General features: G+C 51.1%; 48 protein-coding genes, 1 tRNA gene and 3 pseudogenes (1 of these 52 running past the window's edge). 15 read left to right on the top strand and 37 right to left on the bottom strand.

The genetic code is table 11. The annotated features are described in order from the left end of the window. The 4 genes in view from mukB to cmoM are tightly spaced (each overlapping or abutting the next) and all read right to left on the bottom strand, a layout consistent with a single transcriptional unit that may run on beyond the window. A protein-coding gene (mukB, locus tag K0778_RS07850) for a chromosome partition protein MukB (protein ID WP_063084798.1) crosses the window boundary here: on the bottom strand, positions 1-3,352 show its 5' portion. It extends 1,109 nt beyond the left edge of the window; only the first 3,352 of its 4,461 coding nucleotides appear in the window; it begins with the start codon at positions 3,350-3,352; its stop codon lies off the left edge, out of view. Beyond that, positions 3,352-4,056 (bottom strand): chromosome partition protein MukE, encoded by a 705-nt coding sequence (mukE, locus tag K0778_RS07845; RefSeq protein WP_001295931.1) that lies wholly within the window; start codon positions 4,054-4,056, stop codon positions 3,352-3,354. The genes mukB and mukE overlap by 1 nt, the downstream gene beginning before the upstream one ends. After that, positions 4,037-5,359: a chromosome partition protein MukF gene (gene mukF / locus K0778_RS07840; RefSeq protein ID WP_001619280.1), complete on the bottom strand. Its 1,323-nt coding sequence runs from the start codon at positions 5,357-5,359 to the stop codon at positions 4,037-4,039. The genes mukE and mukF overlap by 20 nt, the downstream gene beginning before the upstream one ends. Next, positions 5,356-6,141 (bottom strand): tRNA uridine 5-oxyacetic acid(34) methyltransferase CmoM, encoded by a 786-nt coding sequence (gene cmoM / locus K0778_RS07835; protein WP_001298300.1) that lies wholly within the window; start codon positions 6,139-6,141, stop codon positions 5,356-5,358. Before cmoM ends, mukF begins: the two co-directional genes overlap by 4 nt. A gap of 135 nt (positions 6,142-6,276) precedes the next feature. Here cmoM and elyC point away from each other — a divergent pair, with 135 nt between their 5' ends. Further along, the gene (gene elyC / locus K0778_RS07830; protein WP_000899600.1) at positions 6,277-7,056 is read left to right on the top strand and encodes an envelope biogenesis factor ElyC; all 780 of its coding nucleotides are present in this window, start codon (positions 6,277-6,279) and stop codon (positions 7,054-7,056) included. Here the strand turns inward: elyC and K0778_RS07825 are convergent. From K0778_RS07825 to K0778_RS07760, 14 genes are all read right to left on the bottom strand, one after another. Continuing rightward, positions 7,033-7,926, bottom strand: coding sequence for a YcbJ family phosphotransferase (locus tag K0778_RS07825; protein ID WP_000436922.1), 894 nt, complete (start codon positions 7,924-7,926; stop codon positions 7,033-7,035). The genes elyC and K0778_RS07825 overlap by 24 nt on opposite strands. A gap of 153 nt (positions 7,927-8,079) precedes the next feature. Next, a complete protein-coding gene (gene kdsB, locus K0778_RS07820; protein WP_021559130.1) occupies positions 8,080-8,826 on the bottom strand; it encodes a 3-deoxy-manno-octulosonate cytidylyltransferase in 747 nt (248 codons plus the stop codon). Then, on the bottom strand, positions 8,823-9,005 hold the full coding sequence (gene ycaR / locus K0778_RS07815) for a protein YcaR (RefSeq protein WP_000350058.1): 183 nt from the start codon (positions 9,003-9,005) through the stop codon (positions 8,823-8,825). Before ycaR ends, kdsB begins: the two co-directional genes overlap by 4 nt. A gap of 51 nt (positions 9,006-9,056) precedes the next feature. Further along, entirely contained in the window at positions 9,057-10,289 is a 1,233-nt protein-coding gene (gene ycaQ, locus K0778_RS07810; protein WP_000056538.1) for a crosslink repair DNA glycosylase YcaQ, read from the bottom strand. A gap of 36 nt (positions 10,290-10,325) precedes the next feature. After that, the gene (lpxK, locus tag K0778_RS07805) at positions 10,326-11,312 is read right to left on the bottom strand and encodes a tetraacyldisaccharide 4'-kinase (protein ID WP_001619275.1); all 987 of its coding nucleotides are present in this window, start codon (positions 11,310-11,312) and stop codon (positions 10,326-10,328) included. Next, positions 11,309-13,057 carry a lipid A ABC transporter ATP-binding protein/permease MsbA gene (msbA, locus tag K0778_RS07800; RefSeq protein WP_000551270.1) on the bottom strand — a complete coding sequence of 583 codons (1,749 nt, stop codon included), beginning with the start codon at positions 13,055-13,057 and terminating at the stop codon, positions 11,309-11,311. The genes lpxK and msbA overlap by 4 nt, the downstream gene beginning before the upstream one ends. A 36-nt stretch (positions 13,058-13,093) precedes the next feature. Next, positions 13,094-15,358 (bottom strand): ComEC family protein, encoded by a 2,265-nt coding sequence (locus K0778_RS07795; RefSeq protein ID WP_000705764.1) that lies wholly within the window; start codon positions 15,356-15,358, stop codon positions 13,094-13,096. Positions 15,359-15,565: 207 nt separating this feature from the next. Next, the gene (gene ihfB / locus K0778_RS07790; protein WP_000167336.1) at positions 15,566-15,850 is read right to left on the bottom strand and encodes an integration host factor subunit beta; all 285 of its coding nucleotides are present in this window, start codon (positions 15,848-15,850) and stop codon (positions 15,566-15,568) included. A 159-nt stretch (positions 15,851-16,009) separates the two neighbouring features. Further along, positions 16,010-17,683 (bottom strand): 30S ribosomal protein S1, encoded by a 1,674-nt coding sequence (gene rpsA, locus K0778_RS07785; protein ID WP_000140327.1) that lies wholly within the window; start codon positions 17,681-17,683, stop codon positions 16,010-16,012. 110 nt (positions 17,684-17,793) lie between these two features. Next, complete coding sequence (gene cmk / locus K0778_RS07780) at positions 17,794-18,477, bottom strand: (d)CMP kinase (protein WP_000125016.1); 684 nt, start codon at positions 18,475-18,477, stop codon at positions 17,794-17,796. A 172-nt stretch (positions 18,478-18,649) separates the two neighbouring features. Beyond that, positions 18,650-19,414: a metallopeptidase YcaL gene (gene ycaL / locus K0778_RS07775; protein ID WP_001295345.1), complete on the bottom strand. Its 765-nt coding sequence runs from the start codon at positions 19,412-19,414 to the stop codon at positions 18,650-18,652. Positions 19,415-19,582: 168 nt separating this feature from the next. Next, entirely contained in the window at positions 19,583-20,866 is a 1,284-nt protein-coding gene (gene aroA, locus K0778_RS07770; RefSeq protein WP_000445231.1) for a 3-phosphoshikimate 1-carboxyvinyltransferase, read from the bottom strand. Between the two features lie 70 nt (positions 20,867-20,936). Further along, complete coding sequence (gene serC, locus K0778_RS07765; RefSeq protein ID WP_000057138.1) at positions 20,937-22,025, bottom strand: 3-phosphoserine/phosphohydroxythreonine transaminase; 1,089 nt, start codon at positions 22,023-22,025, stop codon at positions 20,937-20,939. Between the two features lie 198 nt (positions 22,026-22,223). Further along, positions 22,224-22,916 (bottom strand): DUF421 domain-containing protein, encoded by a 693-nt coding sequence (locus K0778_RS07760; RefSeq protein ID WP_000642849.1) that lies wholly within the window; start codon positions 22,914-22,916, stop codon positions 22,224-22,226. Positions 22,917-23,045: 129 nt separating this feature from the next. Between K0778_RS07760 and ycaO the strand changes: the two genes are divergently transcribed. The 4 genes from ycaO to pflA all read left to right on the top strand — a co-directional run bounded on the left by ycaO (position 23,046) and on the right by pflA (position 29,338). Continuing rightward, entirely contained in the window at positions 23,046-24,806 is a 1,761-nt protein-coding gene (ycaO, locus tag K0778_RS07755) for a 30S ribosomal protein S12 methylthiotransferase accessory factor YcaO (RefSeq protein ID WP_001295344.1), read from the top strand. A gap of 405 nt (positions 24,807-25,211) precedes the next feature. Then, positions 25,212-26,069, top strand: a complete 858-nt coding sequence (gene focA, locus K0778_RS07750) for a formate transporter FocA (RefSeq protein ID WP_000642546.1) — start codon at positions 25,212-25,214, stop codon at positions 26,067-26,069. 54 nt (positions 26,070-26,123) lie between these two features. Then, complete coding sequence (pflB, locus tag K0778_RS07745; RefSeq protein WP_001292822.1) at positions 26,124-28,406, top strand: formate C-acetyltransferase; 2,283 nt, start codon at positions 26,124-26,126, stop codon at positions 28,404-28,406. A 191-nt stretch (positions 28,407-28,597) separates the two neighbouring features. Further along, complete coding sequence (gene pflA / locus K0778_RS07740) at positions 28,598-29,338, top strand: pyruvate formate lyase 1-activating protein (protein ID WP_000111043.1); 741 nt, start codon at positions 28,598-28,600, stop codon at positions 29,336-29,338. Between the two features lie 81 nt (positions 29,339-29,419). On the opposite strand, the gene K0778_RS07735 is transcribed toward pflA, so the two are convergent. Next, entirely contained in the window at positions 29,420-30,010 is a 591-nt protein-coding gene (locus tag K0778_RS07735) for an NAD(P)H oxidoreductase (protein ID WP_001190363.1), read from the bottom strand. A gap of 99 nt (positions 30,011-30,109) precedes the next feature. Between K0778_RS07735 and K0778_RS07730 the strand changes: the two genes are divergently transcribed. After that, a complete protein-coding gene (locus K0778_RS07730) occupies positions 30,110-31,018 on the top strand; it encodes a LysR family transcriptional regulator (protein WP_063084797.1) in 909 nt (302 codons plus the stop codon). On the opposite strand, the gene K0778_RS07725 is transcribed toward K0778_RS07730, so the two are convergent. Then, positions 31,019-32,449: an APC family permease gene (locus K0778_RS07725; RefSeq protein WP_000918506.1), complete on the bottom strand. Its 1,431-nt coding sequence runs from the start codon at positions 32,447-32,449 to the stop codon at positions 31,019-31,021. Positions 32,450-32,658: 209 nt separating this feature from the next. After that, positions 32,659-33,807 (bottom strand): MFS transporter, encoded by a 1,149-nt coding sequence (locus tag K0778_RS07720; RefSeq protein ID WP_000109295.1) that lies wholly within the window; start codon positions 33,805-33,807, stop codon positions 32,659-32,661. Between the two features lie 313 nt (positions 33,808-34,120). Here K0778_RS07720 and ycaC point away from each other — a divergent pair. Then, positions 34,121-34,747 (top strand): annotated as a pseudogene (gene ycaC, locus K0778_RS07715) (isochorismate family cysteine hydrolase YcaC). A 34-nt stretch (positions 34,748-34,781) separates the two neighbouring features. Here the strand turns inward: ycaC and dmsC are convergent. The 8 genes from dmsC to lrp form a co-directional block, all read right to left on the bottom strand. Continuing rightward, on the bottom strand, positions 34,782-35,645 hold the full coding sequence (gene dmsC, locus K0778_RS07710; protein WP_001619270.1) for a dimethyl sulfoxide reductase anchor subunit DmsC: 864 nt from the start codon (positions 35,643-35,645) through the stop codon (positions 34,782-34,784). 1 nt (position 35,646) lies between these two features. Next, positions 35,647-36,264, bottom strand: a complete 618-nt coding sequence (dmsB, locus tag K0778_RS07705; protein WP_000213098.1) for a dimethylsulfoxide reductase iron-sulfur subunit DmsB — start codon at positions 36,262-36,264, stop codon at positions 35,647-35,649. Positions 36,265-36,274: 10 nt separating this feature from the next. Further along, positions 36,275-38,719 carry a dimethylsulfoxide reductase subunit A gene (gene dmsA / locus K0778_RS07700; RefSeq protein WP_000850306.1) on the bottom strand — a complete coding sequence of 815 codons (2,445 nt, stop codon included), beginning with the start codon at positions 38,717-38,719 and terminating at the stop codon, positions 36,275-36,277. A 238-nt stretch (positions 38,720-38,957) separates the two neighbouring features. Further along, positions 38,958-40,250: a serine--tRNA ligase gene (gene serS / locus K0778_RS07695; protein ID WP_000886683.1), complete on the bottom strand. Its 1,293-nt coding sequence runs from the start codon at positions 40,248-40,250 to the stop codon at positions 38,958-38,960. Positions 40,251-40,340: 90 nt separating this feature from the next. Beyond that, entirely contained in the window at positions 40,341-41,684 is a 1,344-nt protein-coding gene (rarA, locus tag K0778_RS07690; RefSeq protein WP_000067755.1) for a replication-associated recombination protein RarA, read from the bottom strand. 10 nt (positions 41,685-41,694) lie between these two features. Then, positions 41,695-42,306 (bottom strand): outer membrane lipoprotein chaperone LolA, encoded by a 612-nt coding sequence (lolA, locus tag K0778_RS07685; RefSeq protein ID WP_001295343.1) that lies wholly within the window; start codon positions 42,304-42,306, stop codon positions 41,695-41,697. 154 nt (positions 42,307-42,460) lie between these two features. Further along, complete coding sequence (ftsK, locus tag K0778_RS07680; RefSeq protein WP_000077038.1) at positions 42,461-46,450, bottom strand: DNA translocase FtsK; 3,990 nt, start codon at positions 46,448-46,450, stop codon at positions 42,461-42,463. Positions 46,451-46,584: 134 nt separating this feature from the next. Continuing rightward, entirely contained in the window at positions 46,585-47,079 is a 495-nt protein-coding gene (gene lrp, locus K0778_RS07675; RefSeq protein ID WP_000228473.1) for a leucine-responsive transcriptional regulator Lrp, read from the bottom strand. A 544-nt stretch (positions 47,080-47,623) separates the two neighbouring features. On the opposite strand from lrp, the gene trxB reads away from it, so the two are divergent. The 8 genes and pseudogenes from trxB to K0778_RS07645 all read left to right on the top strand — a co-directional run bounded on the left by trxB (position 47,624) and on the right by K0778_RS07645 (position 53,790). Continuing rightward, positions 47,624-48,589, top strand: a complete 966-nt coding sequence (gene trxB / locus K0778_RS07670; protein ID WP_000537418.1) for a thioredoxin-disulfide reductase — start codon at positions 47,624-47,626, stop codon at positions 48,587-48,589. A 122-nt stretch (positions 48,590-48,711) separates the two neighbouring features. After that, positions 48,712-50,478: a cysteine/glutathione ABC transporter permease/ATP-binding protein CydD gene (gene cydD, locus K0778_RS07665; RefSeq protein WP_001043577.1), complete on the top strand. Its 1,767-nt coding sequence runs from the start codon at positions 48,712-48,714 to the stop codon at positions 50,476-50,478. Beyond that, a complete protein-coding gene (gene cydC, locus K0778_RS07660) occupies positions 50,479-52,200 on the top strand; it encodes a cysteine/glutathione ABC transporter ATP-binding protein/permease CydC (RefSeq protein ID WP_001202189.1) in 1,722 nt (573 codons plus the stop codon). It abuts the gene before it with no gap. 41 nt (positions 52,201-52,241) lie between these two features. Further along, the gene (gene aat, locus K0778_RS07655) at positions 52,242-52,946 is read left to right on the top strand and encodes a leucyl/phenylalanyl-tRNA--protein transferase (protein ID WP_001241678.1); all 705 of its coding nucleotides are present in this window, start codon (positions 52,242-52,244) and stop codon (positions 52,944-52,946) included. After that, positions 52,947-53,091, top strand: a pseudogene (locus K0778_RS28580) (hypothetical protein); the annotation flags it as partial. Between the two features lie 59 nt (positions 53,092-53,150). Continuing rightward, positions 53,151-53,303: pseudogene (locus tag K0778_RS28575) on the top strand (hypothetical protein); the annotation flags it as partial. Continuing rightward, the gene (infA, locus tag K0778_RS07650) at positions 53,231-53,449 is read left to right on the top strand and encodes a translation initiation factor IF-1 (RefSeq protein WP_001040187.1); all 219 of its coding nucleotides are present in this window, start codon (positions 53,231-53,233) and stop codon (positions 53,447-53,449) included. The pseudogene K0778_RS28575 and the gene infA, both read left to right, overlap by 73 nt. Before the next feature lie 253 nt (positions 53,450-53,702). Further along, positions 53,703-53,790 (top strand) — tRNA-Ser (locus tag K0778_RS07645). 149 nt (positions 53,791-53,939) lie between these two features. Here K0778_RS07645 and K0778_RS07640 read toward each other — a convergent pair. The 8 genes from K0778_RS07640 to K0778_RS07605 form a co-directional block, all read right to left on the bottom strand. Beyond that, entirely contained in the window at positions 53,940-54,782 is an 843-nt protein-coding gene (locus K0778_RS07640; protein ID WP_063084795.1) for a DUF4942 domain-containing protein, read from the bottom strand. A gap of 84 nt (positions 54,783-54,866) precedes the next feature. Beyond that, the gene (locus K0778_RS07635; protein WP_000839248.1) at positions 54,867-55,064 is read right to left on the bottom strand and encodes a DUF957 domain-containing protein; all 198 of its coding nucleotides are present in this window, start codon (positions 55,062-55,064) and stop codon (positions 54,867-54,869) included. 11 nt (positions 55,065-55,075) lie between these two features. Next, positions 55,076-55,564 carry a DUF5983 family protein gene (locus tag K0778_RS07630; protein ID WP_059239990.1) on the bottom strand — a complete coding sequence of 163 codons (489 nt, stop codon included), beginning with the start codon at positions 55,562-55,564 and terminating at the stop codon, positions 55,076-55,078. After that, complete coding sequence (gene cbtA, locus K0778_RS07625; RefSeq protein ID WP_000854821.1) at positions 55,561-55,938, bottom strand: type IV toxin-antitoxin system cytoskeleton-binding toxin CbtA; 378 nt, start codon at positions 55,936-55,938, stop codon at positions 55,561-55,563. Before cbtA ends, K0778_RS07630 begins: the two co-directional genes overlap by 4 nt. Before the next feature lie 89 nt (positions 55,939-56,027). Next, positions 56,028-56,396 carry a type IV toxin-antitoxin system YeeU family antitoxin gene (locus tag K0778_RS07620; protein WP_059239988.1) on the bottom strand — a complete coding sequence of 123 codons (369 nt, stop codon included), beginning with the start codon at positions 56,394-56,396 and terminating at the stop codon, positions 56,028-56,030. 49 nt (positions 56,397-56,445) lie between these two features. Further along, entirely contained in the window at positions 56,446-57,090 is a 645-nt protein-coding gene (locus K0778_RS07615; RefSeq protein ID WP_063084794.1) for a hypothetical protein, read from the bottom strand. An 18-nt stretch (positions 57,091-57,108) separates the two neighbouring features. After that, positions 57,109-57,330 (bottom strand): DUF987 domain-containing protein, encoded by a 222-nt coding sequence (locus K0778_RS07610; protein ID WP_000692353.1) that lies wholly within the window; start codon positions 57,328-57,330, stop codon positions 57,109-57,111. A gap of 68 nt (positions 57,331-57,398) precedes the next feature. Further along, the coding region (locus K0778_RS07605; protein WP_032156692.1) for a JAB domain-containing protein at positions 57,399-57,671 on the bottom strand (273 nt) is incomplete at its 5' end.

Below are 57,671 nucleotides of genomic sequence, written 5' to 3'. Positions count from 1 at the left end.
ACCAGCCCGCTTTAGCGGTCACTACCTGCTCGCGCATCTCAAAGTAATCCCGCTCCAGCTTGCGCAGTTTGCGGGTCAGGTTGTCCATCTCCGCTTCGCAGAAGGTAAGCGCTTTTTCCAGTTGATTGCGGCGTGAACGGTTATTGCTCAGTTGCGCATGCAGCTCGTCACGGCGAATACGCGCCCGCTCTTCTGCCCCGCTATCAGCACGCACGCCGATATCCTGCAATTCACGTTGCAGATCGTTGAGTAGCTCTTTTTTGGTGTCGTAAGAACTTTTCAGCGAAGCCAGCACCTGGTTGTACTGACTCAACTGCGCTGCGTGACCGCGCAACGCTTCGCGAGCGCGGGTACGCTCCGCTTCCGCCTGTTCCAGACGTTCACGCAGTTTTTCGTTGAGATCGCTGTTACCGCTAAGCATTTCTGCCGAGTCAGAATAGCTAAAGTGCGCACGACGCTGCACCACTTCCGTCAGGGCAAACGCCTGCTGACGGGCATCGCGCTGCATCTGCTGAGAGTACGCGTAATCTTCTTTTAACTGTTCGAACTGTTCCGGGTCGCTCTGCAATACCGAAACAATCGGTTCCAGTTTCGCCAGTTGATTGCCAAACTGCTGAACAAAACGCGCGGCTTCCTGGGCTTCATCCAGACGTTCGCGGATTTCATCGACGCGATCCGCCAGGCTGTCATCAGCCAACAGGTTGAGACGCGGCAGAATGCGGTTCAGCGCCGTAACGCCCTCTTTCGCCTGCTCAAACTGAATACGCTGCTGCTGGTTATCATTTTCATGATTACTTAACGCCCGCTCCAGTTCGACGCGACGGCTGTTCAGTTGACGGATTTCTGCTTCCGGGTCAGACTCAAACGCAACCGCCAGATGACTGCCGATAAAGCGGCTGAACGCCTGATGCAGACGCTGAGTTTTCTGTACATCAAAGGAGAGCGTGGCGAAGCGTTCGGAAAGCACTTCACGCTCGGCATGGAGGCTTTCAATACGGCTTTCACGCGCAGCACGACCAAACAGCGGCACTTCCGGGAAACGTGAATAACGCCACTGACGATCGGCGATTTTCACCACTACCGCTTTTTCCAGCTCATCAACGCTGAACACGCTGTCATCGAATGACTGCGGATCTCCTTCGATCAGATAGAGATCTTCCGGGCAATCGGTCAAGCCTTCCAGGTGTTCAGTTACCTGTGACAGATCTGGCACCACGATGGCGTGGCGTGACGGGCCATACAGCGCTGAGAAGTACGGCGCATCTTCCAAGCTAACGTCGTCATAAATTTCTGACAGCAGCACACCACCAAAACGCTCCGCCAGCGCGTTCAGACGCTGATCTTCAGAGCCGCCAGGCTGGCTTAAACGTTCGATCTCTTCATCGACGGCGTTTTTGCGCGCGCCCACTTCATCGCGTTCAACAATCGCCTCTCGCTCACGCTCCAGCAACTGTTGCAGATATTCGGTGACGTCCTGGCTGGAGGTAAACTCTTCGCCGCACTGTTCGCTCAACTGGTTGAGACTGTTTTGCGCTGCCAGCCAAACCGGCGCACGCTGCATCAAACTCTGAATGCGAGACTGCAGCTGTTCCTGCTCCTGGCGCAGTGCCATGCGCTCTTCATGGGCGTTAGACACGCTATCGGAAAGAGAGGCAATGCGTGCTTCCAGTTCCTGATGCAGGGCTTCCAGTTCGTCGATATCAAAATTCTTGCCCTGACGTTTGCAGAAATCTGCCAGCAGACGCTCAGCTTCTTGCTGCTCGCGTAGACGCTGTTCCAGTTCGCTTAATCGCATCCGCAGCGGCTGAACCTGCTCTGCCAGGTGACGCTGATCGACCCCTTCGCGCAATAGTTCGCGAGCGACATCCCACGCCTCGTTACGCGCCAGTGGGCCGTTGATTGCCACCACCAGCTGATAAGCCTGCTCAAACTGGCTGTGCGCGGTTTGCGCCATGCTCATTTTCTGCTCAAGAGAGAGCATTTTTTCAGTCGCTTCCAGCTCTTTCGCCTGGAAGGTTTCCAGCCATTCGGCGGCGCTGTCGGCGGTTAAGTCCGGCAGATGGCACAGTTCTTTGGCACGATTAAGTGCAGCAATCGCCTGGTTATACTGGATCGCGCGCGTTTGCTGGACGTCCAGCGCCTGCTGGTAGTCAGCAAGCTGGCTTTTCAGCTCGTCCACTTCCAGTTCGGCAGCTTCCGCGCGAGCCTCGTTCTCTTCCTGGCGTTCGATGGCTTCTGCCACCACTTCGTTTTGCTCTTCCAGACGGATCTGCAGCTCATCGAGATCCGCTTCGTAGCGTTCGATCTTCTCCTGCTGACGCAGTGCGGTTTGCACCAGGTTCAGGTGATCGCTGGCCGCCTGATAATCCGCTTCCAGATCGCCTTCGGCACCGTTGTGCTCTGCCAGCTCACGCGCCATATCGACGTGTTTGTACTGCTCAGCCGCCAGTTGCTGACACGAAGTATGTAACTCGCGACGAAACTCCAGGGCTTTGTCGAGATGGACACGGCGCTCGTTGGCGTGACGCATGTAGTCCGCCGCCACGTAGTTGGTAGCTTCGCTGATCAGATGCTTAAACAGGTCACGGTCCGACTGGGTGACACGAATCGCTTCCAGCGTCATGCGGTTTTCACGCAGCGCCGCTTCCATGTCCTGGAACGCTTTACGCACGCCGCTGTTTTCCGGCAACAGGTAGTCGCGCAGAGAACGGGTAATGGCACTGGAGATCCCGCCATACAGCGAAGCTTCGATCAGACGATAGAATTTGCTACGGTCAGATGCGGAGCGCAGACGACGCGCGATGATGCCCAGATCGAACATCAGCGAGTGGTAATCGGTAATGGAGTTGAACTGTTTAAACTGCACGCCTTCCATCGCCTCGAGCTTGTCTTTCAGCTCGTTAAGCGGCAGCACGCGCGCCTGGCGTTCGTTCAGGGTTTCGGTCACCAGCTGTGTCGGCTGCACCGACATCGGCAGTCCCTGAATGGCAAATGGTTTGATATCCACTTTACGATCGCGTCCGGCAACCTGTTGCAGACGCACACCGACCACCACGCGCTGGTGGCGCGAGTTAATGGTGTCGAGCATCGAATAACAGACACCCGCTTTCAGCTTACCGTGCAGACCTTTATCGCGCGAACCGCTGGTGGCCCCGGCTTCCGTAGTGTTACGGAAATGCAGCAGGGTCAGGTCGGGGATCAGCGCCGTAACGAACGCCGCCATCGTGGTGGATTTACCCGCCCCGTTACCGCCGGAAAGCGTCGTGACCAGCTCGTCAAGGTCAAAAGTTCGGGCAAAAAAGCCGTTCCAGTTAATCAGCGTCAGTGAGCGAAATTTACCGCGTTCAATCATTATTCTTCCTCTCCGCTATCTGGCTGGCTCTCTTCGGTTTCATCGTTGAGTTGCAGATGATTTTCAATCGGCATTGCTTCGCCATCACGAATCAGGCGACGCTGTGCTTCACGGGGATCGTCGCCAGCACGCACATCGGCTCCGAAGCGGAACACCGATTCGGTAATGCGGAACTTGCTGCTGTCGTGGCCCATAAACCACACCATGCCTAAACGACGCAGACGGTTGAGCGAAGAACGTACTTTCTCCTGCAACTTCTGACGGTCAACGTCTGAACCGGTTGAACGGTTGTTCACCAGTTTCAGCAGTTTTGCTTCATCGGCCAGGGTGAGCAGTTCGTCGTACAGTTCCTGCTGGGTGAAAATCCCCTCATTCGCCAGCCGTTCCGGGCTGAGATAGAGATAACAGAGGATTTTCCCGACCATCATATCCAGTTCCGACAAGACGGAACGCGGGATAAGAGTGGTGGAACGTGGGCGTAAATAGAAGAACCCTTCCGGTGCGCGAATAAGCTCAACGTTATAACGCGCGTAAAACTCTTCCAGATATTCCTGAAAATCCATCAGGAATGCATGATTATCCAGTTCGTCGAGGCCAATATGGCGTCCTGAACGTAAGGCGCTGTCCAGCGCCGGAAATAACGGATTCGCCAGCGCCTGCGCCAGCTTAACCGGCATCACTTGTTCAATATTTGTCGATGACATGCGCCTGTACCTTGGCTCCGTAATCATTAATCGGCTGCCATTTCGCTGGCAGTCCGGTGAAATCTGCTTGCGCTACGCCAAGACGTACCGCCTGATCAATAACAATACGCGCAACGTCAAAGTGACGTGCACGCGGATACTGTGACAGATATTCGCGTACCACCAGACCAAGATCCAGCGGCACTTGTCTGGTTTTGTACACGGCAAGTTGTTCTTCGATGATCGCCGCCAGCTGTTCGCGGATCTCGTTAAACTCTTCGTATTCCAGATCCTCAGGAAGTTCCCCAGTCACTTCTTCATCGCGCAGTGCCATCTCTTCGTCACGCATATCCAGCAGACGATCGGCATTGGCATAAGTTAGCGCCCACGGCTCATCAAAATAGGTTTGTACCGACTGACGTAACCGCTGAGCAAAGACGCGGTTTTTATCCATATCGATCGCGGTACGAATAAATTTGTGTACGTGGCGGTCGTAGCCAATCCACAAGTCGATGGATTGCTGGCCCCAACTGATAATACGATCGAGTTTGCTCTGCAGATCGAACACCAGACGATCGACGAAATGCAGATCGTCATGGGTCATCGTCGCATCCTGAATGCGCAACAGATTAGCCTGCAATTTGTCGCCTGCCGCTTCCAGCGTATCCTGCAATTCACGCAGCGTTCCGGAAGTTTCCGAAAGCAACAATTCACAGCTGGAAATCGCCGCCCGCCAGTCTTTGTTCAGCAACTGGGCGATATCGTCCTTCACCTGCTGCTGCTGTTCGTCCATCAGACGTTGCGTCAGGTCGATACTGTCGAAAATTTCTGCTACCGAATATTTCAGTGGCGCATAGACATTACGGTGCCAGTGAAATTCATCACCGCCCTCTTCGGCGGCATCTGCTGCGCGTTTGAGCTCACCCGCCACAATCGACAACTGCATAGAAAGACGCAGCGTAGAAAACTCGCGCTGACGGATGTAGTAGTCAGTAATGCCGATGCCGAGCGGCGTCAGACGGTAAATTGCGTTCCCTTCCGCCTGCTCGCTGGTAAAGCGGTTCAGCAGACGTTGACGCACCATGTCGTTGATCGCGTTATTGGCGCGCACGCCGATGGTTTCGCTGGTTTGCTCAAACACATCACTCACATGGCGGAATGCATCCACCAGCTCGCCTTCACTCATCTCACCATCCAGACGCTCGCCGTTCAGCGTGGCAACCGCCAGCAGAAAAGAGAGTCGGTCTACCGGCAGCGAGATGGAGAAGTCATTTTTTCTGGCCCAGGCAACCAGTTCGGGGACTGTCTGGGAAAATTCACTCATACTTTATCCTTGCTCTGCGGTTTGCGCGCGGTGACATGAATATAACGCCCCAGGGTAATATACGGTTCCTGACGGCAATAACGCGTTTCTAATTCAAGTAATGCTTCATAGCAGTCGCGCTGCTGGTGTTTCTCGCGCAGATAATCATGAAACACGCGAACGCCTGTCTTACCCATAATTTGCCAACCAGCTTCTTCCAGCCACAGATAAACCTGCGCCGGGTCGCGTGGATAATCTGGCGAAAGCGTCCGTTTTTTCTTTTTCGGCATTCCCGCCTGCACGTAATCAAAATTCCCGGCGACCATGTTATGCATCAACAAACCATGCGCATTGTAGAACATTAACGACAACACGCCGCCTGGACGCAACACTGACCACAGGGTCTGCAATACGCTGCGGGGATCAGCCACCCACTCGAGCACCGCATGGAACAATATCAGATCAACGGGCGTTTCCAAATGCGAAGCAACATCCTGAGCGGCGCAATGTATAAATTGCATGTTGTCGCTCACACCTTTTGCTTCTGCCGCCTGTTTTGCGCGGTCGATCATCTGCGCAGAAAGATCGCATAAAATGACCTGATGCCCACGCTCGGCCATTTTGATTGCGGTCTGCCCTTCTCCACCGCCAGCATCCAGCACACGCAGTTTTTGCGGGCCCATTTCCGCCAGCACGCGATCGAGATCCTGCCACAGAATAGCCTGTCGAAGCTGCCCTTTGGTGGTGCCGTAAATGTTACGGGAAAACTTTTCCGCAATATCATCAAAATTGCGATCCTGCATTGCTTTCTCCACCGGTTGGCTAAGACGTTTTCTGATAAAGACGCTATTTTGTCACAGCCACGGCGAGAATGAACCCGTCTGGTGTAATATCGCTGGCGATCCCTTGCTATATGGTTAAAAAAGGAACCAGAAAGGATGCTTTTTACACTGAAAAAAGTGATTGGCAATATGTTGCTGCCACTTCCGCTGATGTTGTTGATTATTGGCGCTGGCCTGGCGCTGCTGTGGTTTAGCCGTTTTCAAAAAACCGGGAAGATTTTTATTAGCATTGGGTGGCTGGCGCTCTTGTTATTGAGTTTGCAACCGGTAGCCGACCGCCTGCTGCGTCCCATCGAAAGCACCTATCCGACATGGAATAATTCGCAAAAAGTGGACTATATCGTGGTGCTCGGAGGTGGTTATACCTGGAACCCGCAGTGGGCACCGAGCTCTAATTTAATCAATAACAGTCTGCCACGCCTGAATGAAGGTATTCGCTTATGGCGCGAAAATCCGGGATCAAAACTGATCTTCACGGGAGGCGTAGCAAAAACCAATACGGTGAGTACAGCGGAAGTAGGTGCCAGAGTTGCGCAATCGCTGGGCGTGCCGCGCGAGCAAATTATCACCCTGGATTTGCCAAAAGATACCGAAGAAGAAGCTGCAGCAGTGAAACAGGCGATTGGTGACGCCCCTTTCCTGCTGGTGACCTCCGCATCACATCTGCCGCGGGCGATGATCTTTTTTCAGCAGGAAGGGTTAAATCCGCTACCAGCCCCGGCGAATCAGTTGGCCATCGACTCGCCGCTTAACCCGTGGGAACGGGCAATCCCTTCTCCGGTCTGGTTGATGCATAGCGATCGTGTTGGCTATGAAACGCTTGGCCGTATCTGGCAGTGGCTAAAAGGTTCGTCAGGCGAGCCACGGCAAGAGTGATTTTGATGCCAGATCGAAGTTGCGCCGACTAAATCGTCCGGTATTAACCAGTTGCGCAACTTCATCCCATAACACATACAACCAACGCCGCCAGATGAACGACTCCGCCACTGGCGCGCGTTGCAGGTAACTCCAGAGCAAATCTTCCGCCAGAGAATTATCCATTAGTCGGAACAGTTCGTATTCTCGCGGTGCCCAAAGCATTAGTCCCGGCCCGACCATCGCCAGTAACTGATCGCTGCGCGAATCTTTCAACATGCTGCGTAAACAGAAGTTACCGTGAATCAGCACACAATTGTCGTTAAAGCCTTCAAATAATGCCGGGAGACATTCGCGAGTGCGAAACAGGATCCGCTTATCCTGCATCGTCAGACCGGTGTTATTGAACTGATTGAGCGTGGTCCATAGCACTTCAACATGTTGCCGGTACCATGAGGGCCAGAAATTTTCCTGAGTATTGTCGACCGCGCCGACGCAACCGCGACTGTCCTGACGGTGCCAGGCCAGTAAGGCTTCAACGATTTGGTCTTTGAGTTGTTCCCAGCGTTCTGGTGTTCGGGCTGGTGCCTCCACCGAAACACCACGCATCCGCTCCAGTAGCAGGACATCGGGGCCGGGGTGTTCTTCATGCGTCATCACACCATAAATAGTCGGCATACGGACAGTCCCACTTCTTGCCAGCATGGTGGTTTTCCATGCCAGTTGTCGGGCTTTTCCGGGCGTACTAAAGCTTCTTGCCATTAACGGCATTGGGTTTCCCTGGCTGTCATACAAAGCCCACAACGCCGTATCCGCTTTTTCATTGACGCACTCAATACGACTGAGTTTTTCGCCCAGTAAATGGCTTAATTCGGCACGCAGCTGTTCCATTCAGATTACCCTCATAAAAGCTACTGCTTTCATAATGAGCGCCAATATAAAAGATGTCACCTGAATGAGATCAATTGTTGAAAAGAAAAATTGAGGAAAATCGTAACGGTACGACACTCCTCCCAAAATTGGCTGAAGTGTCGTGAAGTGAAATTAGCGCATTTCAGCGCGAACGCGCTTGAGATCTTCAGGGGTATCCACACCTGTGCCAGGAACTTCATGCGCGACAGCAACGTGGATTTTTTCGCCGTACCACAGAACACGAAGCTGCTCTAACATTTCGATGTGTTCTAACGGGCTTGGCTGCCAGGTGACGTAACGACGGATAAAGCCTGCACGGTAGCCATAAATACCAAGGTGACGCAGGAAGTTATCGCCAACGGTTTCAAGGCCTTTTGCAAAACGATCACGATCCCACGGAATGGTAGCGCGTGAGAAGTACAGTGCATACCCTTCAGCGTCGAGAACCACTTTCACCGCATTCGGGTTAAACGCTTCTTCCGCATTGTGGATTGGCACCGCCAGAGTCGCCATACCCACCTGACGCTGAGCGAGGTTATCAGCAACCTGACGAATGATTGTCGCAGGGATCATCGGTTCATCACCCTGCACATTAACGATCACCGTGTCGTCGCTGAACGCGCATTTTTCGACAACTTCCGCCAGGCGTTCTGTCCCTGACTGGTGATCGGCGCGCGTCATACATACTTCACCGCCAGCGGCTTCAACGGCGCGGGCGACATCCTCATGATCGGTTGCCACGATGATGCGCTCGGCACCTGATTCGCGCGCGCGTTCAAGAACATGAACAATCATGGGTTTGCCGTTAATATCAACCAATGGTTTACCGGGCAGACGCGTGGACGCGTAGCGCGCGGGAATAATGACCACAAAACTCATGATTTACTCTCATCAGCAGTCAGCACGCGGGCTTCCGTTTCCAGCAACACTGGAATACCATCGCGCAGCGGGAAAGCCAGGTTGTCCAGTTTGCAAATAAGCTCTTGTTTTTCCTGGTTATACCAAAGTTTTCCGTTGCAAACCGGGCAGGCAATGATTTCAAGCAGACGATGATCCATAGTTCCTCCAGATGGATCGGGTTATGAATGCATAAATCTTATCATAATCATTTATGCGACGGGGTCTATTTCCCAGCCGGTGCGGCAATCAGTAAAGAGGCCTTGCGGGCAGCATCCTAATGTCACCCGCGTTGCCTGCTGCCAGTTAGCGAAATCAGTAATCGCCTGACGTAGCCCTTTTTGCAGCGTTGTCGTTGGTTTAATACCTTCCTGTAACCACAGAGAGATAACTTCAAGGATGCCTGTCTGGCGATGCATTTTGGCATCCATTCGCCCAACTAATTGCCCACGATGTAATAACGGCAGAACAAAATAGCCATACTGGCGTTTCGGCGCTGGGGTATAGCACTCCAGCCGGTAGCTAAAATCAAAAAGCTGCTCTGCGCGTTTGCGATCCCAGACAACAGGATCAAAAGGCGAAAGTACCGCGCTGTGCGTTGCAGTGAGCTTTCCGGCCAGCGCTCGCTCGAGTAGCGGCAGCAAATCATCATGCAGCCAAAGATTGCCCAATTTTTCAACATGCACAGCAATGATTTGCTGCTGTTCAGCCCTCGCTTCGCGCCACGCCGCCAGTGCCGGACGTTTCAGCCGATAGTAATCTGCCAGCCACTGTTCGCGGAATATTCCCAGGCTACGCGCACTGTTATCCAGCATGATGATTTCTGCTTCTGTTTGCGAAACGAGATCGCGCTCATCATCCCAGTCAGGCATGACACGGTGGGTTAAATCATAAACGCGCTGGAAGTTGCGCCGTTCAATCACCATCACCTTTCCGGCAGTAAATAAACCTTCCAGATGCCGTTTATGCGGCTTCCATTCCCACCAGCCGCTTGCACCTTTTCGAGGATGCTCAAAATCGGCTGAACGTACCGGCCCCTTATCATGAATATGCTGAATTAACTGTGCAATTTCCGCCTCATGTTCCTGCATCCAGGCGTCTTTGTATTTCCAGCCCATTTTTTCAGGTGCCAGCATGCGGTGGCGAATAAGACGAAAGTCGCTGCGTGGCATAAAGCAGGCTTCATGCGCCCAGTATTCCATTAATTCGCCACGCGCCAGAGACTCATCCAGCCACTGGGCAGGATAATTTCCCAGACGACTGAAAAGCACCAGATATGGACTACGGGCAACAATATTGATGGTATCGATTTGCAGCAAGGACATGCGGGAGATCGTTGCCGGAATATCCTCCAACGACGCTCGACGGCGGGGTTTGTTTAACAGGCCTTGTGCGGCAAGGTGAAGATTACGCGCATCAGCAAGGGAGAGGTGCGGCAGCGACATTCATGACTCCATCAATCGAACGCTGCCGCGGCGTAACTAGTTGCCAGAAGCCAGCGAGGTTAGTTGCGTAAGCAGTTTCGCTGGTTCATCACCTGAAAGCTGTGCGTCTACAGGCAAATACCACCAATTTTCTTCTGCAAAGGCCCGGCATTTCACCGCATCTTTTTCAGTCATTACCAGCGTTTGCCCGGCGCTTACCAACGCACTGACATCCGCATGGTTCAAAGACTGATGATCGGCCAGCGGTACACATTTTTCCGGTTGTACGCCACACATCTTCAGCGTGGCAAAAAAGCGCGGCGGATGCCCAATCCCCGCCATCGCCACAACATGTTCAAGCTGAGCAACGTCACAACGCGTACCGGTACGTAAATTCACCGCCTGACCCGGCAGCAGATGCATGGGGATTTCACCGCTGCGAGGGACACCGCCGTTGACGATTACCGCATCAACCGACTTTAAGCGCCCCGCTCGCTCACGCATTGGCCCCGCCGGCAACCACCAGCCATTGCCAAAGCGACGCACACCATCAATAACAACAATTTCCACATCACGCGCCAGACGGTAATGCTGTAAACCGTCGTCGGTTACGATGATCTGCACATCAGGGTGTTGCGCCAGAATGGCTTTTACCGCATCAGAACGAACGGGAGAAACCGCAACAGGCGTATCAGTGCGTTGATAAATCAACACAGGTTCATCACCCGCCTGTGCTGTTGTGGTATCTGCCGACAATAACAGCGGATAAGATTCAGCCTTACCACCATATCCCCGCGATACGACCCCCACGCGAATACCGCGCTGTTGCAACTGTTCCACCAGCCAGACAACGACCGGGGTTTTTCCGTTGCCGCCTGCGGTGAGATTACCAACCACGACAACCGGTACGGGGGCACGCCAGGCGCGCTTCAGTTTTAGTTTATAGCAAAGACGGATCGCGCCACTCACCAGGCCATACAACCAGGAGAGTGGCAGCAATAGCCGCCACAAAGGGGATTCACCAGACCAGATTTTTTCGATCATTGGCCAAACTGCATTTTGTGAAGTTGCGCGTAAACGCCGCGGTGCTCAAGCAAATCGTTATGCGTACCGCGTTCCACAATGACACCATCCTCGACGACCACGATTTCGTCTGCCTTTTCAATGGTAGACAAGCGGTGGGCAATCACCAGAGAGGTACGGTTTTTCTGCAACTCATCCAGTGCCGCCTGAATCGCACGTTCGGATTCGGTATCCAGAGCCGAGGTAGCTTCGTCCAGAATCAGAATCGGGCTATCACGCAACAAGGCTCGAGCGATAGCAATACGCTGACGCTGACCGCCAGAGAGCAGCACGCCGTTTTCACCAATCACTGTATCGAGACCGTTATCCATCTTATTGATGAAGTCCATGGCGTAGGCCATACGCGCCGCTTCTTCAATTTGCTCACGGCTGTACTGTTCAGTCCGTGCGTAAGCAATGTTGTTAGCAACCGTATCGTTAAACAGATGGACATTCTGCGACACCAGAGCAACCTGGTTACGTAACGACGCCAGGGTATACTCGCGCAGATCGTGACCATCCATCAGGATTTCGCCTTCATCAATATCGTAAAAACGCGTGATCAGGCTGGCGATGGTTGATTTACCCGAACCAGAGCGTCCAACCAGAGCAACCGTCTTCCCTGCCGGAATTTTCAGGTTGATGTTACGCAATGCAGGTACGTCACGTCCCGGATAAGTAAAGGTGACATTGCGGAATTCCACGTCGCCAGTCGCACGCTCGATCACGCGCTTACCTTCATCTTTCTCCTGCTCACTGTCCAGAATGGTAAACAGCGTCTGACAAGCCGCCATACCGCGCTGGAACTGGGCGTTAACGTTGGTCAGCGATTTCAGCGGACGCATCAGTGCAATCATTGAAGAGAAAACAACGGTAATCGTACCGGCAGTCAGGCTATCCATGACACTTGGGAAGCTCGCCGCATACAGAACAAACGCCAGCGCCAAAGAGGCGATCAGCTGAATGATCGGATCAGAGATGGAAGAGGCTGAAACCATTTTCATCCCCTGAAGACGCATTCGGTTGCTGACTTTATCAAAGCGTTTCGTTTCCACTTCCTGACCACCGAAAATCAATACTTCTTTGTGGCCCTTCAGCATTTGTTCTGCGCTGGTGGTCACCTGCCCCATGGTGTTCTGCATGTTTTTACTGATGTTGCGAAAACGCTTCGATACAACGCGAATCGCAATCGAAACAATCGGTGCCAGCACAATCAAAATGATCGACAGTTGCCAACTGTAATAGAACATCATGATGAACAGGCCGATGATCGACGCACCTTCACGCACAACAGTAATCAGTGCGCCGGAAGAAGAAGAAGCAACCTGTTCGGAATCGTAGGTAATACGTGACAACAGCGTACCCGTTGACTGTTTGTCAAAGAATGAAACTGGCATTCCCATCATGTGACCAAACAGGCGGCGACGCATGGTCATTACCACCTTTCCTGATACCCAGGAGATACAGTAGCTGGAGACATAGCTGGTGATACCACGTAAAATCATCAGCCCGATCACCACCAGCGGCATCCACACCAGCACGGAGCGATCTGTTTTACCAAAGCCATCATCAAGAAGTGGCTTAAGGAGCGATAACATGAAGGTATCGCTGGCTGCGTTGAGGATTAACGCTACGCCCGCCACGATCAGACCCGCTTTGAAAGGCGCAATGGTTGGCCACAGTCGGCGGAATGTCTGCCACGTAGAGAGATCTTTGTCGTTATGCATTCAAAAAACCAGCATTTGTTGAAATAGCCGCATATTCTACCCGTTATCCACTGGCACGCCAAACCACTGATGATACCAACGAGGTAAAATTTGCTCCCTGAGGCTGCTAATCCGCCAGCCTTGCGCTGAAAAATTAACCGTTGTTTGACCTTGATGTGGAGTATCAATCCATTGATATCCTTGCAGTTGATAGCGATGCTTAACTTTGTTAGAGGGCAGTCGCCATGCGTTATAGCGCGATGCCGATGCGAGTGCCACTTTTCCATTCACTCGCTGAATTAATGGCAACGATGATGAGGTATTACTGCCATGGTGAGGTACCTGAAGCAATGTTGCCTGCACTTGCTGCCAGTAACGGCTTAGCATCTTTTGTTCAGCTGGGGCTTCAATATCACCGGTTAGAAGAATGCTATTCGTCCCGTCATCAACCTTAACCACACAGGAATGGTTATTTCCTTTATCGTTGCTACCTTGTAAAGGCCAGTGCGCGCTGAAACGCAATCCTTGCCATTGCCACGCTTCGCCACGCACACAGGGCTGATGATGTTCCCAGTTTAACGGACTTCTGATCCATAACATCGGCCATATATGCAATATTGAATCCAGCCCTCCCCGGTGATCCAGATGTTCATGGCTCAGAATAACGCCTTCCGGTTCAAGATTATGCCAGTGGAGCCAGGGGATAATCAGTTGTTGCCCACTATCCCCTTCAGGCCAGGCCAGTCCTGTGTCATAGAGAATCGCTTTGCCGTTTCTGGCTATCACCATTGCCAGCCCTTGCCCGACATCAAGCATGTACAGCTGCCACTCGTCAGGTCGAGGTTTTTGCCACAGCGGCCAGCACATCAGCAAGCCTCCAGCCACACACATTGCTGGCAACGTTCGCCAGGCGTTTAATCGCCATACCACCAGTAAGAACCATGGGGAAAATGATAGCCATTGCCAACATTCAGCAATGTTGATCCACCCTTCCGGCAAACTCTTTAACCCCCAGAAAAGTAAAGCCAAAGACCGGTCGGCAAGAAACCATAACCCTTGCTCCAGGATTAACGGCCCGCTTAAATGCACAACCATCGCGGCGAGGATCAACGGAACCGTGATAAATGTCACCAAGGGAATTGCTAATAGATTTGCAATAAACGAGGTCAGACTAATGCCATGAAATATGACGATTTGCACGGGCATAAGCAGAAGTGTGATTCCCAGTTGCAGATGGATGAGGGAAACAACTGCACGCAATACCGGCGGCAGTTGCCACTCAGGACAGGGAAACCACTGATACCAAAATATCAATGCCGCGACCGCAGCGGCAGAGAGCCATAAACTTTGCGAGAGAATGGCAACAGGATCCATCAGCAAAATTGCCGCCAGACAACATATCCATACATCCCAGCCACTCCACTGTCGCCCACTTAACTTAAGCATTCCCCACGTAGCAAGCGCCACCATGGTACGCAATGCAGGAGGTTGCATTCCCGTCAACCAGGCATAAAAAGCAGCACAGCAGATTCCGCCAATTAATGGTATTTGCCAGTGGATCCAGCGCCCAGGCAGAAAAATTTGTCCACTGCGAATGAGTCCGGCAGCCAGCAACGCCGCAAAAGCGATGTGCAATCCCGATATCGCCATTAAATGCGCCGTTCCAGTATCGCGCATGATATTTTTGATTTCTTTGGGGACGGATAACCGTTCCCCCATACCTAAACCAAGAATAACCGCATTCCACGGATAGGGTTGCAGCGTTGTTTGTAGTGACGCCAGATACTGTGCACGCAGGCTACAATTCGGTTCAATGACACTTGCCTGCAGAAAACGGCCGGTGAGCGGCTGATGCTGGGCAATGGCATAACGCTGGCTATCAAAGCCGCCATCATTAAGTTGGCCATGAACTGCACGAACTTTGAGTTTCATTGACCATTGTTGTCCAGCACAAACCGCTTGCGGAAGATATTCGCCATACATCACGAGACCTGACGCAGGGAATATACGTCGACCTTGTAGATGAGTAATTTGACCGTAATGAGTGGTCATGCCGTCAGTTGCAGTGATCTCAACAATTGCATCCTGCGTCGCGCCAGTTAAGGTTTCTCCTGCCCACAAAATTTGCTTTGCTGATAATATGCCCCAAACGAAAAACAGCAACGTCAGCGCGATATAACGGACGGTTTTAACAGGGATAAATGCCAGTACGCAGGCGAAGAGAGTCAGAAACGCAAGGGTTAATGTCCCAGGCAATTGGGGCAAAATCAGCAACGGAAAAATTCCGCTAATTATGCATACACCGACTGTCGTTATTTTCATGCACCCCTCCCTGTTTATGGAAAGTGTGCAACTTTGTTGAGCGGTTGTCTGGTGGGAATTTTGCGTTCCCCGAGGCATATTCAGAAGAATTTAACGAAAGGGTGAAAACTGTTCAAAACTCTGCGAGGCAGCTTCCAGTTCCAGATTAGAGAAATGAAAAAAGCACCCGACAGGTGCTTTTCTCTCGTTCAAGTTTGAGTAAAAAACTTAACCGTAAATATTGGCGCGATCGCGCAGTTCTTTACCAGGTTTAAAGTGAGGAACGTATTTTCCTTCCAGTTCTACTTTATCGCCAGTCTTCGGATTACGTCCGGTACGTGGTGCGCGGTAGTGCAAAGAGAAACTGCCGAAACCGCGGATTTCAATACGCTCGCCCTGCGCAAGAGTCGAGGCCATATGCTCCAGCATCTCTTTTACTGCATCTTCAACCGTCTTGGCGGGAATGTGCGATTGCTGGGTGGCAAGTCTTTCTATCAATTCTGACTTGGTCATGATTCCTCCGGTTCCTTAAAGGCAAATTAAGCGGCTGCTGTTGCTGCATTGATTAAGGGCGGCCGTAGCCGCCCTTAGTGCTTGATTACAGGACGAAACCTGCAATCTGTCAAGTAAACTCAACAAACTTCGGAATAAAAATCCCGAAGAGTCAGAGAATTACTCGCCTTTAGCTGCTTTGAAAGCTTCAGCCATTGCGTTGTTGGAGAAGTTTGCATCTTCCTGTTTGTTAACAGTTGCGATTGCATCTTTCTCGTCAGCTTCGTCTTTCGCACGAACAGACAGGCTGATTGCGCGGTTTTTACGATCAACGCCGGTGAATTTAGCTTCAACTTCGTCGCCAACGCTCAGAACCAGGGTAGCGTCTTCAACGCGGTCACGGGATGCTTCAGAAGCACGCAGGTAACCTTCAACGCCGTCAGCCAGTTCTACGGTTGCGCCTTTAGCGTCAACTGCAGTTACTTTACCGGTTACGATAGCGCCTTTCTTGTTCAGAGCAACCCAGTTGTTGAACGGATCTTCTGCGAGCTGTTTAACGCCCAGGGAGATACGTTCACGTTCTGCGTCAACCTGCAGAACAACTGCAGCGATTTCGTCGCCTTTTTTGTATTCACGAACTGCTTCTTCGCCTGCAACGTTCCAGGAGATGTCAGACAGGTGAACCAGGCCGTCGATGCCGCCGTCCAGGCCGATGAAGATACCGAAGTCAGTGATAGACTTGATTTTACCTTCAACACGGTCGCCCTTGTTGTGGGTTTCCGCGAACTGCTGCCACGGGTTAGCTTTGCACTGTTTCAGACCCAGGGAGATACGACGACGTTCTTCGTCGATATCCAGAACCATAACTTCCACTACATCGCCAACGTTAACAACTTTGGACGGGTGGATGTTTTTGTTGGTCCAATCCATTTCGGAAACGTGTACCAGGCCTTCAACGCCTTCTTCGATTTCAACGAAGCAGCCGTAGTCGGTCAGGTTGGTCACGCGACCAGTCAGTTTGGTACCTTCCGGATAACGTTTAGCGATAGCTACCCACGGATCTTCGCCCAGCTGTTTCAGGCCCAGGGATACACGGGTACGTTCGCGGTCGAACTTCAGCACTTTAACAGTGATTTCGTCGCCCACGTTGACGATTTCGCTCGGATGCTTAACGCGTTTCCAGGCCATGTCAGTGATGTGCAGCAGGCCGTCAACGCCGCCCAGATCAACGAATGCACCGTAGTCAGTGAGGTTCTTAACGATACCTTTAACTTCCATGCCTTCCTGCAGGTTTTCCAGCAGCTGATCGCGCTCTGCGCTGTTTTCGGATTCGATAACGGCACGACGAGAAACAACAACGTTGTTGCGCTTCTGATCCAGCTTGATTACTTTAAATTCAAGCTCTTTGCCTTCCAGGTGCAGAGTGTCACGCACCGGACGAACGTCTACCAGAGAACCTGGCAGGAACGCACGAATACCGTTCAGCTCAACAGTGAAGCCGCCCTTAACTTTGCCGTTGATAACACCGGTAACAGTTTCAGCATCTTCGTAAGCTTTTTCCAGCGTGATCCAGGCTTCGTGACGTTTAGCTTTCTCACGGGACAGCAGAGTTTCACCGAAGCCGTCTTCTACTGCGTCCAGAGCAACGTCAACTTCGTCACCTACCTGGATTTCCAGCTCGCCCTGGGCGTTTTTGAACTGCTCAGCCGGGATGGCGGACTCAGATTTCAGACCAGCGTCAACCAGTACTACGTCTTTGTCGATAGCAACAACAACGCCACGAACGATAGAACCCGGGCGGGTTTCGATTTCTTTTAAGGACTCTTCAAAGAGTTGAGCAAAAGATTCAGTCATGTTTAATCTTCAGGTTTATATTTAACGTCCACCTGGCTCCATGCCGGATGGGGTTGTTTAACATACCCGCTGTCATTCCATTGCAACGGGGGTACTGCAAATTCGGTCGCTTATGCGAGAGCCAATTTCTGGCGCGCGTATTGTAGCGCTTTTTCAATCACTTGCTCAATGCTTAAGGTGGTGGAATCCAACACTAAAGCATCGGCTGCCGGAACCAGTGGCGCTACCGCTCGGTTACGATCGCGGTCGTCGCGTTCTTTGATCTCGGCCAAAAGGCGCTCAAAGTTAACACTAAAGCCCTTCTCCTGCAACTGTAGCATGCGGCGATGCGCACGTTCTTCCGAGGAGGCGTCAAGGAAAATTTTCACTGGTGCATCAGGGAATACCACCGTTCCCATGTCGCGGCCATCGGCAATCAGACCTGGTAATTCGCGAAACGCGCGTTGGCGACGCAATAATGCTTCACGAACGCGTGGGAATGCCGCGACTTGTGAAGCTGCATTCGCCACTTCCTGAGTACGAATTTCGCCGCTGACATCTTCCCCTTCGAGGATCACTTCCAGATTGCCATTGGTCGACACAAAACGTACATCCAGATGGGATGCCAGCGGTACCAGCGCATCTTCCGACGCAACATCAACATGGTGATGTAATGCCGCCAATGCCAGTACGCGATAAATTGCACCCGAGTCCAGCAGATGCCATTGCAACGCTTCCGCCATAGCCTTACACAAGGTGCCTTTCCCTGCACCGCTTGGGCCATCAATGGTAATAACCGGGGCAATTGCCGTCATCTTTATCTCCTTAAAACAGGCGTACCGTTAACATAACCGCGCGCATTATACGCGCCGACGCCACAAATCGTTAACGTTGTGTGCAAAAACCAGTTTTGTCTGTATTCAGATGGGGATTTATTGCGCAATTATAGCGGGCTGGCAGAAGACCAGCCCGAAAGATGACAATGATTTACTTACCAGAGGCGATACGATCACGGATGTGTTGCGCACGCTCTGTTGATGGTGGGTGAGAGTCAAACATGGACTGGGTGCGACCGCCATCCAGGCTAGCCAGTTTTTCAAAGCTGCCAACCAGCCCCTGGGTGCTGATGCCACGTTTCTTCAACAGATCAAAGGAGAAATCATCTGCTTCGGACTCTTTATCACGGGAGTATTTAGCATTGATAGCGCCTTCTGCGATATCACCTAATTGTGAGCGGGAAAGCTGGGAAGCCACACCGCTGGTAGCTGAAATGGCATCGCGTGCGGCAACGATCGCATAAGAAGCTTTCATTTCAGCCAGCGAGTGACCCAACGCGACGTGGCCCAGTTCATGGCCCAGAACGCCTTCAATTTCGTTGTCATTCATCATGTCCATCAGGCCACTGTAGACACGAACACAGCCGTTCGCCATCGCCCATGCGTTGACGTCGCTGGTCATATAAACCTTATAGTTGACCGGCGTGCCATTAATATTGTTACCCAATGCTTTGGCGATTTTTGCCAGACGTTTACCGTACTTGCTGGATTTACTTGCGACTTGATTGCCGCTGTCCATTTCGGCACAGCCCTGATTGGCAATCGCTTTTGCATCGGCATCGCTTAATGTTGCTGCTTTATAGGCATTTAAACCGGAGCTGATAGCCATATTGGTATCAATACCGTGGGTATTTTGACACCCTGTCAGTAATGCTGCAGAGGTCGCAATCGCCAGCAGTAATTTAGTATTCTTCATGTGAATCATCCGTTGATTAATCATATATAAATATTATGTATCAACAACTTACATTGACAAGCGACGCTACCATTAATCAAAATGACTCACAAGGTCCGAAAAAAAACGCCGACAATGTGCCGACGTTTTGATAAAGAAAGATTTGGCTATTTATTGCCCGTTGTTCATTCAGGCTGCCTGGCTAATCCGCGCCAGCTGCTCGAAATAATCCGGAAATGTTTTGGCCGTGCATTTGGGATCAAGAATCGTCACTGGTGTATCTGACAACGCCACCAGCGAGAAACACATCGCCATCCGGTGATCATTGTATGTCGCGATCTCGGCAAAGTTCAGTTTTTCCGGAGGAGTGATACGAATGTAATCGTGCCCCTCTTCCACTTCCGCGCCGACTTTACGCAGTTCTGTTGCCATCGCAAACAGGCGATCGGTCTCTTTAACACGCCAGTTATAGATATTGCGCAGCGTGGTGGTGCCTTTTGCAAATAACGCCGCCGTGGCAATGGTCATCGCCGCATCAGGAATATGGTTCATATCCATATCAATAGCGTTCAGTTCACCACGCGTGCAGGAAATATAATCATCGCCCCAGCAAATGGTCGCGCCCATTTTTTCCAGCACATCAGCAAAGCGAATATCACCCTGCATACTGTTACGTCCAATACCGGTCACTTTTACAGTGCCGCCTTTGATTGCTGCTGCTGCCAGAAAGTAAGAAGCCGAAGATGCATCGCCTTCGACCAAATAAGTACCCGGAGACTGATAAGACTGCCCGCCTTTTACGACAAATTGTTGATAGTGCTGATTTTCAATTTCAACACCAAACGTCTTCATCAGATTGAGTGTGATGTCGATATAAGGTTTAGAAACCAGATCGCCTTTAATACGAATCACCGTATCTTCCGGCGCAAGAGGCGCAGTCATTAACAGTGCGGTGAGGAATTGGCTGGAAACGGAGCCATCAACGTCAACGTTGCCGCCAGTAAAGCCGCCCTGTAAACGCAACGGCGGATAATTTTCTTGTTCCAGGTAAGTGATCTTCGCCCCGCCCAGGCGCAGCGCATCCACCAGATGACCAATCGGGCGTTCTTTCATACGCGGCTCACCGGTCAGCACAATATCATTGCTACCCAGACAAAGAGCTGCCGCCAGCGGACGCATTGCCGTTCCGGCGTTACCGAGGAACAACTCCAGGGCACCTTCTGCGTGTAATGGACCGCCGTTACCGATAATTTCGCAACGCGTACGATCGGCTGAAAGCGTATAGCTTACCCCTAACGCTGTTAATGCATTCAGCATATGGCGCACGTCATCGCTATCCAGCAGATTGGTTAATACTGTTTTGCCGTGTGCTAATGCCGCCAGCAATAAAGCGCGGTTAGAAACGCTCTTGGAACCGGGCAGATTAATAGTGCCATCGACACGAGCGATGGGTTGTAACGTCAGGGATTCCATGAACTCAACTCTCTACAACAGAAATAAAAACCCCACAGGCTGGCTGTGGGGATTAAGCAAAATTTCGGCATTAACCGTGACGGCGTTCGAACTCAACCATGAAGTCTGTCAGCGCTTTAACGCCTTCCAGCGGCATGGCGTTATAAATAGAAGCGCGCATTCCGCCGACCACACGGTGACCTTTCAGTGCATGAAGGCCAGCAGCAAAAGACTCTTCAAGGAACAATTTGTCAAGCGCACTGTCCGCCAACTGGAACGGCACGTTCATCCGCGAACGGTTAGCTTTCGCCACGTCATTGCGGTAGAAATCGCTGTTATCAATCACCCCATATAGCAGTTCTGCTTTTTGCTGATTGATTTTATCCATTTCAGCTACACCGCCGTTCGCTTTCAGCCATTTAAAGACCAGACCAGATAGATACCAGGCAAATGTCGGCGGCGTGTTAAACATGGAGCCGTTATCGTTGAGGATGGAATAATCCAGAATCGACGGACACGCGATATTCGCTTTGCCCAGCAAATCTTCACGAACGATGACGATTGTCAGGCCAGCCGGGCCGATATTTTTCTGCGCGCCAGCGTAAATTACACCATAACGGCTGACGTCAATCGGACGGGAAAGAATGGTTGAAGAGAAGTCAGCGGCGACCACCACATCTGCGCCGAAGTCTGGCGTTTCGTCGATGGCGATACCATCGATGGTTTCATTCGGGCAATAATGCATATAAGCAGCATTATCAGAGAGTTGCCATTCACGCATTGGCTTAACCGCGCGCAGACCATCAACAGTCACTTTGGCGTCAAAGACATTAGGCGTGCAGTATTTTTTCGCTTCTTTAATGGCACTTGCCGCCCAGTAACCGGCATCAACATAATCTGCGGTGGTTTTATCACCGAGAATATTCAGCGGTACCGCAGCAAACTGACCGCGACCACCGCCATGGCAGAATAATACCTTGTAGTTGGAGGGGACATTAAGAAGATCGCGAAAATCCTTCTCGGCTTCCTCTGCAACCTGAATGAACTCTTTGCCACGGTGACTCACTTCCATCACCGACGTACCAAGACCGTTCCAGTCGCGCAGTTCCTGTTGAGCCTGTTTAAGCACCTCTGCCGGTAGCATTGCCGGACCAGAACTAAAATTGAAGATTTGAGCCATTTCCCCTCACCACGTTGCGTTGCTATTAACCCGCGGTCAATCGATTGCGACCACAGGTAATACATTATTCCTGTGGCTATCGGTTTTATCATTCAGTGACACACATCGCAATGAGTAAAACCGTTGAGGGCAAAAATGTGGCTTGCATCACACAAAAGAATCTCTCGGATTATTAGCAAAAAGCCGATGTTTTTACTGTCAGGTCACCCGTTTTGCCCGACTTGCCTTCGTCCATTCTGGATTTGCACAGCGCGGACATAATTGTTTTTCCCCCGCTTTCATATGAATGATTTCACTACAACGAATACAGGCATAGTCCGCCGACTCCGGCACCACTTTGTAACGCTGCGTACAATCACTGGGTAAAATAAGTAAACCCGGTTTCACCTTGTCATCTTCAAAGAAATAGACACTGATTTGCCCGTTGGTTTCGAGAATCGCCAGACGTACCTGCCCCAGCTGCTCCACGCCACGCAATCGTAGCTCCATAAAGAACTCAAATTCCGTCATGTTGGAGTTATTGAGTTTCGACCAGGCCAGCTCGCCATCTTCAATAATGACAACTGGCTTGCCTTCCAGAAGATCTTCCAGTTTTTCACTGTGCGCCATCAACCACATTACCAGGCGGTATAACAACGCCAGAGTAATAAAGACGATAAGTACCGGGACCATCGGCACATCATCATAAAACGCCACATCTCCCGCCGCTGATCCCAGCGTCAGAATGATTAAAACTTCAAACAGCGACATCTGCCGCACACCGCGTCTTCCGGTCATTTTGAGGAACAAAAAGACCAGTACAAAGGTATAAAGACTACGTAGTGCAACTTCGCCAAGGAAATCAAAAGGCACTTTATCAAATGCCATACGGTGGAGATCGAACGCCTTCATTTTTATGCTCTTAACGTGGTTTATCCGCTAAAAGCATAGTCAACAGTTCATCGGCATGGCGGCGGTGATAGCGCCTTTGAGATAAAACCCGTATTATTGCGCGCTTTCCGTACGACTAAAGTGATTTTCATGACGCAAACATTTATCCCCGGCAAAGATGCCGCTCTGGAAGATTCCATCGCTCGCTTCCAGCAAAAACTTTCAGACCTCGGCTTTCAGATTGAAGAGGCCTCCTGGCTGAATCCCGTGCCTAACGTCTGGTCTGTACATATTCGCGACAAAGAGTGCGCACTGTGTTTTACCAACGGTAAAGGCGCAACCAAGAAAGCGGCGCTGGCTTCTGCACTCGGTGAATATTTCGAGCGTCTCTCAACCAACTACTTTTTTGCGGACTTCTGGCTGGGCGAAACCATCGCCAACGGTCCGTTCGTGCATTATCCCAACGAAAAATGGTTCCCACTGACCGAAAATGACGATGTGCCAGAAGGGCTGCTCGATGACCGTCTGCGCGCGTTTTATGATCCGGAGAATGAACTGACCGGCAGCATGCTGATTGACCTACAATCCGGTAACGAAGATCGTGGTATTTGCGGCCTGCCGTTTACGCGTCAGTCCGACAATCAGACCGTTTATATTCCGATGAATATCATTGGTAACCTGTACGTCTCCAACGGTATGTCCGCAGGTAATACCCGCAACGAAGCACGCGTTCAGGGATTGTCTGAAGTTTTCGAACGCTACGTGAAAAACCGCATTATTGCTGAAAGCATCAGCCTGCCAGAGATCCCGGCAGACGTGCTGGCGCGTTACCCAGCAGTAGTTGAAGCCATCGAAACGCTGGAAGCGGAGGGTTTCCCAATCTTCGCTTATGACGGTTCGCTTGGCGGCCAGTATCCGGTGATTTGCGTGGTACTGTTCAATCCTGCTAACGGTACCTGCTTTGCCTCTTTCGGTGCGCATCCTGATTTTGGCGTAGCACTGGAACGTACCGTGACCGAGCTGCTGCAAGGTCGTGGCCTGAAAGATTTGGATGTGTTTACTCCGCCAACCTTCGATGATGAAGAAGTCGCTGAACATACCAACCTCGAAACGCACTTTATCGATTCCAGCGGTTTAATCTCCTGGGACCTGTTCAAGCAGGATGCCGATTATCCGTTTGTGGACTGGAATTTCTCCGGCACCACGGAAGAAGAGTTCGCCACACTGATGGCTATCTTCAACAAAGAAGATAAAGAAGTTTATATTGCCGATTACGAGCATCTGGGCGTTTATGCTTGCCGTATTATCGTGCCTGGCATGTCCGATATTTATCCGGCTGAAGATCTGTGGCTCGCGAATAACAGTATGGGCAGCCATTTACGTGAAACGATTCTTTCGCTACCAGGCAGCGAGTGGGAAAAAGAAGATTACCTGAACCTCATCGAGCAACTGGATGAAGAAGGTTTTGATGACTTTACCCGCGTGCGTGAGCTGTTGGGTCTGGCGACCGGGTCGGATAACGGTTGGTACACCCTGCGTATCGGTGAATTAAAAGCCATGCTGGCGCTGGCTGGTGGCGATCTGGAACAGGCTCTGGTCTGGACCGAATGGACGATGGAGTTTAACTCATCAGTATTTAGTCCGGAACGCGCCAACTATTATCGCTGCCTGCAAACGTTGTTATTACTGGCACAGGAAGAAGATCGCCAGCCGCTGCAATATCTGAATGCGTTTGTTCGCATGTACGGCGCAGATGCCGTAGAAGCCGCCAGTGCGGCAATGAGCGGCGAAGCGGCGTTTTACGGCCTGCAACCGGTAGATAGCGATCTGCACGCGTTTGCTGCACATCAGTCGTTGTTGAAGGCCTACGAAAAGCTGCAGCGCGCCAAAGCAGCATTCTGGGCAAAATAAAATCAAATAGCCTACGCAATGTAGGCTTAATGATTAGTCTGAGTTATATTACGGGGCGTTTTTTTAATGCCCCGCTTTACATATATTTGCATTAATAAAATAATTGTAATTATAAGGTTAAATATCGGTAATTTGTATTTAATAAATACGATCGATATTGTTACTTTATTCGCCTGATGCTCCCTTTTAATTAACTGTTTTAGCGGAGGATGCGGAAAAAATTCAACTCATTTGTTAATTTTTAAAATTTATTTTTATTTGGATAATCAAATATTTACTCCGTATTTGCATAAAAACCATGCGAGTTACGGGCCTATAAGCCAGGCGAGATATGATCTATATCAATTTTTCATCTATAATGCTTTGTTAGTATCTCGTCGCCGACTTAATAAAGAGAGAGTTAGTGTGAAAGCTGACAACCCTTTTGATCTTTTACTTCCTGCTGCAATGGCCAAAGTGGCCGAAGAGGCGGGTGTCTATAAAGCAACGAAACATCCGCTTAAGACTTTCTATCTGGCGATTACCGCCGGTGTTTTCATCTCAATCGCATTCGTCTTCTATATCACAGCAACCACTGGCACAGGCACAATGCCCTTCGGCATGGCAAAACTGGTTGGCGGCATTTGCTTCTCTCTGGGGCTGATTCTTTGTGTTGTCTGCGGAGCCGATCTCTTTACTTCCACCGTGTTGATTGTTGTTGCTAAGGCGAGTGGGCGCATCACCTGGGGTCAGTTGGCGAAAAACTGGCTAAATGTCTATTTTGGCAACCTGGTCGGCGCACTGCTGTTTGTACTTTTAATGTGGCTTTCCGGCGAGTATATGACCGCAAATGGTCAATGGGGACTAAACGTCCTACAAACCGCCGACCACAAAGTGCACCATACTTTTATTGAGGCCGTCTGTCTTGGTATCCTGGCAAACCTGATGGTATGTCTGGCAGTATGGATGAGTTATTCTGGCCGCAGCCTGATGGACAAAGCGTTCATTATGGTGCTGCCGGTCGCGATGTTTGTTGCCAGCGGTTTTGAGCACAGTATCGCAAACATGTTTATGATCCCGATGGGTATTGTAATCCGCGACTTCGCATCCCCGGAATTTTGGACCGCAGTCGGTTCTGCACCGGAAAATTTTTCTCACCTGACCGTGATGAATTTCATCACTGATAACCTGATTCCGGTTACGATCGGCAACATTATCGGTGGTGGTTTGTTGGTTGGGTTGACATACTGGGTCATTTACCTGCGTGAAAACGACCACCATTAATGGTTGTCGAAGTACGCAGTAAATAAAAAATCCACTTAAGAAGGTAGGTGTTACATGTCCGAGCTTAATGAAAAGTTAGCCACAGCCTGGGAAGGTTTTACCAAAGGTGACTGGCAGAATGAAGTAAACGTCCGTGACTTCATTCAGAAAAACTACACTCCGTACGAGGGTGACGAGTCCTTCCTGGCTGGCGCTACTGAAGCGACCACCACCCTGTGGGACAAAGTAATGGAAGGCGTTAAACTGGAAAACCGCACTCACGCGCCAGTTGACTTTGACACCGCTGTTGCTTCCACCATCACCTCTCACGACGCTGGCTACATCAACAAGCAGCTTGAGAAAATCGTTGGTCTGCAGACTGAAGCTCCGCTGAAACGTGCTCTTATCCCGTTCGGTGGTATCAAAATGATCGAAGGTTCCTGCAAAGCGTACAACCGCGAACTGGATCCGATGATCAAAAAAATCTTCACTGAATACCGTAAAACTCACAACCAGGGCGTGTTCGACGTTTACACTCCGGACATCCTGCGTTGCCGTAAATCTGGTGTTCTGACCGGTCTGCCAGATGCATATGGCCGTGGCCGTATCATCGGTGACTACCGTCGCGTTGCGCTGTACGGTATCGACTACCTGATGAAAGACAAACTGGCACAGTTCACTTCTCTGCAGGCTGATCTGGAAAACGGCGTAAACCTGGAACAGACTATCCGTCTGCGCGAAGAAATCGCTGAACAGCACCGCGCTCTGGGTCAGATGAAAGAAATGGCTGCGAAATACGGCTACGACATCTCTGGTCCGGCTACCAACGCTCAGGAAGCTATCCAGTGGACTTACTTCGGCTACCTGGCTGCTGTTAAGTCTCAGAACGGTGCTGCAATGTCCTTCGGTCGTACCTCCACCTTCCTGGATGTGTACATCGAACGTGACCTGAAAGCTGGCAAGATCACCGAACAAGAAGCGCAGGAAATGGTTGACCACCTGGTCATGAAACTGCGTATGGTTCGCTTCCTGCGTACTCCGGAATACGATGAACTGTTCTCTGGCGACCCGATCTGGGCAACCGAATCTATCGGTGGTATGGGCCTCGACGGTCGTACCCTGGTTACCAAAAACAGCTTCCGTTTCCTGAACACCCTGTACACCATGGGTCCGTCTCCGGAACCGAACATGACCATTCTGTGGTCTGAAAAACTGCCGCTGAACTTCAAGAAATTCGCCGCTAAAGTGTCCATCGACACCTCTTCTCTGCAGTATGAGAACGATGACCTGATGCGTCCGGACTTCAACAACGATGACTACGCTATTGCTTGCTGCGTAAGCCCGATGATCGTTGGTAAACAAATGCAGTTCTTCGGTGCGCGTGCAAACCTGGCGAAAACCATGCTGTACGCAATCAACGGCGGCGTTGACGAAAAACTGAAAATGCAGGTTGGTCCGAAGTCTGAACCGATCAAAGGCGATGTCCTGAACTATGATGAAGTGATGGAGCGCATGGATCACTTCATGGACTGGCTGGCTAAACAGTACATCACTGCACTGAACATCATCCACTACATGCACGACAAGTACAGCTACGAAGCCTCTCTGATGGCGCTGCACGACCGTGACGTTATCCGCACCATGGCGTGTGGTATCGCTGGTCTGTCCGTTGCTGCTGACTCCCTGTCTGCAATCAAATATGCGAAAGTTAAACCGATTCGTGACGAAGACGGTCTGGCTATCGACTTCGAAATCGAAGGCGAATACCCGCAGTTTGGTAACAATGATCCGCGTGTAGATGACCTGGCTGTTGACCTGGTAGAACGTTTCATGAAGAAAATTCAGAAACTGCACACCTACCGTGACGCTATCCCGACTCAGTCTGTTCTGACCATCACTTCTAACGTTGTGTATGGTAAGAAAACGGGTAACACCCCAGACGGTCGTCGTGCTGGCGCGCCGTTCGGACCGGGTGCTAACCCGATGCACGGTCGTGACCAGAAAGGTGCAGTAGCCTCTCTGACTTCCGTTGCTAAACTGCCGTTTGCTTACGCTAAAGATGGTATCTCCTACACCTTCTCTATCGTTCCGAACGCACTGGGTAAAGACGACGAAGTTCGTAAGACCAACCTGGCTGGTCTGATGGATGGTTACTTCCACCACGAAGCATCCATCGAAGGTGGTCAGCACCTGAACGTTAACGTGATGAACCGTGAAATGCTGCTCGACGCGATGGAAAACCCGGAAAAATATCCGCAGCTGACCATCCGTGTATCTGGCTACGCAGTACGTTTCAACTCGCTGACTAAAGAACAGCAGCAGGACGTTATTACTCGTACCTTCACTCAATCTATGTAATTAGATTTGACTGAAATCGTACAGTAAAAAGCGTACAATAAAGGCTCCACGAAAGTGGGGCCTTTTTTAGCGCGAGAGCCTTTTTTGTCAGCTATCTATACTTTAAGGTGACTGCCAAAACAGACTCGACGTAGCCTTCGAGCTGCGCACCAACACGGCCTCAGATGGGCCACATCTGGAGAAACACCGCAATGTCAGTTATTGGTCGCATTCACTCCTTTGAATCCTGTGGAACCGTAGACGGCCCAGGTATTCGCTTTATCACCTTTTTCCAGGGCTGCCTGATGCGCTGCCTGTATTGTCATAACCGCGACACCTGGGACACGCATGGCGGTAAAGAAGTTACCGTTGAAGATTTGATGAAGGAAGTGGTGACCTATCGCCACTTTATGAACGCTTCCGGCGGCGGCGTTACCGCATCCGGCGGTGAAGCAATCCTGCAAGCTGAGTTTGTTCGTGACTGGTTCCGCGCCTGCAAAAAAGAAGGCATTCATACCTGTCTGGACACCAACGGTTTTGTTCGTCGTTACGATCCGGTGATTGATGAACTGCTGGAAGTAACCGACCTGGTAATGCTCGATCTCAAACAGATGAACGACGAGATCCACCAAAATCTGGTTGGAGTTTCCAACCACCGCACGCTGGAGTTCGCTAAATATCTGGCGAACAAAAATGTGAAGGTGTGGATCCGCTACGTTGTTGTCCCAGGCTGGTCTGACGATGACGATTCAGCGCATCGCCTCGGTGAATTTACCCGTGATATGGGCAACGTTGAGAAAATCGAGCTTCTCCCCTACCACGAGCTGGGCAAACACAAATGGGTGGCAATGGGTGAAGAGTACAAACTCGACGGTGTTAAACCACCGAAGAAAGAGACCATGGAACGCGTGAAAGGCATTCTTGAGCAGTACGGTCATAAGGTAATGTTCTAATTTCCCCGTAAAGCGGCAACTTTATTGAGTTGCCGCTTTTTTATTCCGCGCTTCATTCTGCTACAGCGTTTTTAACACATCTTATAGTGCATCTACCATATCCCGTACCTGAGATAATAACGACTGATAATAGCTCGCGTGAAGTTCTTCCCCATCGAATACCACTGTATTACACAAGAAAGTGACATCGGCATCTTCAATACCAAGATAACTGCACATATTTTTTAAATAATCGCTTATATTTTTTTCCCAGCCCATCTGGACAAATGATTCTTTGTCTCCTCCAACCAGCGCCACCCAACGAACTTTATTGAATGGTAATTTGTGCCCATCTCCATAAGCCAGCCCATTATTCCATACTCTGTCAATATATCCTTTTAGCATTGCCGGGAAGCTGTACCACCAGAGAGGAAAAACCACCACTAACGTGTCATGTTCAAGCAGCTCTGAATAAAGCTGATGAACCTCTGGAGAATAACGTTTATCCATATTCTTCCAGTCTGGTTCATCTTCCGGCGTCATCACTGGGTTGAAATTACGCCGATATAAATCGAGTTCCGTCACCTGTATTTTCCGCTCCATTGCCCGCTGATGGATCGCATCAGCAATATGTGCGGTCAATGAATCATGACGAGGATGGGCCCATACCAAATAAATACGTTCAGACTGCATAATTTTACCTCCACGTTAAGTTCTGGAGCGCACTTTACGCAGGCGGCATAATCCTGTAAACGTGATGATTCAGGATGAGTTAATGAAGGATTTTCACTAATGCGGATGAATATGTCTGACTTTGCCACTTTCTTTGCCGTGGCCCGTAATCAAAGCTTTCGTGCAGCGGGCGATGAGTTAGGCTTATCCTCGTCCGCCATTAGCCATAGTATTAAAACACTGGAACAACGTCTTAAAATTCGCTTATTCAATCGGACAACCCGAAGCGTATCGTTAACGGAAGCGGGTTCTAATCTCTATGAACGATTGCGCCCAGCTTTCGACGAAATTCAGATCATGTTAGATGAGATGAATGATTTTCGTCTGACACCGACAGGAACGCTCAAAATCAATGCCGCCCGGGTAGCTGCACGTATATTTTTAATGTCTTTACTGGTTGGTTTCACACGTGAATATCCTGATATTAAAGTCGAGCTCACAACTGACGACTCTCTTGTCGATATCGTCCAACAGGGCTTTGACGCTGGCGTTCGACTTAGTTGCATCGTCGAAAAAGATATGATCAGCGTGGCGATCGGCCCGCCAGTGAAATTATGTGTAGCAGCAACGCCAGAGTACTTTGCAAGATATGGCAAACCCCGCCATCCTCATGATCTGCTTAATCATCAATGTGTTGTTTTTCGTTATCCCAGCGGCAAACCTTTCCACTGGCAATTTGCAAAGGAGCTGGAAATTGCTGTCGCAGGAAATATCATTCTGGATGATGTTGATGCTGAACTGGAGGCCGTTTTGATGGGTGCTGGTATCGGGTATCTGCTCTATGAACAGATCAAGGAGTACCTTGATACTGGTCGTTTAGAATGTGTACTGGAAGACTGGAGCACAGAGCGTCCAGGCTTCCAGATCTATTATCCAAACCGCCAGTATATGTCCTGCGGCTTGCGCGCATTTCTCGATTATGTAAAAACGGGTCAGATCTACCAGAGTCAGCGTCACCGACCACAATAATTATTTACTATTCGCTTTACGCGCCAGCAGCGGGAATATCAGTCCTAATCCTACCAGCACAAACGGCGTTGCAACATTCAGCGCCAACTGGAAGGTCCACTCTGCAGTGAAGGCTTCCATTTTCGGGAAGATCCCCGTCAAACAGGCAAAGGCGGTAAAGGCAAAACACCAAATCCCGACGGTCATTGCCAGAGGCTTATTACGAATAAAGACATATTCTGGTTTATATTTCTGCGCCAAGCGAACGACTGCAATAAATGCAACAAATACCCATAAATAACGCAGCGGCATCACTACCGAATTAAGGTTCAACAGCCATTTATAGAGATTGTTCATATCACCAATGCCGAGAGTCGGCAGCATAATCAGAATCGCCACCAGTACCAGGGTCAGAAAATAGCCATTAACGGGCGTACCAGAAGCGTTGGTACGACATAAACTGGCTGGAATATATTTGCTGTCAGCATCACCTAATAGCACTTTAAGCGGGGCATCAATCGAGAATACCAGCGCCGCTACTTGTCCCAGGGTATTCGCAATGGCGTAAATCACCATTAAAGTATTACCCATGTTGTAATACTCGCCCAGCTTCTGAAAGGCGTAATACTGACCGTTGGTCATTAAGTCATCCGGGATATTACGCGAATCAAACATCATCCCCATCGCCAGCGAGCCCAGAATGGCACAAACCGCAACCATCACCGCCAGGCATAACATCCCTTTTGGAAATTCTTTTCCTGGGTTGCGCGTTTGATTAACGTAAGGAGAAATCTTCTCTGCTCCGCCAACCGCGAAAACCAGCATTGAAATAGTGGTAATGTAGGTAAAGTCGATATGAGGAATGAACGTTTCCCAGGTAATGTTTGTGGTCGCAATATGCACTTCAGTAATTGCAGGCGCGGTTACCGCCATCGCCACATACAGGAGCGACATAACAAACATAGCAATCCCTGCCACAGAACCGACGATTTTCAGCGATTTCATACCGCGTGAAGCAACCCACATAAAGAAGATAAACAGCACCAGCGTTAACCCCTGTAACGCTACGACTGAATATTCTTTGATTAGCGAACCGTCGCCTTTCATCGCCCAACCGAGCGCAATCAGAATTGCCTGGGGTTTTTGTGCCAGATAGGGAATATGCACCACCCAGTAGGTCCACGCGGCGAGATAAGCCAGTCCGGGTCCCATCGTGTGTTTAATCCAGGTACTGACCCCGCCCTTCCCATCTTTGAAGGTCGAGCCTAACTGACCAACAATTAGCGCATAAGGTGTGAAATAGAGTGCAAAGATAAACACCCATGAAAAAACAACCACCAGCCCCTGGTTGGCATAGTTATTAACAACGTTGCCAAAACCCCAGACAGTGATAAAAGACATCAGCGCAATGTTGTACCATCGCAACTGTTTTTCCTGAACATTCCCAGCCATAGACAAATCCTTCGCCAAAATTAAAGGGGCATCTGTAAAACGAGGGATTATGCGCGGCAAATAAGAAGTGCGGAAATAGCGAAATGCAAAATTATAACCTGCTGCACATTTTATTTTTAAACGAATAAAATTTGGAATAAAGCAAGTCAGATAGAAGAAACAAAAAAGCAGAGTGTGAAACAGTAAGTTCACACTCTGCTTGAATTCATTTACACGTGAGCAACGGGTTTCGGCGTATGACCGGCGTTGCGCAGCAGCATCAGCAAATAGATAAACGATACGCTGGCGATCATGATAAACAATAAATTATCGGAGAAATTCTGCATTAGCATAGCGGTAAATGACGGGCCAAGCAGACTTCCCACAGTATAGCTCAACAGTAAGGCCTGGTTCATCGCCACCAGTTGATGATGTTCAACTTTCTCGCAAGCCCATGCCATCGCCACCGGATATAGCGTAAAGCCAGCGGCACCGAGGATGAATAACGCTGGGGCCATCGCCGCCTGGCTAAGCATCGCGATACTGCCGAGAATGACGACAAAGACCTGAACACGCAACACCAGCAGTCGACCAAACTTATCCGCCAGACGTCCAATCGGCCATTGTCCAAGGATACCCGCACTGACCAGTACCGCCATCCAGAAACCAATGCTGGCATTGCTCACCCCTTTGTGATTGAGGTACAGCGGCATCAGGCCATATAGAGATCCCAGAACGATTCCTGAGATAATGCAGCCATTCACGCCAAGCCGCGCCTGACGGAGTTTTAGCATTGACGTAATTGACGTCGAATCATGGTTTTCAGCCTGCTGATTCAGCACACGCGTAAACAACAGCGGTAAGATCCCTGCCAACGTCAAACCTGTAACCCACGGCAATACGGACATCAGCTCGGTTGAAACTTTGCTGACCAGTAACTGGCCTAAAAACGTTCCCACGTAATAAACCATCATATACGCAGCAAGCAAACGCCCACGGTTACGTGACGTCCCACTGCACATCAGCGCGCTCTCAACAACCACCCAAATCATGGCACAGCCGACGCCCGCGACAAAACGCCAAGCCAACCAGCTCCAGAATCCAATCATCAGGCCAAGGCCGGCACAGCCAGCGGCAAAAATGAAGGAGGCCAGATAATAGCTGCGGTTAAAGCCAATGCGCTTAATGACATACCCTGTCAGCAATGTACCGACAAGGTTGCCGGTAAAATAGGATGAGCTGACAACGCCTACCTGCCATGTGGACATGTGTTCCTGGGCGAGCCAAAGCGGCACGAGTGTATTTAACACCGCAATCGCCAGAGTCAACAAAAGCAGGCCAGACAGCAAAAGCATGACAGGCCGGGTATACGTGGACATGAATTAAAACCGTGAGGAAGTTCAAATTTCATGCGCATCATGCCACCGCCAAAAACATTGTCAATGGGTGAAAATACGCGATATCCCAGCGGCGGTATTATCGATTTATATTACTCATTCATAACGCTAATGCTGAAGAGATGATTAGTCTCATCTGATTGTTTTTATTGAACTAACACAAATTTCATACGCTTCGTTCAGTCGAAAAATTTCATGGTCACAGCAAACTCATATTTCCCGTCTATGCTTTCAGAGCAATGCATCGCGTCTGATCGATTTCAGACGTACCACTGACTCTCGAAAGGAGAAGAGGATGACCAAACCGTATGTTCGTCTTGATAAAAATGATGCTGCCGTTTTGCTTGTTGATCACCAGGCTGGTTTACTTTCCCTTGTACGGGATATCGAACCCGATAAGTTTAAAAATAACGTGCTGGCGCTGGGTGACCTGGCTAAGTATTTCAACTTACCAACTATTCTTACCACCAGTTTTGAAACCGGTCCTAACGGCCCATTAGTTCCAGAACTGAAAGCACAATTCCCCGATACACCTTACATTGCTCGCCCGGGAAATATTAACGCCTGGGATAACGAAGATTTTGTAAAAGCTGTCAAAGCGACAGGTAAAAAACAGTTAATTATTGCCGGTGTGGTAACCGAAGTTTGCGTGGCATTCCCGGCGCTTTCAGCCATTGAAGAAGGGTTTGACGTCTTTGTCGTGACTGACGCGTCAGGGACCTTTAATGAAATTACCCGGCATTCGGCATGGGATCGCTTGTCGCAAGCTGGTGCGCAATTGATGACATGGTTCGGCGTGGCGTGCGAGCTGCATCGCGACTAGCGTAATGATATTGAAGGACTGGCGACGTTGTTCTCTAACCACATTCCTGATTATCGTAATTTGATGACCAGTTATGACACGTTAACGAAGCAGAAATAAAAGAGAACCGGGGCCGAAACCCCGGTTGTTATGATTAGCTTGCGACGGCCATCCCCACGGTCATATGCAAACCATAGAATACGCCGCGACCGATTAATTCCCCTGCCAGAAGCAGAATGAATGATACAGAAAGTAGCGGAACCGCAGGCTGATAACCTTTTAGCTGTGGTGCAATCCACAAGCACAGGGCAACGGCCAAAAGCACGATCCGCCAGGACATCAGCGCACCATAGTCCGGCACCAGCGCTGCGGCCTGCTGCACAGAACTATGAATAGTCGCCAGCTCTGCGCCCTGCATCACTGACACCACGCCACTCACTACCAGTGCCAGTACAGAAATTGCTGGCAGCAGACGCATCGCCCAGCCATCGACGCCAGCCAGACTCAACAACAGGTAACCCAGTAACGGGCCGCCCATAAACATCGTCAGGAAGAAGCCCATCGGCGTCCAGATGCTGTACCAGGTCGGAACGGTATCAATGCTGTTATACACACGCATCATCATCCAGACAAAGATGACGCCAAGAACCATCGTCACTATCAGCCACAGCGTACGCAATGCCGGTGACAGCTTTTTCAGCATTGCCAGCAACCAGCCGATGCCGCCTACGGCAAAAAAGATCGAACCGCTGGCGATTTCGTTACTGAGTGCTGAAGCCCCTACCCGGTTGAGCGAGTTAAAAGCGCGCATTGGTGAACCAAGATGGAGCATAGAGGCGATAAAGCCAATGCCCATCAGCACCCATAAACCAAACATGCAGGCGATAACACGCTGCTGGGCTTCTGCTCGCAGGTCGCCTTTGAGCAGCGCCAAAGCCAGAACGATAAAACCACCTGCTACACATTGCCCGAAGACCGTGAAGATCATCAGCGGCCATTCATGCCATCCACTTCCCATCTCACACCTCCTTCGGGTTTGCCAGATAGCCAGTGGTATCCCCGGTCGGGCGGCTATTGGCATTGGGTTTGATCACAATATTCGGTTTGGTAAAGTGAGCTCGCGGCAACGGCGCAACGGCCGCCAGATCGCCATGTTTTTTACGCAGCTCGTCGATAGGGCCGAAATCCAGCGCCCGCAGCGGACAAGATTCAACACAGATCGGCTTTTTACCCTCCGCAACACGGTCATAACAACCATCGCATTTGGTCATATGGCCTTTCGTTTCGTTATATTGCGGTGCGCCATACGGGCAAGCCATATGGCAGTAGCGGCAGCCAATGCACACATCTTCATCGACCACAACAAAACCATCTTCACGTTTATGCATCGCACCGCTCGGGCAGACTTTAGTACAAGCCGGATCTTCGCAGTGGTTACATGAAATCGACAGATAGTAGGCAAACACGTTCTGGTGCCAGACACCGTTATCTTCCTGCCAGTCGCCGCCAGCATATTCATAAATGCGGCGGAAGCTGACTTCTGGCGTCAAATCTTTGTAGTCTTTACAGGCCAGCTCGCAGGTTTTGCAACCGGTGCAACGGCTGGAATCAATAAAAAATCCATACTGGGTTGTCATCGGTTACTCCTTACACCTTTTCAACCTGAACAAGGTTTGTATGTGACGGATTCCCCTTAGCGAGAGGAGACGGACGTTGAGTGGTCAGTACGTTGATACAACCGCCCTTATCGACACGTTTTGTATCCGGGTCATACCAGGCACCTTCACCCAGTGCGACCACACCCGGCATCATTCGTGGCGTCACTTTCGCCTCAATATGAACCTCACCACGATCGTTAAAGATCCTGACTTTATCGCCGTTGTTGATACCGCGTTTTTGCGCATCAAGCGGGTTGATCCACATTTCCTGACGGCAAGCCGCTTTCAGCACATCAACGTTGCCGTAAGTTGAGTGAACGCGAGATTTATAGTGGAAACCTGTAAGCTGCAGCGGATACTGTTTGTTCAGCGGATCCTGATAACTTTCAAAGCCCGGCGTGTAGATCGGCAGTGGATCGATCACATCGCCTTCAGGCAATTCCCAGGTAGCGGCAATGTCAGCCAGCGCCTGCGAATAAATCTCAATTTTGCCCGATGGCGTAGTCAGTGGGTTTGCCTGCGGATCTTCACGGAAGGCTTTATAAGCAACGTGATGCCCTTGTGGGTCGCGCTTTTTAAAGATCCCCTGCTTGCGGAACTCTTCAAACGTTGGCAGTTCAGGAATCGCTTCCCGCGACTGGGCATACAGATGCCGCATCCACTCTTCCTGGGTACGGCCTTCAGTAAACTGTTGCTCAACGCCAAGACGTTTTGCCAGTTCGCTGGTCATTTCATAGATGGTCTTACATTCAAAGCGCGGTTTAATCACCTGATCGTTGAAAATCACGTAAGACATATTCCCGCAGGATGCATCCAGCGCAAAGTCCATCTGTTCGGAAGCGGTGCAGTCAGGCAGCAGGATGTCAGCATATTTCGCCGATGAGGTCATGTGGCAGTCGATAACCACAATCAGCTCGCACTTCTTATCATCCTGAAGGATTTCATGGGTACGGTTGATTTCAGAATGCTGGTTAATCAGGCAGTTACCGGCATAGTTCCAGATCATTTTGATCGGCACATCCAGCTTATCTTTCCCGCGTACACCATCACGCAGCGCCGTCATTTCCGGGCCACGTTCAATGGCATCGGTCCACATAAACATAGAAATGCTGGTCTGGATTGGGTTTTCCAAGGTCGGCATACGGACAAACGGTAAGCTGTATGAACCTTCACGCGCGCCGCTGTTCCCTCCATTAATACCAACGTTACCGGTCAGAATCGCCAGCATCGAGATAGCACGGGTTGCGATTTCACCGTTAGCGTGACGCTGCGGGCCCCATCCCTGGCTGATAAACGCCGGTTTGGTACTGCCGATTTCACGAGCCAGTTTGATGATTTTGTCTGCCGGAACACCGGTGATTTGCGAGGCCCATTCCGGTGTTTTAGCCACGCCATCTGGCCCTTCACCCAGAATATAAGCTTTATAGTGGCCATTTTTCGGCGCACTGGCTGGCAGGGTTTTCTCGTCATAGCCAACGCAATATTTATCGAGGAATGCCTGATCCACCAGGTTTTCAGTGATCATGACGTACGCCAGACCGTTAACCAGTGCGGCATCTGTTCCTGGACGAATAGGGATCCACTCATCTTCGCGCCCGGCACCGGTGTCGGTATAGCGCGGATCGATGATGATCATGCGAGCATTAGATTTCTGGCGTGCCTGTTCAAGATAGTAAGTCACCCCACCGCCACTCATTCGCGTTTCGCCAGGGTTATTACCAAACAGCACTACCAGCTTACTGTTTTCGATATCCGACGGGCTGTTGCCATCTGCCCAGCCGCCGTAGGTATAGTTCAAACCTTCCGCAATTTGCGCGGAGGAGTAGTCGCCGTAATGGTTCAGATAGCCGCCGCAGCAGTTCATCAGCCGCGCGACCAGGGTATTTCCCGGCGGCCAGGAGCGGGTCATGGTGCCGCCCAGCGTACCGGTGCCATAGTTCAGATAGATAGACTCGTTGCCGTACTCTTTGATCAGGCGCTGCATATTGGTCGCGATGATGTCGTAGGCTTCTTCCCAGCTAATGCGCTCGAATTTGCCTTCACCGCGCGCCCCGACTCGTTTCATCGGATATTTCAGGCGGTCCGGATTGTAGACACGGCGACGCATGGAACGCCCACGCAGGCAGGCGCGAACCTGGTGCAGGCCGTCGTAATTGTCATCGCCGGTATTGTCCGTTTCGACATATTTGATTTCACCGTCCACGACGTGCATACGTAGCGGGCAGCGACTACCACAGTTAACTGTACAGGCGCTCCAGATAACCTTTTCGTCTGATTTTGTTGGAATGGCGCTATCGACAGCGTGCGCAATCCGACTAAAAGGTAATGTTAATGCGCTGCTGGCCATTGCCAGGCCGCCGATCGCTGTCGTTTTTACCAAACCACGGCGACTCACCTCAGCAGCCAATACCGCATCAGGGATTTTCGTTTTCATAATGGCTCACTCAAGCTTGCTCACGATTGATTCCAGTAACAAACCGTATTGTGTAATTATTTCTATAGCAGTTCGCTATATAGGCTTGTATACATCGAATAATTTGAAAATCAAAGAGATAGGTAGATTTTCACTCGAAAGTAGTATTACGTGTAAGTGAGGAGTAATTATTGTTCGGTATCAAAGGGAGACAAAAAAAGCGCCCGCAGGCGCTTTTTAGATTCAGAAAAATTGGGTATTAGCCAATATATTCCAGTCCGTTCATATACGGACGCAGAACTTCTGGTACTTCAATACGACCATCAGCCTGCTGATAGTTTTCCATTACTGCAACCAGCGTACGACCAACAGCCAGACCAGAACCGTTCAGGGTATGAACCAGACGGGTTTTCTTGTCCGACTTGCTGCGGCAACGTGCCTGCATACGACGTGCCTGGAAATCCCAAACGTTGGAGCAGGAAGAGATCTCACGGTAGGTGTTCTGTGCCGGGATCCATACTTCCAGGTCGTAAGTTTTGCAAGCGCCAAAGCCCATGTCGCCAGTGCAAAGGATGATTTTACGGTACGGCAGGCCCAGCAACTGCAGGACTTTTTCTGCATGACCAGTCATCTCTTCCAGCGCCGCCATTGAGTCTTCTGGGCGCACGATCTGCACCATTTCAACTTTGTCGAACTGGTGCATACGGATCAGACCACGGGTGTCACGACCATATGAACCGGCTTCAGAACGGAAGCATGGGGTGTGGGCGGTCATCTTAATTGGCAGATCATCTTCATCGATGATTTCACCGCGCACCAGGTTAGTCAGCGGAACTTCTGCCGTTGGGATCAGCGCATAGTTACTGGTGTCTGCTTCTTCTTCCAGCGGACGAGTATGAAACAGATCGCCAGCAAATTTCGGCAGCTGACCCGTACCGTACAGCGTGTCCTGGTTAACCAGGTACGGAACATAGTTCTCACTGTAGCCATGCTGTTCGGTATGCAGATCCAGCATAAACTGCGACAGTGCGCGGTGCATGCGAGCAATCTGCCCTTTCATTACCACAAAGCGGGAACCAGTCAGCTTAACTGCAGCTGCAAAGTCGAGGCCAGAGTGCATTTCACCCAGCGTCACATGGTCACGAACTTCAAAGTCAAACTCACGCGGGGTGCCCCAGCGGCTGACTTCAACGTTGTCATTTTCGTCTTTACCTACCGGCACTTCATCTGCAGGCAAGTTAGGGATGGTTAGCGCGATATCGCGAATTTCAGCCTGTAAAGCATCCAGCTCGGCTTTTGCTGCATCCAGCTCTTCGCCCAGTTTGTTCACTTCCAGACGTAAAGGCTCGATATCTTCCCCGCGTGCTTTCGCCTGGCCAATGGATTTCGATCGGGAGTTACGCTCCGCTTGCAGGTTTTCCGTTTTGACCTGCAATACTTTACGACGCTCTTCAAGAGCGCCCAGCTTATCTACATCCAGCTTAAAGCCCCGGCGTGCCAGTTTTTCAGCGACTGCGTCTGGCTCATTACGCAGCAGATTGGGATCGAGCATGCTTATCCTGTGCTTATCGAATTAAATGGGAGATGTGGCCACAGCCTGCGACCACAGGGATACAGTAACAACATTACCGCAACGATAACATTAACGGTAGCGTTTTATGGGGCTATTTTGATCCTGTTCAGCCAGCCAGGCGAGCTTTTCGCCAATCTTGCCTTCAAGGCCCCTGTTTGTCGGGAAATAATAGCGTGTTTGTGCTATTTCCGGCGGGAAGTAAACCTCACCGGCAGCATAAGCGTTTGCTTCATCATGAGCGTAACGATATTCCTGCCCGTAGCCCATTTCCTTCATTAATTTCGTCGGCGCATTACGCAAATGAACCGGTACGTCATAATCCGGGCGTTCGCGAGCATCGGCCAGCGCGGCTTTAAACGCAGTGTAGACAGCGTTGCTTTTTGGCGCGCAGGCCAGGTAAACAATCGCCTGAGCAATGGCGCGTTCACCTTCCGCCGGGCCAACGCGAGTAAAGCAATCCCAGGCCGCAATTGCCACCTGCATCGCCCGTGGATCGGCATTACCGACGTCTTCAGACGCAATCGCCAGACAGCGACGCGCGACATATAACGGATCGCCACCAGCGGTAATAATTCGCGCATACCAGTACAGCGCCGCATCGGGTGCGCTACCACGTACCGACTTATGCAGTGCGGAAATCAGATCGTAAAAGCGATCGCCTTTGTTATCAAAGCGGGCGCTACGTTCACCGGCGATTTCGGTCAGTAATTCAGGCTTCAGGACCCGCTTACCGCTATCATCGACTTCGGCCATATCCGCCATCATTTCCAGCGTATTTAACGCCCGGCGCGCGTCGCCATTCACCAGTTCAGCAATGGCGCGTCGTGTTTCATCTGGCAGAACAATATCCTGACCACCATAGCCACGGGTTTTGTCTTCCATCGCCTGAGTTAGTACTTGCTCAATATCCTCTGTACTCAGGGATTTCAACAGATAGACACGGGCACGGGAAAGCAGTGCCGAATTAAGCTCAAACGACGGGTTTTCAGTGGTTGCGCCAATAAAAGTGATGGTGCCGTCTTCAATATGTGGCAGAAATGCATCCTGCTGGCTTTTGTTGAAACGGTGAACTTCGTCAACAAAAAGAATAGTGCGGCGACCTGCATTGCGGTTTTGCCGGGCGCGCTCGATCGCCTCGCGAATCTCTTTCACGCCAGAGGTGACGGCAGAAATACGTTCCACATCAGCGTTCGCATAGCGGGCAATCACTTCAGCGAGAGTTGTTTTGCCGGTACCCGGCGGCCCCCAGAGGATCATAGAATGTAAATGCCCGGCTTCGATAGCGCGCGGCAACGGCTTCCCCGCAGCCAGCAAATGTTGCTGGCCGATATACTGTGCTAAATTTTCTGGCCGCATACGCGCGGCCAGAGGTTGAAAAGTATTATCCGAAAAATCGAGCGACAGATTGCTCACTCAGGTGCCTCTACTTACGTTGATCATCTACCGTGACGCCTTGCGGCGGGGTGAAGGTAAATTTCGCTGCATCCACAGCCCCATTTTGCTGGGATTTCAGTTGATAACTGCTGCGCTGATCGTCCTGCTCCACCGCGCTAAACTGATGGATTGTGCCATCACGTCCCACGTTAATGGTGAACTGCTTCAGATTGCCATTGCTGGCTTTCGGCGTCAGGACAAAGTCATCGCCATTCTGTTTGATATTGTACTGCTGCCAGTCGCTGGACTGGTTGCGGGCAATCAGCATAAACGGCGTATTACCGGTGGCATCTTTCAGCCAGGTTGCCGTAGCTTGCTCAACGAACGGGTTATAGAACCACAGTGTTTTACCGTCAGAAACCAGAATGCTTTCATCAGGTTGTGTCATATGCCAGTTGAATAAGTTTGGACGTTTCACCCACAGATCGCCCTGACCTTCCTGCACCGCCGCGCCGCTACCGTCAGTCACTTTTTGTGTGAAGCTGGCGTGGAAGCTGCTGACTTTATCCAGGCGGCTTTTCAGATCGCTTGCGGCATCAGCCCAAACGCTGCTTGCTACTAAGCTTGAGAGTAATGCACAGGTGATGGCAATTTTTTTCATCATTATTCCTCAAATTACGTCACTCCCGATCGGGAGTTCCCTCTACTCTCTATTCCAGGCTAATAATCAGCTTGAGGAAAGAAGAAAATACTGAATTTTCAGTTGATAGAGTGCCGGATGCGACGCTACCGCGCCTTATCCGGCAATGCATTAATTAGTCAAACGGCGGTGGGGCCAGCACTTCACGATTACCGTTGTGCCCCTGTTCGCTGACAATCCCCTGCGCTTCCATCTGTTCGATAATACGCGCTGCACGGTTATAACCAATGCGGAACTGACGCTGTACGCCAGAAATTGACGCTTTGCGTTTTTCAGTGACAAACTGCACCGCCTGATCGAACAACGGATCCAGTTCTTCAGCGCCATCGAAACCACCCGCACCACCTTCGCTTTCGCTGTCGGAGGTGATGCCATCAACATACTGTGGGCGACCACGCGCTTTCCAGTCCTGCACCACGGCATGAACTTCCTGATCGCGAACAAAAGCACCATGGACACGTACCGGCAACGTGGAGTTCGGCCCAGAGTAGAGCATATCCCCCATACCCAGCAGTGATTCCGCGCCAGCCTGATCAAGAATGGTACGTGAGTCAATCTTACTGGATACGGTAAAGGCGATACGGGTCGGAATATTCGCTTTAATCAGACCAGTAATAACATCAACCGATGGACGCTGAGTTGCCAGTACGAGGTGGATACCCGCGGCACGGGCTTTTTGCGCCAGACGTGCTATCAGCTCTTCCACTTTTTTACCTACCGTCATCATCAGGTCGGCAAATTCGTCAACCAACACCACAATGTATGGTTCTTTTTTCAGCACCGGATGCTGGGCATCCATACTGTCACCCGGCTTCCAGTACGGGTCTGGAATCGGACGCATCATGCGATCGGCTTCAGCAATTTTTTCGTTATAACCCGCCAGATTACGCACACCCAGCGCAGACATCAGTTTATACCGACGCTCCATCTCGTTAACACACCAGCGCAGCGCGTTGGCGGCATCTTTCATATCAGTAACGACTTCCGTTAACAGGTGCGGAATGCCTTCATACACCGAAAGCTCCAGCATTTTCGGGTCGATCATGATGAAACGCACATCTTCTGGCTGTGCTTTATAAAGCATGCTCAGGATCATCGCGTTCACACCGACAGATTTACCGGAACCGGTAGTCCCCGCAACCAACAAGTGCGGCATTTTCGCCAGATCGGCAACCACCGGCTCACCGGCGATATCTTTACCCAGCACCACGGTTAATGGCGACGGATTATCGCGGAATTTGGCGTTATCCAAAACTTCGCGCAGATAAACGGTTTGTCGTTTTTTATTTGGTAACTCCAGACCTACATAGGGTTTGCCAGGAATAACTTCAACGACACGCACCGCCACCGTCGAAAGTGAACGGGCAAGGTCCCGTGACAAGTTAGAAATGCGCGCCGCTTTTACGCCAGGAGCCAGGTTAAGTTCAAAGCGAGTGATAACCGGCCCCGGAGAGTAATTGACGACATCGGCTTTAATACGGAAATCAGCCAGACGCGCTTCCACCAGACGAGCCATTTGTTCAAGCGCAAAGGTATCTACCGGCTCCACTTCGCTCGGCGGCGGTGTCAGCAAATCCAGAGAAGGCAGCGGCGTCGTCGGTTTATGCAACGGACGGCTGTCGCCATTACGCATCAACAGCGGATGAAGCAGGGTATCCTGCGGTTGTGGCGCAACTGGCTGTTGTGGCTGCTGATACTGCTGCTGCGGCGCAACCGGTTGTTGCGGCTGCTGATATTGCTGCTGTGGCGCAACCGGTTGTTGCGGCTGCTGATATTGTGGCTGCGGCGCAACCGGCTGTTGTGGCTGCTGATACTGCGGCTGCGGCGGAACTGGTTGTTGCGGCTGCTGATATTGCTGCTGCGGTGCAACCGGTTGTTGCGGCTGCTGTACAGGTTCAACAATTGGCGTAAACAACGGTTCGTGTGGACCATCATCCAGCAACGCTTTCATTGGCGAAAATTCAAAATCATCCAGCGAGAACGGATTCGCCCCAGCCGGTTGTTCGCCGGAATAACGTTGTTGTTGAGTTTGCGCAAACTGACGAGCCAGTTCAGCCTCTGCCGCAGCATCTGCATCTTCTGCGTTTACGGGCACATCATGTTGATACTGTTCGCCATAGCGTTGCTGCTGTGTCTGGGCGAACTGACGTGCCAGTTCATCCTGCTGCATCGCATCGATTTCATCATCGTTGTACTGATCGCCAGAATCGTACTGATTGCGCTGGGCTTCACGGGCTTTTTCTTCCGCCGCACGCTGTGAGGGCAGCTTAATACCGTAAGACGCCAGTTCACGACGAGTTGGCACGCGGATACGTTTCGGTCGTGGCAACTGCGGACCAATCCCCTCTTTGACCTGAGGACGCGGTCCACCGCTATTTGCCAGACTGAAGACTGGCGCGGCAACGGTTGCGGCAGCCCCCGTCGCCAGTGTCGCTTTTTTCACGCCAGATGCCAGCGGGGAAACAGCGGCAGCGGCTTCTACTGGAGGTACTGCTGCAACAGAAGGTGCTTTCAGCGAAGATTTGATCGGTTCTGGTTCTTTAACCGGTTCTGGAATCGGTTGATACCAGGCCGCAAGTTGTTCACGTTCACGGGCTCGCTTCTCTTCAACTTCTTCAAAGTAGTAAAGCGGCGGACGCGCGGGTTTTGTCTCTTCTACAACGGGTTCAGGCTCCACAACAGGCTGCTGTTCAACGGGTTGCGGCTGTTGGTACAACGGCTCCTGAGCGGCTGGCTGCTGATAAGTTTGCTCAGTCTGGTATGTAGACTGTGGAGCAAAAGTGGATTGCTGCTCTTCGGCTTGCCAGGCGTTACCTGCCACCGGTTGTTCTGGCGCAGGGGCATAATACGGCTGTTGCGCAGGTTGTTCAGCTGCAGGTGCATAATACGGCTGCTGCGGCTGTACTGGTTGTTGCAGCGGCTCATTATATTGCACTGCAGGCTGCGCATATTGTGACTGCTGTGGGTAACCTTCCGGTGCAGGAGCAATAACCGGCTCTCCCGTTTGTGGACCCGGTACAGGCTGCCAGGCTACTGTAGGTTGCGCAGGTGGAACATCAACAGAGGCAACAGGCGGCGTCTGAGTCACAGGTTCAACCGGCGCAGCCCAGCTTTGTGTCGCCGTGGTAGCAGCAGCTGCTACAGCGACAGGTTCGGTAATTGGCGCACCGTTTAATAATGGATCGTATTCGTCATATTCTGGCTGCGTTGCACGATTGCCCGAAAATAGGACGTCGTCCGGGTCGGCAGCCACACCGCGTGCAGTGTAGGTAATCTCTTCGTCATCATCCATCCGCTTACCGGAGAACAACGCAGCGTCTGTTTGCCGCCCCATCGGATTAATGAATTTTTCCGCCAACCGTTTACGACGCGCTAGCGCGCCGCGAAGAATACGGGCACGGCGTGATTCATGCTGTTTGCCGTGATTTTCATCTTCATACTCTTCGTCGTCTTCATACTCATCTTCATCGACCCAGGTATCATCGCGACGGGTACGATTACTGGCGAAGGTGAGAATGTTTAAAATCCAGCCGCCGAGTTTTTCAGCAATGGTCACCCATGACCAACCGGTGAACAACGTCAGGCCCGCTGCCCAAACGCAGAGCAGCGCAATAGTTCCCCCGCTACTGTGTAGCAGTGGTTGTAGCGTAGTGCTTAGTAAGCTGCCAATGACGCCACCGGAGGCAAAATACCAGATATCGTCAGCGTTGATTGCCGCCAGACCACAGGAGGTAAGGATGAGCGCCAAAACGCCAATGATGCGTAGCGAAACGGCAAAATAATCAATGTATTCGTCGCTGGACTGATGACGCCAGGCAAACCAACAACCGCCGACAATAATGACGGGAATGGTGTAAGCCATCACGCCAAAAATAAAGAACAGCGTATCTGCCAACCACGCACCGGGCATCCCACCTAAATTATGGATAGGTTCATGCCAGGCCGTTTGCGACCAGCTGGGGTCCGAAGGGTTAAAGCTTAGTAAGGCAGCCATCAACCAGACGGCAAACAGGACAATAAGGATCAGCAACGCCTCCAGAAGGCGGCGGCCGCTACTTAACTTTGTCAATGTGACTTCTTTGTCTTCAGTGTATTCCTGGCTCAAGAAAGGCTCTCCAGGTTACAGGCTTTTCCTGCCCGATGCTAAAACGGACAACAGTACCAGGTTACCCCAGTACTGTTGCTGTATGGATTAACAGGAGTGTAATCAAAATACGCCGATTTTGCACCTGTTCCGTGTTAGCGCGTCTTAATAACCAGACGATTACTCTGCTTGACTTCTTCCATAACAACGTATGTCCGTGTGTCATTGACGCCAGGCAGACGCAGCAGGGTTTCCCCCAGCAACTTACGGTAGGCTGACATATCCGGCACGCGTGTTTTCAACAGGTAGTCGAAATCACCGGATACTAAATGACACTCCTGAATTTCTTCAAGTTTTTGTACAGCGGTATTGAATTGTTCAAACACATCCGGTGCGCCACGATTCAGAGTAATCTCAACGAATACCAGAAGTGATGCATCCAGATAATGGGGGTTAAGCAGCGCCGTATAGCCCTGAATAAACCCTTGTCTTTCCAGCCGACGCACACGCTCAAGGCACGGCGTTGGGGAAAGTCCCACACGTTTAGAAAGCTCGACGTTAGAAATACGCCCATCCTTTTGCAACTCATTAAGAATGTTACGATCGATACGGTCGAGATCTTTGCCAGGGCGCTTCTTGCTATCTACCATTATTATTGTCTCTCTGTATTCCTTCCCTACTCCTGTCTGACCCTGAAACATCACTGTTCAGAGTCGCTACCCGTCACGATAGACCGAAATCATGAAGATTCACGGCGCGCAATGCCTGGGTCTACGGTGAGAAGACCGTTGCCTTGTGGCAGCTATCGACATCACGAATGGCGTCTGTCCACGCCATACGTAGATTTCACTAGCACGGTAAACATGGTATTTACATGCATGGTTATGCGCATATAAGAATACTGTTTTTTTTCTTCCTCGAATGTTTTCGCAAAACACCAGGGGATTGTCAAAGCAAAACATCGATTTTTAGTACAACATGCCAGATATTCATTAACAGGGGCGTTTATTCATCATTTAATCGGCTTATAAAGCGGGAAATTTAAGTAGCAGAGGTGATAATGACGGGAGAATTTGACCTGCTTATCGATGCTGCCGATTGCACAAATTGTTAACAAAATCGTCATACTCTTTTTTTACGTCTGTAAATTCCCTACAATCCTGCCCATTGTCTGCCAACAACTATGGGGATCTCATGGGCACGACCAAACACAGTAAACTGCTTATCCTGGGTTCAGGCCCGGCGGGATACACCGCTGCTGTCTACGCGGCGCGCGCCAACCTGCAACCTGTGCTGATTACCGGCATGGAAAAAGGCGGCCAACTGACCACCACCACGGAAGTGGAAAACTGGCCTGGCGATCCAAACGATCTGACCGGTCCGTTATTAATGGAGCGCATGCACGAACATGCCACCAAGTTTGAAACTGAGATCATTTTTGATCATATCAACAAGGTGGATCTGCAAAACCGTCCGTTCCGTCTGAATGGCGATAACGGCGAATACACTTGCGACGCGCTGATTATTGCCACCGGAGCTTCTGCACGCTATCTCGGCCTGCCCTCTGAAGAAGCCTTTAAAGGCCGTGGGGTTTCTGCTTGTGCAACCTGCGACGGTTTCTTCTATCGCAACCAGAAAGTTGCGGTCATCGGCGGCGGCAATACCGCGGTTGAAGAGGCGCTGTATCTGTCTAACATCGCTTCGGAAGTGCATCTGATTCACCGCCGTGACGGTTTCCGCGCGGAAAAAATCCTCATTAAGCGCCTGATGGATAAAGTGGAGAACGGCAACATCATTCTGCACACCAACCGTACGCTGGAAGAAGTGACCGGCGATCAAATGGGTGTCACTGGCGTTCGTCTGCGCGATACGCAAAACAGCGATAACATCGAGTCACTCGACGTTGCCGGTCTGTTTGTTGCTATCGGTCACAGCCCGAATACTGCGATTTTCGAAGGGCAGCTGGAACTGGAAAACGGCTACATCAAAGTACAGTCGGGTATTCATGGTAATGCCACCCAGACCAGCATTCCTGGCGTCTTTGCCGCAGGCGACGTGATGGATCACATTTATCGCCAGGCCATTACTTCGGCCGGTACAGGCTGCATGGCAGCACTTGATGCGGAACGCTACCTCGATGGTTTAGCTGACGCAAAATAATTTTACAAATCAGTAACAAAAGTAAAGAAGGCGACACCATGCGACTATGGGTCGCCTTTATTTTTTCCCCGTTGTAACATTGCTCTGCAAATAATTCTGATAACTCACCTGCTAAGCGTGCAATGAATAAATCTCGTCAAAAAGAGTTAACCCGCTGGTTAAAACAGCAAAGCGTCATCTCCCAACGTTGGCTGAATATTTCTCGTCTGCTGGGCTTTGTGAGCGGCATATTGATCATTGCCCAGGCCTGGTTCATGGCGCGAATTCTGCAACATATGATTATGGAGAATATTCCCCGTGAAGCCCTGCTGCTTCCCTTTACGTTACTGGTTCTGACCTTTGTACTGCGCGCATGGGTGGTCTGGTTACGCGAACGGGTGGGTTATCACGCCGGGCAGCATATCCGCTTTGCCATCCGCCGTCAGGTTCTCGACCGTCTGCAACAAGCAGGGCCAGCGTGGATTCAGGGTAAACCTGCGGGGAGCTGGGCGACGCTGGTACTCGAGCAAATTGACGATATGCATGATTACTATGCACGCTATCTGCCGCAAATGGCGCTGGCAGTGTCGGTGCCGTTGCTGATTGTGGTGGCGATCTTCCCCTCTAACTGGGCTGCGGCGCTCATTCTGCTGGGCACAGCACCGCTAATTCCGTTGTTTATGGCGCTGGTTGGAATGGGGGCTGCCGATGCTAACCGACGTAACTTTCTCGCTCTTGCTCGCTTAAGTGGGCATTTCCTCGATCGCCTGCGCGGCATGGAAACATTGCGTATTTTTGGTCGTGGTGAAGCTGAAATTGAAAGTATTCGTTCTGCTTCGGAAGATTTCCGCCAACGGACAATGGAAGTGCTACGACTGGCGTTTTTATCCTCCGGCATTCTCGAATTTTTTACCTCGCTGTCAATTGCTCTGGTGGCGGTCTACTTTGGTTTTTCCTATCTCGGCGAGCTGGATTTTGGTCACTACGATACTGGCGTGACGCTGGCTGCGGGTTTTCTGGCCCTGATCCTTGCGCCAGAGTTTTTCCAGCCATTACGCGATCTCGGTACGTTTTATCATGCTAAAGCCCAGGCTGTTGGTGCAGCTGACAGTCTGAAAACGTTTATGGAAACCCCGCTCGCCCATCCGCAGCGCGGTGAGGCGGAATTAGCATTGACCGATCCGCTGACCATTGAGGCCGAGGATCTGTTTATCACGTCGCCGGAAGGTAAAACGCTGGCCGGACCGCTGAACTTTACTTTGCCAGCAGGCCAACGTGCAGTGTTGGTTGGTCGCAGCGGTTCAGGTAAAAGCTCACTGCTGAACGCGCTTTCTGGTTTTCTCTCATATCAGGGATCATTACGAATCAACGGGATAGAATTACGCGATTTATCACCAGAATCATGGCGTAAACATCTCTCCTGGGTTGGGCAAAACCCACAATTACCGGCAGCAACATTACGGGATAACGTACTACTGGCGCGACCTGATGCCAGCGAACAAGAATTACAAGCAGCGCTGGATAACGCCTGGGTCAGCGAGTTTCTACCGCTCCTGCCACAAGGCGTTGATACGCCTGTTGGCGACCAGGCTGCCCGCCTTTCCGTGGGGCAGGCGCAGCGCGTGGCGGTGGCCCGTGCGTTACTAAATCCCTGTTCGCTATTACTGTTGGATGAACCCGCTGCCAGCCTTGATGCTCACAGTGAACAGCGCGTAATGGAGGCGCTGAATGCCGCCTCTCTGCGCCAGACAACGTTAATGGTCACCCACCAGTTAGAAGATCTTGCTGACTGGGATGTCATTTGGGTTATGCAGGATGGCCGGATTATTGAGCAAGGACGTTACGCGGAATTAAGTGTGGCTGGTGGCCCATTCGCCACATTACTGGCCCATCGTCAGGAGGAGATTTAAATGCGCGCTTTGCTACCCTATCTGGCACTGTATAAACGTCATAAATGGATGTTAAGTCTTGGTATTGTGCTGGCAATTGTGACGCTGCTCGCCAGTATCGGTCTGTTGACACTTTCCGGCTGGTTCCTCTCGGCCTCAGCGGTTGCGGGGGTTGCCGGACTGTACAGCTTCAACTATATGCTACCCGCTGCGGGCGTGCGTGGCGCAGCAATCACCCGTACTGCCGGGCGCTATTTTGAACGTCTGGTAAGTCACGACGCGACTTTCCGCGTGTTGCAGCATCTGCGCATTTACACCTTCAGCAAATTGCTGCCCCTCTCCCCTGCCGGACTGGCGCGCTATCGTCAGGGCGAATTGCTCAATCGCGTGGTGGCGGATGTTGATACGCTCGATCATCTTTACCTGCGCGTTATCTCGCCGCTGGTGGGCGCTTTTGTGGTGATTATGGTGGTGACAATCGGGTTAAGTTTCCTTGATTTCACCCTCGCCTTTACGCTGGGCGGCATTATGTTACTGACGCTTTTCCTGATGCCACCGCTGTTTTATCGTGCGGGAAAAAGCACCGGGCAAAATCTGACTCATCTTCGCGGACAGTATCGCCAACAACTGACGGCCTGGCTGCAAGGGCAAGCTGAGCTGACCATTTTTGGTGCCAGCGATCGTTATCGCACGCAACTAGAGAATACAGAAATTCAATGGCTGGAAGCGCAACGCCGTCAATCTGAACTGACCGCATTGTCGCAAGCGATAATGCTGCTCATTGGCGCGTTAGCGGTGATCCTGATGCTGTGGATGGCGTCTGGCGGCGTTGGCGGCAATGCTCAACCCGGCGCGTTAATTGCCCTGTTTGTCTTCTGCGCGTTAGCCGCGTTTGAAGCACTGGCACCAGTAACGGGTGCATTTCAGCATCTGGGGCAAGTCATTGCCTCTGCCGTTCGGATCACTGATTTAACGGATCAAAAACCGGAAGTCACCTTCCCTGATACCCAAACTCGTGTTGCCGATCGCGTTTCGCTGACATTACGGGATGTTCAGTTCACTTATCCGGAGCAATCCCAACAGGCACTTAAAGGGATTTCTCTTCAGGTAAACGCCGGGGAACATATTGCGATTCTCGGGCGAACCGGATGCGGCAAATCAACACTGTTACAACTGCTGACCCGCGCTTGGGACCCGCAACAGGGCGAGATTTTGCTTAACGATAGCCCCATAGCCAGCCTGAATGAAGCGGCTCTACGACAGACCATCAGCGTTGTTCCTCAGCGAGTGCATCTGTTTAGCGCCACGCTGCGTGATAATCTGTTACTCGCCTCGCCTGGCAGTAGTGATGAGGCTCTGTCGGAGATCTTGCGTCGCGTTGGTCTGGAGAAGCTGCTCGAGGATGCAGGTCTCAACAGTTGGTTAGGTGAAGGCGGACGCCAGCTCTCCGGTGGTGAACTGCGCCGTCTGGCTATCGCCCGTGCGCTGTTACATGATGCGCCACTGGTGTTGCTGGATGAACCTACCGAAGGCTTAGATGCCACAACCGAAAGCCAGATCCTTGAATTGCTTGCAGAAATGATGCGTGAGAAAACGGTGTTAATGGTCACCCATCGACTTCGCGGACTCTCTCGTTTCCAACAAATAATAGTGATGGACAACGGGCAAATTATTGAGCAAGGTACTCACGCAGAACTGCTTGCCAGACAGGGGCGTTATTACCAGTTCAAGCAGGGTTTGTAAGCTATTATTGAACGATCCGACTTGCGTGGAGTTTTGCGGTCATGCGCCTGGTTCAGCTTTCTCGCCATTCAATAGCCTTCCCTTCCCCGGAAGGCGCATTACGTGAGCCTAACGGCCTGCTGGCACTTGGGGGCGATCTTAGCCCTGCGCGCCTGTTAATGGCTTACCAGCGTGGTATTTTTCCGTGGTTTTCTCCAGGCGACCCCATCCTCTGGTGGTCGCCCGATCCCCGCGCGGTGCTATGGCCAGAATCACTGCATATCAGCCGTAGTATGAAGCGATTTCATAAACGCTCGCCCTATCGTGTCACGATGAATTACGCTTTTGGTCAGGTCATTGAAGGCTGTGCCAGCGATCGCGAAGAAGGAACCTGGATCACGCGTGGCGTGGTCGAAGCCTACCATCGCCTTCACGAACTCGGTCATGCCCACTCCATTGAAGTCTGGCGTGAAGATGAGCTTGTCGGCGGTATGTACGGCGTGGCCCAGGGAACACTATTTTGTGGCGAGTCCATGTTCAGCCGGATGGAAAATGCGTCTAAAACGGCGCTTCTGGTATTCTGTGAGGAATTTATCGGTCATGGCGGTAAGCTTATCGACTGCCAGGTCCTTAACGATCACACAGCATCGCTTGGTGCCTGCGAAATTCCCCGCCGGGATTACCTTAATTATCTCAATCAAATGCGCCTCGGACGATTGCCGAATAATTTCTGGGTACCACGGTGCTTGTTTTCACCACAAGAATGAATGTTTTCGGCACATTTCTCCCCAGAGTGTTATAATTGCGGTCGCAGAGTTGGTTACGCTCATTACCCCGCTGCCGATAAGGAATTTTTCGCGTCAGGTAACGCCCATCGTTTATCTCACCGCTCCCTTATACGTTGCGCTTTTGGTGCGGCTTAGCCGTGTGTTTTCGGAGTAATGTGCCGAACCTGTTTGTTGCGATTTAGCGCGCAAATCTTTACTTATTTACAGAACTTCGGCATTATCTTGCCGGTTCAAATTACGGTAGTGATACCCCAGAGGATTAGATGGCCAAAGAAGACAATATTGAAATGCAAGGTACCGTTCTTGAAACGTTGCCTAATACCATGTTCCGCGTAGAGTTAGAAAACGGTCACGTGGTTACTGCACACATCTCCGGTAAAATGCGCAAAAACTACATCCGCATCCTGACGGGCGACAAAGTGACTGTTGAACTGACCCCGTACGACCTGAGCAAAGGCCGCATTGTCTTCCGTAGTCGCTGATTGTTTTACCGCCTGATGGGCGAAGAGAAAGAACGAGTAAAAGGTCGGTTTAACCGGCCTTTTTATTTTGTGATATGTATGAAGTACTTTGGAAGTATAAGTCCATAACTTGTCTCGATGTAGATATACTGCACAAGTTGTTTACAGTATGAGCAAACAATAATTATCATTAAAATTCTTCTTGACCGTTTTACTCCAACTCCCTATAGTAGCGCCCCGTTGCCACCCATGAGGTTTGGCAGCAAAACAATTTGGTGAGGTGTCCGAGTGGCTGAAGGAGCACGCCTGGAAAGTGTGTATACGGCAACGTATCGGGGGTTCGAATCCCCCCCTCACCGCCAGATTACAAGCGCATGTTATTGTTTAACATGCGCTTTTTTATTTGTCCTTCCGGACAGTATGCCATCGGGTATGCCATCTGAAACCGGTTTATATGCCCCACGATCATATCTTATCGGACAATTTCCGATCTTTGAGCATACTGGCAAAGCTATACTGCCAGCATGTCAGGATAGTGTTTTGCGATAATATCATTCAGTCTGTCAACCAGTTCTGGTTTCCTGAACGTGATGTGTGCGGAGCCCTTCTTAAAGTATCTGATGCTGAACATCTCATCTTCATAGCTCTCTTTACCCTGAACAGACTGAATGTGATCATCCAGACGAAGGGTGATGTTTCCCCGGTTGTCGGGGATTGGTTTGCCGCTGAACAGGTGCAGCATTCTTTCCAGGTCGGCAAGTCGATCTGCCTGTTGCCCGCTGTTCAGATGAAACCCCCACCGGTCCCATCTCACCAGATTGTTGACGATAATTTTATTACCAAATTTACAGGGGGAGTTGGTTTTGTAATTCCAGTTCAGCCCTCTGAAGACGTTGATCACCCCTCGCTCAAACACCTCATCCTTATTCTGGTGCAGTTGTTCAAATGTGCTCAGGATGTTCGCTTCGCTGATTTCCGGAAAATTATCGTACTCCAGTGACCGGTACCATGTATCACGGGCCTGCGCATCCATTAATGACAGCATCCCGGAACGTTGCATCAGGTCACGCCAGATTTCGCGGTCAAGGTTGCGGGTGATGGCTTTCATTGCTGTTTCAGGTTTCTCCATGAGCCAGCAGCCACAGCGAAAATCCTGTTTCATCGCCCAGTCCAGTGCGGTTTTACCGCCAATACTTTCTGTCATTGCTGAGATTTCAGCCAGCTGCCGGATAAGTGTGTCGATTTGCAGCAGCGTACTCTTTCGTACAGTCAGAATGTGGCGGATACTGGTTGAGCAGATAACGTCCGTATGCCCGTTGACCACTTCCGGACGGGAGGCTGTGATATCAGACATAATCGATATTCCTTTTTGCAGATAAATGAAAACGCCAGCCCTGTTCAGGCTGGCGTCAGTGGAATGAAGTCTGGTGAGTAAGACTCACTGGTTCTGTTGCAGAAACTGCAACTGGCGCAGGGTACGGATATCCTCCCTGGCCTGTTCAATGCAGGGCAGCAGTGCTGCCGAATCCGTTTTATCCTCATCGTTGTCAAAGATAATTCCCGATTCGCAGTCGATATTGTCCTGTAGCCACGCAATCAGAATATCCAGTGCGGTTTCCGTGGTTAATGATTTCATGTTGTTCCTGGTTACCAGTCGAAAGTGGGCAGGTCCGGCAGACATTCAGCGCTGGCATCCAGATGAATGAGACTGACGCCATAACGTTGGATGAGTGTGACAACCAGACGACGGAACGTTTTTGACAGCCCCAGGCGCTTGAGCCGCAGAACCGGATATGACCACGCATCGGTACGTAACAGATATCCGCTACCTGTGAAATGAATCCATTCTGATTCACCGAAGTCACTGGTCTGGTGTGACAGCGAGTACAGCCAGGCGTTATCCTTTTCCGTGATATGTGCGGTACTGCAGCGTATGCCGGCAAGGGTTGCAAACGGTGGTAGTGTGCAGGTTGACTGTTGGTCGGATTCCTCCACCACGCGGAGTGAATAACCGTTTTCAGCGACCTTGTTAATCAGTTCAGTGAGATTAACACCATCGACGTCAGCGACAATTCGCCCCATGTTCAGTGCCTGCGCATTAATGCTGTCGGCTTCCAGCGTCAGGGCCAGTTTCATTGTTTCGCCCCCGGATGTTTACCCAGGGTAATGTTATTTACCGTTCTGTAGTTGTCGCGGGTCATCAGGCCGGTTGCCCGGCGTGCCCGGAGGATATCAATACTGTTTATTAACTGAGAACGGGTACAGGCGCTGAATCCCGGCTGGTCGGTACGTACCAGTGCGTATTTTTCAACGAGAAAGTTCACCGCATCGCACAGTGAAATGCCTGCCTCAATATGCTGCTCAATCACACGTTCATCAGCGAACGGTGTGTCATTCAGAGTAAGGCCGTAGTGCTGATCCAGCAGTCGGGTGAGCAGTGTCTGCCAGATTTCAACCGGAGACGGGCGTGAACTGGCCGCCTGCCCGGGTAATACAGGTAATGTTTTCATACTGAAGATTTTCCTGAAATGCAGAGATGAAAAATGGAAAAGTGGCGTGGTGAAAGCACCAGGCCGGAGCAGAAGGTTATTCTGGAGAGTTACTTTTTCGTTTCGGGCGTCGGATAAACAGCCATATAAACGTAGCCACAACTGCCGAGGGCATCGGCTTCGCAGGTCAGCCCTTTTGCATACAGCGTGACGGTATGCTGATGGCGGGGATTCAGTTCACCGCTGGTGAGCATGAGCTCCAGTTGTTTCATCAGCAGCGGAAAGGCCTGGTCCAGATGGTACGCATCCGCGTCGCTGAACCGGCCTCTGATACCGGCGCGGTCGGCAAGGTAATGCAACTGATTGCCCTCCTGCACCAGACGGGCGCCGAAACAGGGCGTCACGGTGCAGGGTAGTCCCCACCAGGGACGGTCATGATTGTCATCGGGATGCGTTGTCCCGGAGAGTGTGTCTGACACGATAAAATCCTCACAGAAAATCGGTGAATGATAGTTTAACGATGACGAGTCAGCCGGCGCGCAGACCGGCTTCGGTGAAGGTGTATTCGTTGATGAGTAGGGCCTCATCCACAGCGGCGTCTGAGGTCAGCCAGTCGTACTCGTTTTCCAGTTGACGGTACAACCAGAAGGCCAGGTCGCGCAGGGCTTCACTGACTGCGGCTTCCGCATCGGTTGTCATAGTCTGACCAGTCGGACTGTTCCTGGTAACAGTGATATCCATGCTGTACGGATGGCAGTAACGTCCCCGGTGACTGATTTCAGCCTGTAATTGCCAGAAGTTACGTTTCTGCACCGCCTGCAGGACATCCGCGATACGATGGAGTTCATGCTCCTGTGGGGCATACTCCCGGATTCTTCTGACTGTCGCTGGCTGCCAGTGCCAGCGTCCTTCAAAACAGGCTCCGTCCCCCTGGCTGCAGAATCCGCTGAACCAGATGCTCGGCTCTTCCATAAACCTGCCGTTGCTGAGCCGGAAAACGCGCTGGCGGAGGTCAATCCCGAAAATGTCACAGACCTCCCTGAAGTCTTCATACACGTTTTCATACCAGTTGCTGTCAGCATGATGCTGACGGTACCCGTCGCGGGCTTTTTCCCGTGCGGTGGCGGATAGCTCATCCAGTGTATACACGGTGGAGGTGATAATTCTGCTCATCTGAATGCCCGTCCTGATTCAGTTCAGGGTGACGCTCATCAGCCGGACATACGGGCCAAAACTGTCCTTACGGCGTTCAGCAAACACGGCCAGCACACCGGGAATATCCTGCACTTCACGACCGGTATACGCTTCAGTGCTGCCGTGCCAGCGGTATTTGCCGGTACAGAACGGGAAAAGACGGGATGCAGGATGCTGACGGTGAATACGCATGGCTTCACCACGGGTGATGATTTTCATAATGGGATACCTCTGAAGACAGAAGATAAAAGTGAAAACAGGTGTGATGTGGTTGTGACGGTGACGGGTTAAAGCAGGCCGTGTTCCGCAAAGGAGAAAACCTGGCTGCCACCGACTATCAGATGGTCCGGCACCCGGATATCCACCAGGGCCAGCGCCTGTACCAGACGCTCAGTGATAAGCCGGTCAGCCTTACTGGGGGTGACTTCACCGGACGGGTGGTTGTGTGCCAGCACCACGGCAGCGGCATTGTGGTACAGGGCACGTTTAATCACTTCCCGGGGATGGACTTCCGTGCGGTTGATGGTGCCGGTGAAGAGGGTTTCACCGGCAATCAGCTG

It is taken from the genome of Escherichia sp. XD33 (assembly GCF_019375075.1).
In the GTDB taxonomy this organism is placed as follows: domain Bacteria; phylum Pseudomonadota; class Gammaproteobacteria; order Enterobacterales; family Enterobacteriaceae; genus Enterobacter; species Enterobacter flexneri_A.
Note: the sequence above shows the minus strand (reverse complement) of the source record. Positions and strands in the feature narration are given on the sequence as shown.

What these genes read in the sequence shown, in the direction of transcription:
- mukE (WP_001295931.1), bottom strand. Translation starts at nt 4,056, where the DNA reads ATGTCATCGACAAATATTGAACAAGTGATGCCGGTTAAGCTGGCGCAG.
- mukF (WP_001619280.1), bottom strand. Translation starts at nt 5,359, where the DNA reads ATGAGTGAATTTTCCCAGACAGTCCCCGAACTGGTTGCCTGGGCCAGA.
- cmoM (WP_001298300.1), bottom strand. Translation starts at nt 6,141, where the DNA reads ATGCAGGATCGCAATTTTGATGATATTGCGGAAAAGTTTTCCCGTAAC.
- elyC (WP_000899600.1), top strand. Translation starts at nt 6,277, where the DNA reads ATGCTTTTTACACTGAAAAAAGTGATTGGCAATATGTTGCTGCCACTT.
- K0778_RS07825 (WP_000436922.1), bottom strand. Translation starts at nt 7,926, where the DNA reads ATGGAACAGCTGCGTGCCGAATTAAGCCATTTACTGGGCGAAAAACTC.
- kdsB (WP_021559130.1), bottom strand. Translation starts at nt 8,826, where the DNA reads ATGAGTTTTGTGGTCATTATTCCCGCGCGCTACGCGTCCACGCGTCTG.
- ycaR (WP_000350058.1), bottom strand. Translation starts at nt 9,005, where the DNA reads ATGGATCATCGTCTGCTTGAAATCATTGCCTGCCCGGTTTGCAACGGA.
- ycaQ (WP_000056538.1), bottom strand. Translation starts at nt 10,289, where the DNA reads ATGTCGCTGCCGCACCTCTCCCTTGCTGATGCGCGTAATCTTCACCTT.
- lpxK (WP_001619275.1), bottom strand. Translation starts at nt 11,312, where the DNA reads ATGATCGAAAAAATCTGGTCTGGTGAATCCCCTTTGTGGCGGCTATTG.
- msbA (WP_000551270.1), bottom strand. Translation starts at nt 13,057, where the DNA reads ATGCATAACGACAAAGATCTCTCTACGTGGCAGACATTCCGCCGACTG.
- K0778_RS07795 (WP_000705764.1), bottom strand. Translation starts at nt 15,358, where the DNA reads ATGAAAATAACGACAGTCGGTGTATGCATAATTAGCGGAATTTTTCCG.
- ihfB (WP_000167336.1), bottom strand. Translation starts at nt 15,850, where the DNA reads ATGACCAAGTCAGAATTGATAGAAAGACTTGCCACCCAGCAATCGCAC.
- rpsA (WP_000140327.1), bottom strand. Translation starts at nt 17,683, where the DNA reads ATGACTGAATCTTTTGCTCAACTCTTTGAAGAGTCCTTAAAAGAAATC.
- cmk (WP_000125016.1), bottom strand. Translation starts at nt 18,477, where the DNA reads ATGACGGCAATTGCCCCGGTTATTACCATTGATGGCCCAAGCGGTGCA.
- ycaL (WP_001295345.1), bottom strand. Translation starts at nt 19,414, where the DNA reads ATGAAGAATACTAAATTACTGCTGGCGATTGCGACCTCTGCAGCATTA.
- aroA (WP_000445231.1), bottom strand. Translation starts at nt 20,866, where the DNA reads ATGGAATCCCTGACGTTACAACCCATCGCTCGTGTCGATGGCACTATT.
- serC (WP_000057138.1), bottom strand. Translation starts at nt 22,025, where the DNA reads ATGGCTCAAATCTTCAATTTTAGTTCTGGTCCGGCAATGCTACCGGCA.
- K0778_RS07760 (WP_000642849.1), bottom strand. Translation starts at nt 22,916, where the DNA reads ATGAAGGCGTTCGATCTCCACCGTATGGCATTTGATAAAGTGCCTTTT.
- ycaO (WP_001295344.1), top strand. Translation starts at nt 23,046, where the DNA reads ATGACGCAAACATTTATCCCCGGCAAAGATGCCGCTCTGGAAGATTCC.
- pflB (WP_001292822.1), top strand. Translation starts at nt 26,124, where the DNA reads ATGTCCGAGCTTAATGAAAAGTTAGCCACAGCCTGGGAAGGTTTTACC.
- pflA (WP_000111043.1), top strand. Translation starts at nt 28,598, where the DNA reads ATGTCAGTTATTGGTCGCATTCACTCCTTTGAATCCTGTGGAACCGTA.
- K0778_RS07735 (WP_001190363.1), bottom strand. Translation starts at nt 30,010, where the DNA reads ATGCAGTCTGAACGTATTTATTTGGTATGGGCCCATCCTCGTCATGAT.
- K0778_RS07730 (WP_063084797.1), top strand. Translation starts at nt 30,110, where the DNA reads ATGCGGATGAATATGTCTGACTTTGCCACTTTCTTTGCCGTGGCCCGT.
- K0778_RS07725 (WP_000918506.1), bottom strand. Translation starts at nt 32,449, where the DNA reads ATGGCTGGGAATGTTCAGGAAAAACAGTTGCGATGGTACAACATTGCG.
- K0778_RS07720 (WP_000109295.1), bottom strand. Translation starts at nt 33,807, where the DNA reads ATGTCCACGTATACCCGGCCTGTCATGCTTTTGCTGTCTGGCCTGCTT.
- dmsC (WP_001619270.1), bottom strand. Translation starts at nt 35,645, where the DNA reads ATGGGAAGTGGATGGCATGAATGGCCGCTGATGATCTTCACGGTCTTC.
- dmsB (WP_000213098.1), bottom strand. Translation starts at nt 36,264, where the DNA reads ATGACAACCCAGTATGGATTTTTTATTGATTCCAGCCGTTGCACCGGT.
- dmsA (WP_000850306.1), bottom strand. Translation starts at nt 38,719, where the DNA reads ATGAAAACGAAAATCCCTGATGCGGTATTGGCTGCTGAGGTGAGTCGC.
- serS (WP_000886683.1), bottom strand. Translation starts at nt 40,250, where the DNA reads ATGCTCGATCCCAATCTGCTGCGTAATGAGCCAGACGCAGTCGCTGAA.
- lolA (WP_001295343.1), bottom strand. Translation starts at nt 42,306, where the DNA reads ATGAAAAAAATTGCCATCACCTGTGCATTACTCTCAAGCTTAGTAGCA.
- lrp (WP_000228473.1), bottom strand. Translation starts at nt 47,079, where the DNA reads ATGGTAGATAGCAAGAAGCGCCCTGGCAAAGATCTCGACCGTATCGAT.
- trxB (WP_000537418.1), top strand. Translation starts at nt 47,624, where the DNA reads ATGGGCACGACCAAACACAGTAAACTGCTTATCCTGGGTTCAGGCCCG.
- cydD (WP_001043577.1), top strand. Translation starts at nt 48,712, where the DNA reads ATGAATAAATCTCGTCAAAAAGAGTTAACCCGCTGGTTAAAACAGCAA.
- cydC (WP_001202189.1), top strand. Translation starts at nt 50,479, where the DNA reads ATGCGCGCTTTGCTACCCTATCTGGCACTGTATAAACGTCATAAATGG.
- aat (WP_001241678.1), top strand. Translation starts at nt 52,242, where the DNA reads ATGCGCCTGGTTCAGCTTTCTCGCCATTCAATAGCCTTCCCTTCCCCG.
- infA (WP_001040187.1), top strand. Translation starts at nt 53,231, where the DNA reads ATGGCCAAAGAAGACAATATTGAAATGCAAGGTACCGTTCTTGAAACG.
- K0778_RS07640 (WP_063084795.1), bottom strand. Translation starts at nt 54,782, where the DNA reads ATGTCTGATATCACAGCCTCCCGTCCGGAAGTGGTCAACGGGCATACG.
- K0778_RS07635 (WP_000839248.1), bottom strand. Translation starts at nt 55,064, where the DNA reads ATGAAATCATTAACCACGGAAACCGCACTGGATATTCTGATTGCGTGG.
- K0778_RS07630 (WP_059239990.1), bottom strand. Translation starts at nt 55,564, where the DNA reads ATGAAACTGGCCCTGACGCTGGAAGCCGACAGCATTAATGCGCAGGCA.
- cbtA (WP_000854821.1), bottom strand. Translation starts at nt 55,938, where the DNA reads ATGAAAACATTACCTGTATTACCCGGGCAGGCGGCCAGTTCACGCCCG.
- K0778_RS07615 (WP_063084794.1), bottom strand. Translation starts at nt 57,090, where the DNA reads ATGAGCAGAATTATCACCTCCACCGTGTATACACTGGATGAGCTATCC.
- K0778_RS07610 (WP_000692353.1), bottom strand. Translation starts at nt 57,330, where the DNA reads ATGAAAATCATCACCCGTGGTGAAGCCATGCGTATTCACCGTCAGCAT.